At 68.8% G+C, this 57,671-nt stretch carries 48 protein-coding genes and 6 pseudogenes; 31 read left to right on the top strand and 23 right to left on the bottom strand.

What is annotated here, in order from left to right; translation table 11 throughout:
* Position 1: 1 nt before the first annotated feature.
* Positions 2–163: a hypothetical protein gene (locus ACZ7JA_RS27485; protein WP_450743935.1), complete on the bottom strand. Its 162-nt coding sequence runs from the start codon at positions 161–163 to the stop codon at positions 2–4.
* Positions 164–657: 494 nt separating this feature from the next.
* Here ACZ7JA_RS27485 and ACZ7JA_RS27480 point away from each other — a divergent pair.
* The 7 genes and pseudogenes from ACZ7JA_RS27480 to ACZ7JA_RS27450 all read left to right on the top strand — a co-directional run.
* Positions 658–876 (top strand): annotated as a pseudogene (locus tag ACZ7JA_RS27480) (SOS response-associated peptidase family protein); the annotation flags it as partial.
* Positions 877–1,105: 229 nt separating this feature from the next.
* Positions 1,106–1,402, top strand: coding sequence for a hypothetical protein (locus ACZ7JA_RS27475; RefSeq protein ID WP_389298407.1), 297 nt, complete (start codon positions 1,106–1,108; stop codon positions 1,400–1,402).
* 428 nt (positions 1,403–1,830) lie between these two features.
* Positions 1,831–2,628 carry a hypothetical protein gene (locus ACZ7JA_RS27470; RefSeq protein ID WP_470810966.1) on the top strand — a complete coding sequence of 266 codons (798 nt, stop codon included), beginning with the start codon at positions 1,831–1,833 and terminating at the stop codon, positions 2,626–2,628.
* 407 nt (positions 2,629–3,035) lie between these two features.
* The gene (locus tag ACZ7JA_RS27465) at positions 3,036–5,369 is read left to right on the top strand and encodes a molybdopterin cofactor-binding domain-containing protein (protein ID WP_470810964.1); all 2,334 of its coding nucleotides are present in this window, start codon (positions 3,036–3,038) and stop codon (positions 5,367–5,369) included.
* Positions 5,370–5,378: 9 nt separating this feature from the next.
* Positions 5,379–5,855 carry a (2Fe-2S)-binding protein gene (locus ACZ7JA_RS27460; protein WP_470810962.1) on the top strand — a complete coding sequence of 159 codons (477 nt, stop codon included), beginning with the start codon at positions 5,379–5,381 and terminating at the stop codon, positions 5,853–5,855.
* A gap of 39 nt (positions 5,856–5,894) precedes the next feature.
* Positions 5,895–6,143 (top strand): XdhC family protein, encoded by a 249-nt coding sequence (locus ACZ7JA_RS27455; protein ID WP_470810960.1) that lies wholly within the window; start codon positions 5,895–5,897, stop codon positions 6,141–6,143.
* Between the two features lie 615 nt (positions 6,144–6,758).
* A complete protein-coding gene (locus ACZ7JA_RS27450; protein ID WP_470810958.1) occupies positions 6,759–7,265 on the top strand; it encodes a hypothetical protein in 507 nt (168 codons plus the stop codon).
* 506 nt (positions 7,266–7,771) lie between these two features.
* Here ACZ7JA_RS27450 and ACZ7JA_RS27445 read toward each other — a convergent pair.
* Complete coding sequence (locus ACZ7JA_RS27445; protein WP_351669445.1) at positions 7,772–8,098, bottom strand: STAS domain-containing protein; 327 nt, start codon at positions 8,096–8,098, stop codon at positions 7,772–7,774.
* Between the two features lie 472 nt (positions 8,099–8,570).
* Positions 8,571–8,993: a TipAS antibiotic-recognition domain-containing protein gene (locus tag ACZ7JA_RS27440; RefSeq protein ID WP_470810956.1), complete on the bottom strand. Its 423-nt coding sequence runs from the start codon at positions 8,991–8,993 to the stop codon at positions 8,571–8,573.
* Positions 8,994–9,668: 675 nt separating this feature from the next.
* Between ACZ7JA_RS27440 and ACZ7JA_RS27435 the strand changes: the two genes are divergently transcribed.
* The 9 genes from ACZ7JA_RS27435 to pqqE all read left to right on the top strand — a co-directional run bounded on the left by ACZ7JA_RS27435 (position 9,669) and on the right by pqqE (position 19,311).
* Positions 9,669–11,063 carry a LytTR family transcriptional regulator DNA-binding domain-containing protein gene (locus ACZ7JA_RS27435; protein WP_470810954.1) on the top strand — a complete coding sequence of 465 codons (1,395 nt, stop codon included), beginning with the start codon at positions 9,669–9,671 and terminating at the stop codon, positions 11,061–11,063.
* 77 nt (positions 11,064–11,140) lie between these two features.
* A complete protein-coding gene (katG, locus tag ACZ7JA_RS27430; protein ID WP_351669521.1) occupies positions 11,141–13,348 on the top strand; it encodes a catalase/peroxidase HPI in 2,208 nt (735 codons plus the stop codon).
* A 432-nt stretch (positions 13,349–13,780) separates the two neighbouring features.
* Positions 13,781–14,242 (top strand): MSMEG_3727 family PQQ-associated protein, encoded by a 462-nt coding sequence (locus ACZ7JA_RS27425; RefSeq protein ID WP_351669439.1) that lies wholly within the window; start codon positions 13,781–13,783, stop codon positions 14,240–14,242.
* A 22-nt stretch (positions 14,243–14,264) separates the two neighbouring features.
* Entirely contained in the window at positions 14,265–15,974 is a 1,710-nt protein-coding gene (locus tag ACZ7JA_RS27420) for a PQQ-dependent dehydrogenase, methanol/ethanol family (RefSeq protein WP_351669437.1), read from the top strand.
* Positions 15,975–16,021: 47 nt separating this feature from the next.
* The gene (gene pqqA, locus ACZ7JA_RS27415; protein WP_351669435.1) at positions 16,022–16,153 is read left to right on the top strand and encodes a pyrroloquinoline quinone precursor peptide PqqA; all 132 of its coding nucleotides are present in this window, start codon (positions 16,022–16,024) and stop codon (positions 16,151–16,153) included.
* 109 nt (positions 16,154–16,262) lie between these two features.
* The gene (gene pqqB, locus ACZ7JA_RS27410) at positions 16,263–17,150 is read left to right on the top strand and encodes a pyrroloquinoline quinone biosynthesis protein PqqB (protein WP_470810950.1); all 888 of its coding nucleotides are present in this window, start codon (positions 16,263–16,265) and stop codon (positions 17,148–17,150) included.
* A 4-nt stretch (positions 17,151–17,154) separates the two neighbouring features.
* Positions 17,155–17,853 (top strand): pyrroloquinoline-quinone synthase PqqC, encoded by a 699-nt coding sequence (gene pqqC, locus ACZ7JA_RS27405; RefSeq protein WP_389298388.1) that lies wholly within the window; start codon positions 17,155–17,157, stop codon positions 17,851–17,853.
* Positions 17,854–17,855: 2 nt separating this feature from the next.
* A complete protein-coding gene (gene pqqD / locus ACZ7JA_RS27400) occupies positions 17,856–18,185 on the top strand; it encodes a pyrroloquinoline quinone biosynthesis peptide chaperone PqqD (protein WP_389298386.1) in 330 nt (109 codons plus the stop codon).
* On the top strand, positions 18,178–19,311 hold the full coding sequence (gene pqqE / locus ACZ7JA_RS27395; protein ID WP_470810947.1) for a pyrroloquinoline quinone biosynthesis protein PqqE: 1,134 nt from the start codon (positions 18,178–18,180) through the stop codon (positions 19,309–19,311). Before pqqD ends, pqqE begins: the two co-directional genes overlap by 8 nt.
* Before the next feature lie 66 nt (positions 19,312–19,377).
* Here pqqE and ACZ7JA_RS27390 read toward each other — a convergent pair whose 3' ends face one another.
* On the bottom strand, positions 19,378–19,917 hold the full coding sequence (locus tag ACZ7JA_RS27390; RefSeq protein WP_389454328.1) for a manganese efflux pump MntP: 540 nt from the start codon (positions 19,915–19,917) through the stop codon (positions 19,378–19,380).
* Positions 19,918–20,235: 318 nt separating this feature from the next.
* Positions 20,236–21,474: a PucR family transcriptional regulator gene (locus tag ACZ7JA_RS27385; RefSeq protein WP_470810945.1), complete on the bottom strand. Its 1,239-nt coding sequence runs from the start codon at positions 21,472–21,474 to the stop codon at positions 20,236–20,238.
* 235 nt (positions 21,475–21,709) lie between these two features.
* Between ACZ7JA_RS27385 and ACZ7JA_RS27380 the strand changes: the two genes are divergently transcribed.
* From ACZ7JA_RS27380 to ACZ7JA_RS27355, 6 genes are all read left to right on the top strand, one after another.
* A complete protein-coding gene (locus ACZ7JA_RS27380) occupies positions 21,710–23,530 on the top strand; it encodes a GMC oxidoreductase (protein ID WP_470810943.1) in 1,821 nt (606 codons plus the stop codon).
* Between the two features lie 435 nt (positions 23,531–23,965).
* The gene (locus ACZ7JA_RS27375) at positions 23,966–25,828 is read left to right on the top strand and encodes an alkyl/aryl-sulfatase (protein WP_470810941.1); all 1,863 of its coding nucleotides are present in this window, start codon (positions 23,966–23,968) and stop codon (positions 25,826–25,828) included.
* Positions 25,829–25,893: 65 nt separating this feature from the next.
* Complete coding sequence (locus ACZ7JA_RS27370) at positions 25,894–27,201, top strand: MFS transporter (RefSeq protein ID WP_470810939.1); 1,308 nt, start codon at positions 25,894–25,896, stop codon at positions 27,199–27,201.
* A gap of 39 nt (positions 27,202–27,240) precedes the next feature.
* Positions 27,241–28,947 (top strand): aldehyde dehydrogenase family protein, encoded by a 1,707-nt coding sequence (locus ACZ7JA_RS27365; protein WP_470810936.1) that lies wholly within the window; start codon positions 27,241–27,243, stop codon positions 28,945–28,947.
* 18 nt (positions 28,948–28,965) lie between these two features.
* Positions 28,966–30,447, top strand: a complete 1,482-nt coding sequence (locus tag ACZ7JA_RS27360) for a long-chain-fatty-acid--CoA ligase (protein ID WP_470810933.1) — start codon at positions 28,966–28,968, stop codon at positions 30,445–30,447.
* Positions 30,448–30,870: 423 nt separating this feature from the next.
* Positions 30,871–32,796, top strand: a complete 1,926-nt coding sequence (locus tag ACZ7JA_RS27355; RefSeq protein ID WP_470810931.1) for a glycoside hydrolase family 5 protein — start codon at positions 30,871–30,873, stop codon at positions 32,794–32,796.
* On the opposite strand, the pseudogene ACZ7JA_RS27350 reads toward ACZ7JA_RS27355, so the two are convergent.
* A pseudogene (locus tag ACZ7JA_RS27350) lies at positions 32,797–32,945 on the bottom strand (IS5/IS1182 family transposase); the annotation flags it as partial.
* A gap of 380 nt (positions 32,946–33,325) precedes the next feature.
* Here ACZ7JA_RS27350 and ACZ7JA_RS27345 point away from each other — a divergent pair.
* The gene (locus ACZ7JA_RS27345) at positions 33,326–33,655 is read left to right on the top strand and encodes a hypothetical protein (RefSeq protein ID WP_404028545.1); all 330 of its coding nucleotides are present in this window, start codon (positions 33,326–33,328) and stop codon (positions 33,653–33,655) included.
* A gap of 256 nt (positions 33,656–33,911) precedes the next feature.
* Here the strand turns inward: ACZ7JA_RS27345 and ACZ7JA_RS27340 are convergent, their stop codons facing one another.
* Both ACZ7JA_RS27340 and ACZ7JA_RS27335 read right to left on the bottom strand, forming a co-directional pair.
* Positions 33,912–34,499: a GNAT family N-acetyltransferase gene (locus ACZ7JA_RS27340; RefSeq protein WP_389454343.1), complete on the bottom strand. Its 588-nt coding sequence runs from the start codon at positions 34,497–34,499 to the stop codon at positions 33,912–33,914.
* 140 nt (positions 34,500–34,639) lie between these two features.
* Complete coding sequence (locus ACZ7JA_RS27335) at positions 34,640–35,137, bottom strand: suppressor of fused domain protein (RefSeq protein WP_389298373.1); 498 nt, start codon at positions 35,135–35,137, stop codon at positions 34,640–34,642.
* Positions 35,138–35,439: 302 nt separating this feature from the next.
* Between ACZ7JA_RS27335 and ACZ7JA_RS27330 the strand changes: the two genes are divergently transcribed.
* Both ACZ7JA_RS27330 and ACZ7JA_RS27325 read left to right on the top strand, forming a co-directional pair.
* Positions 35,440–36,270, top strand: coding sequence for a DUF6928 family protein (locus ACZ7JA_RS27330; protein ID WP_470810928.1), 831 nt, complete (start codon positions 35,440–35,442; stop codon positions 36,268–36,270).
* A 740-nt stretch (positions 36,271–37,010) separates the two neighbouring features.
* Complete coding sequence (locus tag ACZ7JA_RS27325) at positions 37,011–38,411, top strand: FG-GAP repeat domain-containing protein (protein ID WP_470810926.1); 1,401 nt, start codon at positions 37,011–37,013, stop codon at positions 38,409–38,411.
* Positions 38,412–38,514: 103 nt separating this feature from the next.
* On the opposite strand, the gene ACZ7JA_RS27320 is transcribed toward ACZ7JA_RS27325, so the two are convergent.
* Positions 38,515–38,880 carry a YybH family protein gene (locus ACZ7JA_RS27320; protein ID WP_389298368.1) on the bottom strand — a complete coding sequence of 122 codons (366 nt, stop codon included), beginning with the start codon at positions 38,878–38,880 and terminating at the stop codon, positions 38,515–38,517.
* Between the two features lie 97 nt (positions 38,881–38,977).
* On the opposite strand from ACZ7JA_RS27320, the gene ACZ7JA_RS27315 reads away from it, so the two are divergent.
* Both ACZ7JA_RS27315 and ACZ7JA_RS27310 read left to right on the top strand, forming a co-directional pair.
* Entirely contained in the window at positions 38,978–39,868 is an 891-nt protein-coding gene (locus ACZ7JA_RS27315; RefSeq protein ID WP_470810924.1) for a LysR family transcriptional regulator, read from the top strand.
* Positions 39,869–40,200: 332 nt separating this feature from the next.
* Entirely contained in the window at positions 40,201–40,956 is a 756-nt protein-coding gene (locus ACZ7JA_RS27310; RefSeq protein WP_470810921.1) for a DUF6585 family protein, read from the top strand.
* A 789-nt stretch (positions 40,957–41,745) separates the two neighbouring features.
* Here the strand turns inward: ACZ7JA_RS27310 and ACZ7JA_RS27305 are convergent.
* Positions 41,746–43,176 carry a serine/threonine-protein kinase gene (locus ACZ7JA_RS27305; protein ID WP_470810919.1) on the bottom strand — a complete coding sequence of 477 codons (1,431 nt, stop codon included), beginning with the start codon at positions 43,174–43,176 and terminating at the stop codon, positions 41,746–41,748.
* 504 nt (positions 43,177–43,680) lie between these two features.
* On the opposite strand from ACZ7JA_RS27305, the gene ACZ7JA_RS27300 reads away from it, so the two are divergent.
* Positions 43,681–44,409, top strand: coding sequence for a DUF2625 family protein (locus ACZ7JA_RS27300; RefSeq protein ID WP_470810917.1), 729 nt, complete (start codon positions 43,681–43,683; stop codon positions 44,407–44,409).
* A 6-nt stretch (positions 44,410–44,415) separates the two neighbouring features.
* Here the strand turns inward: ACZ7JA_RS27300 and ACZ7JA_RS27295 are convergent, their stop codons facing one another.
* The 5 genes and pseudogenes from ACZ7JA_RS27295 to ACZ7JA_RS27275 form a co-directional block, all read right to left on the bottom strand.
* Positions 44,416–44,637: a transposase gene (locus ACZ7JA_RS27295; RefSeq protein WP_470810915.1), complete on the bottom strand. Its 222-nt coding sequence runs from the start codon at positions 44,635–44,637 to the stop codon at positions 44,416–44,418.
* Between the two features lie 225 nt (positions 44,638–44,862).
* Positions 44,863–45,503: pseudogene (locus tag ACZ7JA_RS27290) on the bottom strand (IS5 family transposase); the annotation flags it as partial.
* A gap of 75 nt (positions 45,504–45,578) precedes the next feature.
* On the bottom strand, positions 45,579–45,857 hold the full coding sequence (locus ACZ7JA_RS27285) for a hypothetical protein (protein ID WP_389450660.1): 279 nt from the start codon (positions 45,855–45,857) through the stop codon (positions 45,579–45,581).
* 110 nt (positions 45,858–45,967) lie between these two features.
* Positions 45,968–46,741 carry a transposase gene (locus ACZ7JA_RS27280; protein WP_470811340.1) on the bottom strand — a complete coding sequence of 258 codons (774 nt, stop codon included), beginning with the start codon at positions 46,739–46,741 and terminating at the stop codon, positions 45,968–45,970.
* A gap of 27 nt (positions 46,742–46,768) precedes the next feature.
* Positions 46,769–47,122: a hypothetical protein gene (locus ACZ7JA_RS27275; RefSeq protein ID WP_351669398.1), complete on the bottom strand. Its 354-nt coding sequence runs from the start codon at positions 47,120–47,122 to the stop codon at positions 46,769–46,771.
* A gap of 861 nt (positions 47,123–47,983) precedes the next feature.
* Here ACZ7JA_RS27275 and ACZ7JA_RS27270 point away from each other — a divergent pair.
* Complete coding sequence (locus ACZ7JA_RS27270) at positions 47,984–48,196, top strand: hypothetical protein (RefSeq protein WP_470811365.1); 213 nt, start codon at positions 47,984–47,986, stop codon at positions 48,194–48,196.
* A gap of 762 nt (positions 48,197–48,958) precedes the next feature.
* On the opposite strand, the pseudogene ACZ7JA_RS27265 reads toward ACZ7JA_RS27270, so the two are convergent.
* Positions 48,959–49,288: pseudogene (locus ACZ7JA_RS27265) on the bottom strand (alpha/beta fold hydrolase); the annotation flags it as partial.
* 29 nt (positions 49,289–49,317) lie between these two features.
* Between ACZ7JA_RS27265 and ACZ7JA_RS27260 the strand changes: the two are divergent.
* Positions 49,318–49,368 (top strand): annotated as a pseudogene (locus ACZ7JA_RS27260) (hypothetical protein); the annotation flags it as partial.
* Positions 49,369–49,454: 86 nt separating this feature from the next.
* Here the strand turns inward: ACZ7JA_RS27260 and ACZ7JA_RS27255 are convergent.
* From ACZ7JA_RS27255 to ACZ7JA_RS27225, 7 genes and pseudogenes are all read right to left on the bottom strand, one after another.
* Positions 49,455–49,580, bottom strand: a pseudogene (locus tag ACZ7JA_RS27255) (TetR/AcrR family transcriptional regulator); the annotation flags it as partial.
* 137 nt (positions 49,581–49,717) lie between these two features.
* Complete coding sequence (locus ACZ7JA_RS27250) at positions 49,718–51,022, bottom strand: PucR family transcriptional regulator (protein ID WP_470810912.1); 1,305 nt, start codon at positions 51,020–51,022, stop codon at positions 49,718–49,720.
* 260 nt (positions 51,023–51,282) lie between these two features.
* A complete protein-coding gene (mhpA, locus tag ACZ7JA_RS27245; RefSeq protein WP_470810910.1) occupies positions 51,283–52,905 on the bottom strand; it encodes a bifunctional 3-(3-hydroxy-phenyl)propionate/3-hydroxycinnamic acid hydroxylase MhpA in 1,623 nt (540 codons plus the stop codon).
* A 22-nt stretch (positions 52,906–52,927) separates the two neighbouring features.
* A complete protein-coding gene (locus ACZ7JA_RS27240) occupies positions 52,928–53,851 on the bottom strand; it encodes a VOC family protein (protein ID WP_470810906.1) in 924 nt (307 codons plus the stop codon).
* A 62-nt stretch (positions 53,852–53,913) separates the two neighbouring features.
* The gene (locus ACZ7JA_RS27235; protein WP_470810904.1) at positions 53,914–54,789 is read right to left on the bottom strand and encodes a fumarylacetoacetate hydrolase family protein; all 876 of its coding nucleotides are present in this window, start codon (positions 54,787–54,789) and stop codon (positions 53,914–53,916) included.
* Between the two features lie 111 nt (positions 54,790–54,900).
* On the bottom strand, positions 54,901–55,290 hold the full coding sequence (locus tag ACZ7JA_RS27230; RefSeq protein ID WP_470810902.1) for a lipocalin-like domain-containing protein: 390 nt from the start codon (positions 55,288–55,290) through the stop codon (positions 54,901–54,903).
* Positions 55,291–55,647: 357 nt separating this feature from the next.
* Positions 55,648–55,878: a CbrC family protein gene (locus ACZ7JA_RS27225; RefSeq protein ID WP_470811338.1), complete on the bottom strand. Its 231-nt coding sequence runs from the start codon at positions 55,876–55,878 to the stop codon at positions 55,648–55,650.
* A 259-nt stretch (positions 55,879–56,137) separates the two neighbouring features.
* Here ACZ7JA_RS27225 and ACZ7JA_RS27220 point away from each other — a divergent pair.
* Positions 56,138–57,671 (top strand): cytochrome P450 (locus ACZ7JA_RS27220; RefSeq protein WP_470810900.1); only part of this gene is annotated, 1,534 nt, incomplete at its 3' end.

Below are 57,671 nucleotides of genomic sequence, written 5' to 3'. Positions count from 1 at the left end.
ATCAGCGATTGGAGAGGCGGTACCCATCGGCGCGGAATCCGTCCACTGCGGGAGGCGTGGCGTCGGTACGCGAGCTGGCCAGAGCCCAGCTGGTGACGGTGCCGATGCGGCGGTCGATCCGGCGGCGGGCGCGCTCGCGGTTGGGGTAAGGGCGGTGAGCCATGATCCGCGGCCTGGCAGAGAGCCCAGTTCCGACTCGACACGTCGTCAACCTGTTGACCACGCCCGCCTCAACACCGGTGTGACGTGCCTCAGGCCGCATGGTGCGTGGCCTGGCACGGCCGACGTGTGTGTGGCAATTGGACCGGCACAGTCGAGGACTGAGCATCAAGAGGCCGTGGCTCGCCGCCGCCATGGCAGCGTTGATCATCTACCACTTCTCGCCCTACTCATGAGCGATCACGGTTGAGCGCAATCGCGCCTCCTACGCAGCACAGGACGCGCGCCTCGCGCGTCGCGCCCCGGCCGCCGTCCTCGCCGGCGAGCCCCCGCCCGAGGCGTGGATGGAGGACATCACCGCCCCCGGCACGGACGAGGAGGACGAGCAGCGCACCTACCCCGGCTGCTGACTGACCGCTGCCGCGCGAGCCACGTCTTGTGGGGGCCGTGCCACTGGCTGCGGTGTGTCCGCCGCCCGCCGTCGCGTACGGTGCCAGCGCCACCGACGCAGCCGGCCACGTGCACCCTCGCATCCCGCTGGCGCTCGCCGAGGACCACTACGACGCCTGGCTCGACCCCACCCACCAAGACCCCGACCACCTGCGCGCTCTCCTCGGCCAGCCCGCCGGCGGACACCTCGACGCCCGCCCCGTGTCGACAGCCGTCAACAACGTCCGCAACAACGGCCCCCAACGCCTCGACCCGGTCAGCCTGTAATCGCAGTAAGGGGCCAGTCAAAGACGGTCAGTCTGGCGGGAGTTGGAGCACACCAGCGACCGAAGCGACCGACCGCTACAAGCGCTGGTTGTCCGGCCGAAGCGCGGTGCGAAATCTCGACAGCGTTCCCGGCTCGGCTATGTCCGGGAACGGTCGATCGTCGCAGGCGCCGGCAACCCGCGGCTGCCTGGCTGCGTCCGTGATTGCACAGTGAAAGGGGAGCGGAGCCGTGTCGGAAGGCTTGACGGACAAGGACAAGCCCGCAGTAGTGCCGTTCGCGGCGTACCTGTGGGCGGCGGTGATGACTGGCGGCGGCGCGTTCGCCCTGGTCCATGACAGCACGGGTTGGCATCGTTGGATCTACGTGCTGAGCCTGCTCGGCGGTCTGACCGGGGTTGGCGAGTGCGCGCAGCGAGCTCGCCGAGCCCGTGCCGCGCGCCTGCCCCAGCCATGGCTGCCTCCGGCGCTTCTGGTGGCGTACGCGACGGCCGTGGTGGTGGCCTTGGTCGTGCTGGCGGTGCGGTAGCGGTCCCGGTCCGTGTGGGAGGCGGCGTGTCGCGGACCGCCTCGCGCAGTACCGCCGGCATTGCCAGGCCTTCGCCCAGATGCGCCGCGTTGCGCTCGCCGCCTCGTCGGAGGCTCGCCGGCCTGCGGTCCGGGCCTGCGTGGCCGGCAGGTCCCCGCCCATATCCACACCAACGACCAACCTGGCCACGTCGCGGGAGTCCGCACTGGCTTATATGCGGGGTCTGATCGCTCCGCTGCAACGGCAGAACGGCTGGGCGCAGGCGGCCGGCCGTGACTGCCATCGGGTGTGAAGCGGTGCCGGGTACCGCTCCTGGATGATCTAGAGTTCCGGCGGCGCTAATCGATCCGCCGATCAGTTACTCGACTCAGGGGTGGGGATTGATCACTGTGAATTCTGCTGCTGCGCAGCGGAGAATGCCGGCGACCGTGCGGCGGGCAGCCGCCGCGGCGGTGGCCGGGGGTATGGCGCTGGTGGGCGTGGGGCTCACGGCGCCGGCGGCACACGCGGCCGAAGGCGACATCTCGTTCTCGAACGTCGTCCTCAACAACGGTAAGCCCATCGTCGTCGGCCTCAGCGCCGAGGTCGAGGCCCCGCTGACCTACACGGTCAAGAGCAACGTGTCACTCGACGACTGGTGGGTCGAGGCGTACCGCACCAACGGGTCCACCAAGTACCTGCTCGCGATCTCCACGACGCAGTGGGGCTGCCGGACGTCCTCCGCTGGGGGTTACACCTTCCGCGACTGCGACGAGACGATGACCATCGACCCGGACGGCATGCCGGGCGGGAACGGCAACCATCTCGTCAACAGTGACGCCGCGACGTGGAAGACCCTCGGAACGGGCATCAAGAAGAACGGCGGTTACGACACCGACCTGCTCTCCGCGACCGTCCGCCTCCAGCGTGCCTCGCGTATCCAGAACGCGAACGCGTCCCCCGAACCCGTCGCAAAGGGCAGGCCGATCACCGTCACCGGCACCGTGCAGCGCGCCAACTGGAGTCGGCACCGCTACGACAACTACGGTGACCGGCTGGTGAAACTGCAGTTCAAGCCCGCCGGTTCCAGCAGCTACTCCACGGTGAAGACGGTCACCGCCAGCAGTAGCGGCTACCTCAAGACCAGCGGGACAGCCTCGCAGGACGGCACCTGGCGCTGGAGGTACAGCGGCAACACCACCACCGGTGCCAGCAACTCCTCCGGCGACTACGTCGACGTGACCTGAGACCCGTGCCACGGTCACCAGCCCGACCGCCGTAGCCCTGCAGGCCGCACGTCTCGGCACCGTCGTTCTGTGAGGCCTTGGTAGGCGGGAAATTCGGCTGGCGGACTCTGACTGAGGTGGCTCGCCGATCAGAGTCCAGCGTGACCTGTTGTGTCCCTGCACAGTTCACTGGCCCAGTTCACTGGTGCTCGGCCACTAGACCACGACGTGCTGCGGACCTAGTCTCTGACCCGCCCGCATACGGAAACCCTCCTTCCGTTCACCGCTGAGGGCTGACACCTGCCTGCCCGCGCGCCTAGTCGCCCTTGCATCTCTCGTTGCCCAGGAACAGCCCGCCCCCTGTCCCGCCCGAGTGCGCCGGCGAACAGGGCAGCAGAGCGGACGACCGGATCAGAAAGGAAGGCCCGATGACCGACATCCCTGCCCAGGGGAGCCGCACCTCCGGTCGCGGTGAACGCGCGCCGATCGGACGCCGCACGTTCATGGGGTATGTGCTGGCCGGCGCCACCCTGGCTGTCGCCGCCGAACTCCCGCTGGGCGCGCCCGCTCACGCGGCGGTGCCCTCCGTGCCGCAGATCCCGGAGCTGTACGACCTGGAGGACATGCAGACCGACGCCGCGCGGCCGACGTCCGCACTGATCAAGATCGTGCTGCACGAGGACGGCACGGCGTCGTTCGAGCTGCCGCGCATGGAGGTCGGACAGGGCATCACCACCTCCACGGCGATGATCATCGCGGAGGAGCTCGACCTGCCCGTCGACAAGGTACGGGTGACGCTCGCACCGGCGCGTCCGGAGTTGCTGCTCAACCAGCTGACGGGCGGGTCGAACACCACGGTGTCGATGTTCACCCCGGTGCGGGTGGCCGCGGCGATTGCCCGCAAGGCGCTCCTCGAAGCCGCGGCGATCGAACTCGGCTCGGTCGTGGGCCTGTTGAAGTCCAAGGCCGGGGTGATCTCGGCGCCGGACGGATCGTCGGTGTCGTACGGGGAGCTGGCGGTCAGAGCCGCGAGCAGCACGGTCAAGATGGTCGAGGCCGAGCTCAAGCCGGTCTCGGAGTTCTCGGTGATCGGCAAGCCGCACGGTCGTGACGACGCGCGGCTCGCGGTCACCGGGCAGAAGAAGTACGCGATGGATCTGCAGGTGCCGGACGCGCTGCCGACCATGGTGTGCCGGCCTCCGACGCTGAACGGGTCGCCGAAGTCGGTGCGCAACAAGGCGGAGGTGCTCGCGCTGCCGGGGGTCACGGACGTGGCCGTGGTCGACACCGGGGTCGCGGTGCGCGCGAAAACGTTCGGGCAGTGCATCGACGCGGTGCGGGCGCTCCAAGTGGAGTGGGCGGCCGGTTCGGTGGAGGGTGAGTCCGACGAGACGATCCTGGCGCGGCTGCGGAAGGCCGAACTGCCGCTGGCGGTCCCGGACATCCCGCTGCTCGCCAAGACGGTGGAGGCGGACTTCACATTCATGTTCCGCAGCAGCGCGGCGCTGGAGCCGAACTGCGCGATCGCCGACGTCCGCACCGACCGGGCGACGGTGTGGGCGGGCCTGAAGTCACCGATCGTGGCGCAGGGCGACATCGCCAAGGCCATCGGACTGCCGCAGACCGCAGTGACGGTCAACGTCATAACGGGGGGCGGTTCGTTCGGGCACAAACTCTTCGGCGACGCCGCGATCGAGGCCGCGAAGATCTCCAAAGCCATGGGCAAGCCGGTCAAGCTGATGTGGCACCGCGCGGACGAGCCCCGGCAGGGCCGCGTGCACCCCATGGCCACGTCCCGGATCCGCGCCACGTATCTGGCCGGACAGGTGCTCACCTTCGAGCAGCGGCACACGAGTGTGGTGACCGACTTCAGTCACGGGCTCGGCGAGATGATCACGGCGACGGCGGATCGGCTGCCCACCGGGCTCGGCGGGCTGGCGTTCTCGGAGACGATCTTCACGCTCACCCAGGAGCTGCCGTACAACTTCGGTGTCGTCACGCAACTGCTCACCGAGACCGACTCCCGGTTCAACACCGGGAGCATGCGCAACATCTACTCCCCCGACGTGGCGTGCGCGAACGAGCTGGTCGTCGACCAGCTGGCGAAGAAGATGGACAAGGACCCGCTCGAGTTCCGGCTCGCGTTCCTGAAGAACGCGCGGGTCAAGGCGGCGTTGAAGAAGGTCGCCGAGGTGGGTGACTGGGGCCGGTCGATGCCCGCGGGAACGGCCCAGGGCATCGCGATCCACAGCGAGTACAAGGGCGCGACCGCCGTGCTCGTCGAGATCGACTGCCGCCCTCAAACGGTGAACCGGAAAGTGCCGAACGGTGCGACCGGGCCACGCGTCACAAAGGCGGTCATCGCCGTCGACGCCGGACTCGTGATCAACCCCAAGGGGCTCGAGGCCCAGATGATGGGCGGCGTCTCGGACGGCATCGCGCTCGCTCTGACCAGCAGCCTGCACCTGCGCAACGGGCACTTCCTCGAGGCCAGCTGGGACAACTACTTCTACACCCGGCAGTGGAACGTCCCCACTGACTTCCAGTGCGTCGTGATGCCCTCCGACTCGCAGCAGCCCGGCGGCGCCGGCGAGGCGGGCGTGGCCGCGTCCGTGGCGGCGGTCGCGTGTGCCTACGCGCGGGCGACCGGCACGGTCCCGACGCGTTTCCCGGTCAACCACAGCACGGTCGACTTCGAGGTCAAGCCGTTCGTCCCGCCGGTCCCCCAGTCGCCGTCCGACGGCCTGAGCCACACCTTCTGAGGAGCCCACGTGAGCACCCACACCTTCATCCTCAACGGCAAGCCCGTCACCGTCGACGTCGACGACAGCGTCCGGCTGCTGTGGGTCCTGCGGGACGTGCTCGGCGTGACCGGCCCGAAGTACGGCTGCGGCATCAACGTCTGCAAGGCCTGCACGTCCCACGTCAACGGCAAGGCGTTCAACCCCTGTTCCGTCGAGGTCAAGGACATCGGCCCGGACGACGAGATCACCACGATCGAGGGCCTCGCCGACACAGTCGACGGCGACCTGCACCCCATGCAGGAGGCCTGGCTCGAATACGACGTGGCACAGTGCGGCTACTGCCAGCCCGGACAGATCATGGCCGCCGTCGCCAAGGTCAGGCAGGCCAGGGCGGCCGGCCGCGAGATCACCGACGCGGACCTCGACGAGATCCGCAACATCTGCCGCTGCGGCACCTACAACCGCATCCGGGAAGCGATCAAGGCGGGCGCGGAACGTATGTGAAGGCGCGTCCGCACGTCTCAGGACCATCCGACCAGGGAAATGAGCACCGTGCTGGACCTGAGAGACCAGTTGCTCCGTTGGCACGAGGAGGGGCGGGCCTTCGCCGTCGCGACCATGGTGGCGGTCCACGGGAGCGCTCCCCGGTCACCGGGTTCAGCACTGGCCGTAGGTGTCGACAGGGCTGTCATCGGAAGTGCGTACGGCAGTTGCGTGGAGGGCGCCGTGTACGACTTGTGCCAGGAAGCCCTGGCATCCGGCGCCTGCACACTGGAGTCCTTTGGGTACTGACGCCTTCGCCATCGGCCTGACCTGCGGAGGGTCCTTGGACGTCTTTGTTCAGCCCTTCCTGCCGGCCGAGCACCCGGAAATGACGGGTCCCTGGCCTTGGCAGGTGCCACGGACCCGGTGACCGTGGCCCGGGTCGTCCGCGGACCTGCCGAGCAAGCTGGCCAGGTCGTGTGCGTACGGGCGGACGGAACCAGCCGTCAGCAACTTCGCCGATCCGGTCCTGGAGGCAATGGCGGCATGCGCCGCTCGCTGGTTTCGCGGTAGTCGCACAGGCCCTGATCGCGCCATCGGCACTCGGTGACGGTCACGCAGGCGTGGGCGTCGAGGTCGGGCCAGTTGTCGGCGCCCGTATGCAGGGCGTTGCCGCGGCCGCAGGACGGGCAGCGTCTGCGCTCGGCGTGGCTGCGTTTCCCGGCGCGCTGAGGTCCGCTGTTCCTGGTGCCCGGCTTCTCAGCCGGCGGTGCGGTGCCCGGGAAGTTTGATGGTGGGGTAAGGGCGTTGACCCGGTGTCGGTCGACTCGACGATCGTGCGAGCCCACCAGCACGTCATGGCGGACTTCCGAGGGCGTCTCGGATCGGTCACCATGGAGGTCCGTCGGCGATCCGAGGGTGGGGATGAGCGAGGGTGGGAACGTTCTGGACGGGCAACAGAGCGGGCGGGAGCAGGTCGGACCCGCCCCGTGGCTGGCGCTGGCCTGTCTGGTCGGGCTGTTGCTGGCCTACGTCGTACTGACGAATTTCACCGCAGAGCTTCGGGCAGCGCTGTGGGGCAAGCCCGGCACCGTGACCGAAGTCGACTGCCGGACGTACGACAACACCGTGGCCAATGCGGGAACGTCAACGTCCTGCTCAGGCATCTTCACCCCGGACGACGGCGACTCGTCGTTCGAAGTCCCCGTCGAGGGCGACATCGATTCGCAAGCGGTCCGCGCGTGGCTGGTGGACGGCACATCCGGCACCGCGTATGTCTCACCGACGGTGTGGTCGGGGGTGCTCCCGGTGGGACTGTCTCTCTTCCTGGCCGGTCTCCCCGCGGCGGTGACGGTGAAGCGCGTGCGCCATATCCACGCACAACGCCCCGGAGAGCCGTTTCACGGATCAGCCCCGGAGTCGAGTGCGTGATCGACGGACAAACACGACGGGTACAGCGAGCAAGTCACCTTGCTCGACATCAACAAGTGGGCCCGTTGCCATAGGAGCGGCCCGCGAGCGAGGGCCCGTCTCCCTCCGTGCGCTCCGTAGCGGCACAGGCCTGAGCCGAGTCGACCGCCATCTACGGCTCAGCCCCGCCAGGTGGCGCGCTCATCCGCCAACTGAAGCGCTCAGTGAGCTCGATCATGCCCTACAGCCTGCTGTGCTGAGCGGGCTCTCCAAACGGATCGCTGCGCCTTGGTCGCGAGTCCCGACCGAGAGCATGGGGCGGCCTGGTGCTGCACTGGTCCAGCGCGCACCTTCCCACACTGAGCCCGCACGAGCGCGAGGTGCAGTGAGAACGGCTCCTGGCCTGGATCGTTGGTCAAGGGGCATTCTCGTGTCCTTTACCGCGACTGTCTGATGCCCTCGTGGTTCCCGCTTGGTCGGGCACGGCTGCGGCATGGGATTACGTGATCAGTGTCAGGCCCCGTCGACTAGCGGGAGAGGGCCGCTTCAGCCTCGGCGGGAGTGTCATAGACCGACAAAACCTGATTGATTCCGGTCATCTCCAACATGCGCAGTAGATGCTGCGGCACACGAGCCAAGGCCAGTTCCGCACCGTGCTCGTTCGCCCGCAGCCGGGCCAGTAGCAGCACGTTGAGCCCAGATGAGTCGCAAAAGGTTACCTCGGACAGCTCCAGCACGATGACTCGGGCACTGCGAGTGATGAGTCGGTTGAGATCCTCGGTCAACGCCGAGCGGCTCTCATGGTCCATCTCGCCTCGTACCAGGCCCACGACACCATCGTCCGAAGCTGTCATCTCGACCGTGCAATCGCCCATCATGTCCTCTCAACCGCCTGTCCGACGAGCCGTGCGCGGAGACTGCAAACCGCCTTGGCGCGCCACTGAGGGCCGTGGGGCTCGATCCTCTCCGCCACGGCCGCCCACTAGGCAGCTCAGAGCGACATCACTGCAATCTGACCTGGCTCAACGGTCGAGTGACTGCAGAACTCCCGTCCAAACACGTCTACGGGAAGTCACAGAGCGGAGCGGACCCCCCATTCCGCGCCTGCTCTGCCAAATCTGGGATCCCGGGCGTCCTCGTCGCGACCATTGACGAGTGGCTGTGACCCGCGGTCTTACGCGGCGCGTCCTCGTTCCACGCCGTCGGTAGAACGCTCACACACAAGACGCAGGCGAAGTCGTCCTCACGCACGAGGCTGCCTCGGCACCAGCCCGACACCCCGGACGCTGAACCCCGCCCTTGCGGATCCTGGCCCGTGTCGCCCGACTACGCCGAAGCCTCGGCCCCTGCGCGGGGGGCGAACCCGCTCCCCTGCTCGGCGAACACCTTGATCGCGGCGCCCAGGAACTCCACCATCCCGGAGTGGTAGGAATCGTGGAACGCCCTCATGGCCTCGTCCTCGGCGTAGAAGAGCGACATGCCGACGTAAGCCTCCCTCGAGGGCGTGTAGAACCGGCTGACGATGTCGAAGTGCCTGCGGACGAGCTCTTGGATCTGCTGGTCCCCTGGCAGGGAGCCGCCGTCCAGGAATGCCGTGATCTCCCGGTACAGGACGTCCCAGTCCTGGTGGACCTGCTCCTTGTCCACATGTTCCCAGTTGTTGGTCAGGGCAAGGCTTTTCGCCTGCTCCTCGGCCAACGCCCGGCGGCACTTGTCCTCGTAACTGTTCCCCACGGCACCGGTTCCCATCGTTTCGTCACCTCTGCGGTGGATCCCCGAGAGGCCGTCGATACGTCGACGTCGACCGGCCGCAGATGATCAACTGCCGGTCCAGGCCGAACGGTGACACAGAGCTACCGGGTGGGCAAACCCTTTCTCGGGCCCTCCGGCGCTCAGTCCCGGTCAGCCGGTGGTGGAAAGGTGCAGCTCGAACGGCGAGCCGTCGGGGCGGGGCGTTCAGCCGCTCGACCGCGCGGCCCGGATTCTCCCGGCGACGTCGCGCTGCAGGACGATCTCGGCCGGCAGCGGGCCGGTTCCATGACTGTTCGCCCGTGAGATCTGCCCGACCCGTGAGCCGTGACCATTCACAGTTCAAGATCCGTTTCCGGTACACGGCCGTAGTCGCTTCGTCACGTCGGTGATCTTGGTTTTCGTTGACGTCGTGCAGGACGCTGTGCGCACTGCGCACGACCTCCAGTTCCCCCCGGGGTTGAGGGCGCATACGCGGCCCGGAGGGGACGTGCACAGCCCGACGACCGTACCTAGGGTGGGAGGTGCAGGTGTGTGACACGGCCTGGAACGAGTGACGAAGCAGGAGGGCGCGCGACGCGGCGCCCAGTGAGCTGGAGGCCCGGCAGCGGAGACCGGCGCGGAGCGCGCGCACGTCGTCGGGCGTTGGGGATGGACCAGAGGCGGTTCTGAACCATGAGGGATGTACATCGGCTTGAGCCCACGTCGGCGGACCCGGGCGGTGGCAGCGTGCTCGCGGCGTGGGAGCGGTTCGTGCAGGGCGAGGATCACATTCCGGGTGTCCGGCCTCTGGTGGCGATCTCCTGGCATCGCTGCCGAGAGCAGTACCGGGTCGATCCTTACCTCACGGAGGCTCCGGTGGCCGTCGCGGAGTTCGGCCATGCCCCCGAGCATGATGTCGTGTTCGCTGAGCTGGGATTTCGTGCCGCCTCCGTGGCGCATGAAGTGGGCAGCCTGGGTTGCGTCGTCACCGTCACCGATGCCGCCGGGCGAATACTGGCCGAGTGGGGTGATCAGGCCACGCTCGCCAAGGCCGGCGGGTGCAATCTGGCGCCCTGGTTCTGCTGGTCCGAGTGTGCGGTCGGGACGAACGGTATGGGGACGGCGCTCGAGGCGCACGGTCCGGTACCGATCCGCGGTGCGGAGCACTGGTGCCGGGCGTTCCACGATTGGTTCTGCGCGGGTATGGCGGTGCGCGACGTGGTGACCACGGAACCGATCGCGGTGCTGACCATCTGCTGTTGGCGCAGCGAGCTTCCTGCGTCCGCGGAAAGCTGGCTGGCGAAGGCGGTGACCATGACCCAGCACCCGCTGAAGAGGCGCGCCAGGGATAGCGGCGCGGAGCTGGTCGCTGCATACACCCAGGCCAGGGGACGCTCCGGTGCGGCGCTCGCCGCGCTGGACACCGGGGGCAAGGTGGTGATCGCCGACGACATGGCAAGCGTGCTCCTGGGCGTCCCGGCGTGTACCCCGGCGGTCGACCCGACACTGCGTTGGAACCCCGGTTTGCCGGAGTTGATCGCGGCCGCCCGGTACGCCGCCGGCCAGGCGGCTCACAACCCGGACTGGGTGGGCTCGACGCAGATATTCGCCCATCTCGCCGACGAGCCGACATCGATCAGTTTCCGACCCGTCTTCTCGTCCGGGCACCTGATCGGGAACCTGGTCGCGTTCGGTGCGTCCGACGGGGCGCAGTTGCCCCAGGCGGAGGGTTCCGCGCACCCGTCGGTGCAGCCGCGTCGGCTGGTGGCGGTACGCGGCAACCGGATGGTGCTGCTGCAGCTGCCGGAGGTCTCCTTCGCTGAATCGATGGGGAACGACGTGTGGCTCTGCACCGAGCAGGGGCGACTGCGAGCCGCCTCTGTGAGCCTGGACAAGCTCGACAATGAGCTGGCGGATTTCGGTTTCCTGCGGGTGCACCGCCGGTACGTGGTCAACCTCAGCCGTGTCCGGGAGATCGAGCGGGGGGTCAAGGGCGACCTGGTTCTGATCATGGACGGCCGGGTGCGGGAGATGGTGCCGGTTTCCCGACGGAACGCGCCGGCCGTGCGTCGCGCGCTGGACATCTGACCAGGCGAGGCCGGCACGGCCCCTGGGCCCGGAAGGAGGTTCCCGTGTCTGACAATCCGGACGCTGTGAGCGGCGAGATGAACGCTGGGAGCGCGGGCGGCCTCGGCCTGTCCGCCTCGGCCGAGCACCGTCGTCGTCCAACCGGGGGTGCGGGCAACCGCGACTGGTGGCCGGACCAGCTCAACCTGACGGTGCTCCGGAACCACTCCGCCGTCGCCGGCCCGATGGGCGAGGACTTCGACTACGCCGCGGAGTTCCTCACGCTCGACCTCGACGCCCTGGCGCGGGACGTCGACGAGGCTCTGACGACGTCGCGGGAGTGGTGGCCGGCCGACTTCGGCCACTACGGGCCGCTGGTGATCCGCATGGTGTGGCATTGCGCCGGGACGTACCGCATCGCCGACGGCCGCGGTGGCGCGAGCACCGGCATGCAGCGTTTCGCGCCGCTGAACAGCTGGCCGGACAATCGCAACCTCGACAAGGCGCGCCGGCTGCTGTGGCCGATCAAGAAGAAGTACGGCCGCAAGATTTCGTGGGCCGACCTGATGATCTTCGCGGGGAACCGTGCCCTCGAGACGATGGGCCTGAGGACCTTCGGCTTCGCCGGTGGCCGGGCGGAGGTCTGGGGGCCCGACGAGGGGATCTTCTGGGGTCCCGAGCGCGCCTGGCTCGGAGACGAACGCCATGGCGGCGTCCGGGAGCTGGAGGACCCTCTCGCCGCGGTCCAGATGGGCCTGATCTACGTCAACCCGGAGGGGCCGAACACCGTCCCGGACCCGTTCACCGCGGCCCGGGACATCCGTGAGACGTTCCGGCGCATGGGGATGAACGACGAGGAGACCGTCGCGCTGATCGCGGGCGGCCATACGTTCGGCAAGACCCACGGCGCGGCCGACCCGGAGTCCTACCTCGGCCCCGAACCCGAGGGCGCCCCCCTTGAGGAGCAGGGCCTGGGCTGGAAGAGCAGCTACGGCACCGGAAAGGGCAGGGACACCATCTCCAGCGGTCTGGAGGGTACGTGGACACCCACCCCGACGAGATGGGACAACAGCTTCTTCGAGACCCTGTTCGGCTACGAGTGGGACCTGGAGCTGAGTCCAGCCGGTCTGTGGCAGTGGACCCCGAGGGACGGCGGCGGGGCCGGCACCGTGCCGGACGCCCACGACCCGTCGACGGCACACGCCCCGACGATTTTGACGACCGATCTCGCGCTGCGGTCGGACCCGGTCTACGAGCCGATCTCCCGGCGGTTCCTGGAGAACCCGGACCAGCTCGCGGATGCGTTCGCCCGGGTGTGGTTCAAGCTGACGCACCTCGACATGGGTCCGGTCCAGCGCTACCTCGGACCGCTGGTCCCCCGGGAGACGCTGCGCTGGCAGGACCCGGTCCCCGCGGTCGACCACGAGCTCGTCGGGGCGGCGGACATCGCCGCGCTCAAGAGCCGCATACTCGCCTCCGGGCTGTCGGTCTCCCAGCTCGTCTCGACCGCGTGGGCGTCGGCCTCGACGTTCCGCGTCAGCGACAAGCGTGGCGGGGCGAACGGCGCGCGTATCCGCCTCGAGCCGCAGCGGGGCTGGGAGGTCAATGAACCGGACGAGCTGGCACAGGTGCTGCGCACTCTCGAGGGGATTGCCAAGTCCTTCAACACCTCCCAGAGAGGGGACAAGAAGGTCTCGCTGGCCGACCTCATCGTGCTCGGCGGAGCCGCCGCCGTGGAACTGGCAGCCAAGCTCGCCGGCTACGACGTCCAGGTCCCGTTCACTGCGGGACGCACGGACGCCACGCACGAGTGGACCGATGCAGAGTCCTTCGCCCCGCTCGAGCCGAAAGCGGACGGGTTCCGCAACTACCGGGGCAAGGGCAACCGACTACCGCCGGAGCACCAGCTGGTCGACCGCGCGGACCTGCTGAACCTGACCGTGCCCGAGATGACCGTCCTGGTGGGTGGCCTGCGGGTGCTGGGCGCCAACTATCAGGGATCGCCGCTGGGCGTCTTCACCTCTGTGCCCGGGGCGCTCACCAACGACTTCTTCGTAAATCTCCTCGACACGGGCACGCAATGGCAGCCGACATCCGCGGCCGGGGAAATCTTCGAGGGTCGCGACCGCGCCACCGGCAAGGTCAAGTGGACCGGTAGCCGGGTCGACCTCGTCTTCGGCTCGAATCCCGAGCTGCGCGCCGTCGCGGAGGTCTATGCGAGCGACGATGCACGGGAGAAGTTCGTGCGGGACTTCATCGCCGCGTGGGACAAGGTCATGAACCTCGATCGCTACGACCTCGTATGATCCTCCATCGAGGTCAAGCCGCCAGGAGGGGCGTGCAGACCGGTCAGCGCGTGTGGACGGGCAGGTTGCGCCAGCACCTCCACGTCCGGCGACGGTTGTGTCAGTCTGCGGCCGGACCTGACGCGTCTCGCTGCAGTGCAGCCGGCTCCTGCCAACGGCGGCTATCCGGGTGCGAACGGTAGCTGGTGGCGGACGAGCGGCGTGAGTCGCCCGAACTGGGGCTCACCTTGTCGGTGTGATCCATCCGGCGTACCGTGCCTTTTGAGTACAGATATCTCACCCTTCTCGGTCTGACTCACCCGGCGTAGCGGACTATCAATTCAGAAAGAATATCCCCGCCGAGTGACAGGACACCCGGCCAGCGAAGTGTGTGCTTAAGCGCGCCTTATGCGAATTGGGCGCAGAGATTGGGATGAGGGGAGTGAAGCCCCCATGACGACCACGCAGGAGCGAGCCGACCTGCTGGACAAGATCGGGCTGGCCGCACAGAACAAAGCAGCGCTGGGGCAAGTGCTGGGAACCGGAAGCATTGGGCAGGCCACCGAGAAATCGGATGGCCACATGGAGGCCACAATTCGCATCCACCCGGATGAGCTGACCTTTGATCCCTCCATTCTCGTTATGCCTCACGGAGGCGATATCGAGCTGGATCTCGTCAACGACGACCAGAATACGCACTGCGCGCTCCTGCCGAGCAACGGCGACCGGAAGTTCATCTGGCTGGTGAACCATTCACACGGACGCGCGCACCTCAACCTCGACGGGCCGGGCTACTACTGGTACGCCTCGCCCACCGGCAACGACGAGGGGCGGGGGCTGACCGGGGCCATCGTCGTCCTGGGGGACGCTCCGCCAGAGGCCCGCCTCGACCGTCCCGAACAGCCGCGGCCGTAGCAACAAGTAGGAGGTGGAGGAAATGACCGTCGACTACGCCGACTACGTCGACGCGGGTGAGGCTGTCGATCAGGGAGCCCTGAGCGGCAAGGTTGCGGGCGGCGAGGTCGCGCCGCCGGTAGTGGCCGGCGTCGACTACGAACGCATACTCAACGCCCGCGAGGAACCCCAGAACTGGCTCACCTACTACGGCGCCTATAACGGGCAGCGGTACAGCCCGCTGGATCAGATCAACACCGAGAACGTCAAGCGCATGGTCCCCGCCTGGGTCTTCCAGGCCGGCACGACCGGCCTGATCGCGGGCGCGTCAACCTATTCGTTCGAGGCAACCCCGATCGTCGTCGACGGGGTCATGTTCGTCTCCGGCTGGGACGGCTGGGTCTGGGCCCTCAACGCGAAGACGGGCGTGGAGATCTGGCGGTACAAGCACGCGGTCCCCTTCGACGTGTCCTTGTGCTGCGGGAACGTGAACCGCGGGGTCGCCGTCGCTCAGGGGAAGGTCTTCTTCGTCACGGCGAACGCCCGTATCCTCGCGCTCGACGCCACCACCGGCAAGCGGGTCTGGGACAAAACCTACGGAGACGTCCGAGCCGGAGAAAGCGCCACGGTCGCCCCGCTGATCGTGAAGAACATGGTCATCGTGGGCAGCTCCGGCGGCGAGTTCGGCGTGCGCGGCCACCTCGACGCGTTCGACCTCGAGACCGGCGAACACCAATGGCGCTGCTACACCGTGCCGAAGCCCGGAGAGCCCGGCTCGGAGACCTGGCCCGCCGACGGCGAGGCCTGGGCACGGGGCGGCGCGAACTGCTGGGTCACCGGCACCTTCGACCCGGAGACGAACCTCCTGTACGTCGGCACCGGTAACCCGGCGCCCGACTTCGACGGAGGTGTCCGCGAGGGCGACAACCTCTTCACGGACAGCGTCATCGCCGTCGACGTGGACAGCGGTCAGATCCGCTGGCACTACCAGTGCACTCCGCACGACCTGTGGGACTACGACAGCATCGCCGAGTGCATCCTGTTCGAGCACGACGGGCGCAAACTGCTCGGGCACTTCGACAAGAACGGCTACTTCTTCGTACTCGACCGGACCAACGGCGAGAGAGTACACATCACCCCGTTCGTGGACCGGATCACATGGGGAGCGATCACGAGGGACGGCCAGGTGACGGCCAAGGTGTACCCGGACAAGGAGGGAGAACCGGTCCACTTCTACCCGGGCCCGGCCGGCGCCAAGGAATGGACCCACGCGGCCTACAGCCCGAAGACCCAGCTCTTCTACGTCCCGGTCCAGGACACCGGCGCCACGGCCACGCGGCGACGCCGGGAGTTCAAGGAAAGCATTCCGTACTGGGGTGCGGGCGTTCAGGTGGACATTGAGGACATGGCAGGGTCCATCAGCGCCTTCGACGCAGGCGGTGAGGAGAAGTGGCGCTGGCGCAACGAACTCCCGATGTGCGCCTCGGTGCTGGCCACCGGCGGCGACCTGGTGTTCGCCGGTGAAGCCTCCGGGGAGTTCAACGCGCTCGACGCCCGCACCGGCGAGCTGTTGTGGCAGTTCCAGTGCGGAAGCGGCCACCACAGCAGCCCGAGCACCTACATGGTCGACGACAGGCAGTACATCGCCGTGCCGGTCGGTTGGGGCGGCTGGGCCGAGGGGTTCCTCCCCGGCATGCTCGGCGCGGGGCACGGCAGCGCCCTGATCGTCTTCGCCCTCCCTGAACCGTCGTAGCGCACGACCGGAGCCCGCCGCAGTCCGCGCGGAAAGGAGGTGAATCCATGGAATCCCAGCTCACTGCGTGGGAGACCCCCGAGACGGAATCTCAACTCGCCGCGTGGGAAACGCCCGAGTTCGACGAGATAGCCGTCGCGGCCGAGGTGACCATGTACCTCGATCGGTTGGAGGAGTAGCGGATCCGGGGCGGCGCCGGACCTGGTCCGGCGCCCCCGGACAGCCCGGGACGGCCCCGGACGGCCGCGCCGGCAACGGCCCCGGATATACGGCGAACGGAGTGCTGGCGTGTTGCTGCGCGTACTGGGCTCGGCGGCAGGGGGCGGCTCCCCGCAGTGGAACTGCGGCTGCCCGGTGTGCACCGAAGTCCGCTCACGGTCCGGCCTCGCCCGCACCCAGTCGTCGGTCGCGGTCAGCACCGACCGCCGCCGGTGGTTCCTCATCAACACCTCGCCCGACGTCCGCACCCAGATCGAGGCCTTCCCCGCCCTGCACCCGCGCGGCGACCGGACGACACCGCTGGAGGCGGCGCTGCTCACCGACGCCGAGCTGGACCACACACTCGGCCTGCTTCTGTTGCGCGAGGCCCGCACCCTGCGGCTGTACACCACACCGGCCACGCGCACGACACTGTGTGACGGCTCGGGAATTCTGCCAACCCTCGAGCGCTACTGCCCGGTCGAGTGGCGTGCAGCGACTCCCGGCGCCGACCTCGCCCTGGCGGACGGGCTGTCCTGCCGGGTCTTCGACGTACCCACCACCAAACCCGCCCGGTTCGCAGCCGCGGTCGACCACGGTCGCGTCGTCGGCTACCGGCTGACCGACCAGCGCAGCGGGGGAACGTTGGTGTACCTGCCCGGGGTGCAATCGCTGACGCCGGCGCTGCGTATGGAGATCGAGGACTGCACATGCCTGTTGATCGACGGGACCTGCTGGCGCGACGACGAACTCGTCCGACTCGGCCTGTCCGGCAAGACGTCCCGGGAGATGGGCCACCTGCCCATCGACGGCCCGGACGGCAGCCTTGCCCAACTCCCCTCGCTGCGTGCGGGGCGGACGATCTTCGTGCACATGAACAACACCAACCCCATCCTCCTGGAGGACACACCCGAACGGCGTACCGTGGAGGAAAGCGGCATGGAAGTGGCCGTAGACGGCCTCGAGGTCCAGGTGTAGAGCCGTGACGACAACAACCACGACAACCGGCGCCGACGACTTCGTCGAGAGCTTGCGGGCCCACTCGCGGCAATACCACGATCAGCACCCGTTCCACGTCCGGATGAACGCCGGCAGGCTCAGCCGCCGACAGATCCGTGGCTGGGTCGCCAACCGCTTCTACTACCAGGAGAACATCCCCCGCAAAGACGCCGCGATCCTCTCCAACTGCCCCGACCTGGACGTCCGCCGCCGCTGGATCCGACGCATCATCGACCACGACGGTACCGCCGACGGCGAGGGCGGCATCGAGGCATGGCTGCGCCTCGGCGAAGCCACGGGGCTGACCCGCGAGGAGGTCCGCGACCACCGGCACCTGGTACCCGCTGCGCGGTTCGCCGTCGACGCCTACGTGAACTTCACCCGGACCCGCCCCTGGGTGGAAGCAGTGGCGTCCTCGCTCACCGAGCTGTTCGCGCCCGACCTGATGGCGGCCCGGCTGCAGGCATTCGAACGCTGGTATCCGTGGATCGACCCCGCGGGCCTTGCCTACTTCCGCTCCCGTCTGGAACAGGCGCCCCGCGACTGCGAACACGCCCTCCAGGTGGTCACCGCGTACTGCCTCTCCGCCGAGTCCCAGGCGCGTGCCGTCGACGCGCTGTCGTTCAAGTGCGACGTCCTGTGGAGCCTGATGGACGCCATCGACCAGGCCTACCCGGAGTGACCATGGACCCGACCCACACCGCAACGACCCGGACCGGCACCAGAATCCGACCCGCCGTCGGAATATCGGCCCTTGACCGGCCCCGGCTGTCGCGCCATGTCCGGCTGGCCTTCTGCCGGACCAGGAGGCGCCGAATTCTGCTGCACCCCGAGACGGTGGTGATTCTGAACGGCAGCGGCGCGGCCGTCCTCGAGCTGTGCGACGGGCGGCACACCGTGGCCGAGATCGTCACCGAGCTGGGCGCGCGCTATCAGACCGTCCCCGAGGACGAGGTGCGACAGTTCTTGACCCGGCTCGTCTCCCGGCGCTGGCTGGAGCTCACCGATGGATAGCCCGTTCGGACTCCTGGCCGAGCTCACCTACCGGTGCCCACTGGCCTGCCCCTACTGCTCCAACCCGCTGAACATGGCCGGCTATCAGGACGAGCTGACCACCGAGGAGTGGCGGCGCGTGCTGACCGAGGCAAGCGACCTGGGCGTCCTCCAGTGCCACCTGTCGGGAGGGGAGCCACTGCTGCGGCGCGACCTGGCGGAGATCGTGACGCACGCCCACGACCTCGGCCTCTACACCAACCTCATCACCAGCGCCCTCGGGCTCTCGCGATCGAGGGCCGAGGAGCTACGGGCCGCCGGCCTGGACCACGTGCAGATCAGCATCCAGGCCGACGAACCGACGGTGTCCGACCGGATCGCCGGCACCCCCTCCTTCCAACGCAAGATCGAGGCAATGCGCATCGTCAAGGAACTGGGGTGGCCGCTCACCATCAACGTGGTGCTGCACCGGCACAACATCGACCGCATCGCCGACCTGTTCGAACTGGCCGAGGACGTGGGCGCCGACCGGCTGGAGCTGGCCAACACCCAGTACTACGGATGGGCCTGGCGAAACCGTGACGCGCTGCTGCCGAGCCGGGCCCAGCTCGAAGCGGCCGAAGTCGTCGTGCGGGCGGCACGCGAGCGGCTGCGGGACCGCATGGACATCATCTACGTCATCCCCGACTACTACAGCCGCTTCCCGAAGCCCTGCATGGGCGGCTGGGCCTCTCGGCAACTGACCGTAACGCCGAACGGCGACGTCCTGCCCTGCCCGGCTGCCCAGCCCCTGCCGCTGCCGCGGGCCAGCGTGCGCGACGACCCACTGGAGCGGATCTGGGCCGAGGCCCCCGTGATGACCGCGTTCCGGGGAACCGACTGGATGCCAGAGCCCTGCCGGAGCTGCTACCGGCGGGAGTTGGACTTCGGCGGGTGCCGCTGCCAGGCGTTCCTGCTCACTGGTGACGCCTCCCGCACCGACCCGGTCTGCTACCTCTCACCCGACCACGACCTCGTCATCCGGGCAGTCGAGGCCGCCAACACCCACCCGCGTGCCGGCGATCCTCCGCTGATCCCCCGCCCGCACCGGCCAGGTCTGCCACCTGTCACCCGTCCACATGGTCGCCAAGGCGATCGAAGGCGCTGACGCCGACTCGTAACTCGGCGACCTTCCTTCCTCCCCGCCCGCGGGCCCGCCTCCCGGCGGAGCGGATCAGTTGCCGAACCACAACGGCAGCGCCGCAGCGGCGATGATCAAGGTGACCCCGCTCAGCAGGTCCGAGCGGATCCGGATGAGGCGCGCCGCGGCTCGCCCGAGCTGCAGACCGAGCAGCGACAACACTGCCGTCATCAAGCCGAACGTTGCCGCCGAGAACCACGGCGAGAGACCAAGAACTCCCAGGCTCGCCCCGGCGAACAAATTGTCCAGGCTCAGCGTCAACGGAATACCGAACAACGCCCAAGGGTGGTCCAACTCCTCCGGCTCCGGGTTGCGAACGGACGAGATGACGAGGTAGAGACCGTACCCACCGAGCGCGGCCGCGCCCACCACATCGGCGACGCCCCCTACGAATTCCCCGATCCGGCGACCGATCAACAGCCCGACCAAGGGCATAACGGCGTCCCACAGTCCGAAGGTCAGCGCGACCTGCACCGCGCGCTTCAAGCCGAACGGGACCGTGCCGAGCGCGATCGATACTCGGAAATTGTCGAGACTGAGTACGAAGCCCAGGACCAGTATTTCCCAGATCATGGCGATGCAACTGCCCGATGAAGACCGGCGTTAGAGAAAGCGACTCTGCTTCGACTCACTTCCATCATGCCTACAGGGTATCTCGGCAGGACCGACCAAAAAACCCGGCAAGCCGAATTCTCGGCGGAGTTTCGACGCTACTCACCCGAGCGTGACCAGCGCATACAACGACTCACAGTTCGAGCCAGCACGGCTCAGTAGGTTAGTACGACGAGAGTGACGTCGAATGCGTACCGGACGCGTAGCGCCTCCCTGGAGACTCCGAAGGTCTGGATCTCGTCCGCGCCTCGCTCATACGCCACAGAAAAGAGGGGCCGCTCACCGCGGCAGTGCCCGGCTGCCGAGGCGGTGCAGGAGTTCCAGGGCGAGGGACACGGCCAGGCGGCGCTCGGTGATCCGGTATCCCAGCAGCTTCTCGGCGCGGGCGACCCGGTGCAGCACGGTGTTGCGGTGGGTGTGCAGTCGCTCGGCCGCCCGCGGGGCGTTTCCGCCTTCGTCGAGGTAGACCCGCAGGGTCGACCGCAGGGTGAGGTGCGCCGGGTCGGCGCCGCGCAACGGACCCAGGGTGGAGGTGATGAACTCCGCCATGCGCTCCTCGTCCTGGCTGACGAGGGCGACGGCTTCGATCTCGTGATAGGCGGTGAACTGCTCTCCGCCAGGTGCGCCGGCGAGGAGCCGCTGGGCGGCGAGCGCCGCGGCGTGGCTGCGCCTGAACCCGGTCACGCCGTCGCGGAGCGGTCCGAGGACCGCGCGGACCCTGGGAGCCGAGGCAACCATGGCGTCGCGTAGTTCCTGCCAGTCCGGCTCGTGGCGGACGGGAAGCCAGGCCCACAGCGTGCGCGTGCCGGCAGGCAGGGTGAGGGGCGGCCGTGAGCAGGCCGCCATCGAGAGGGTTCCGGCAGCCTGCTCGAGCATCCCGTGGACCTCGCCCGGCGGATCGGACCACAGCACCGCGGCGACGTGCCGTCCGGTCAGGTCGTAGTTGAGCTGCCGGCCGGCTCGTTCAAGGCTGATGGGGGCACCGTCGAGAAGGAGCCGGATCGTCTCCGTTCTCCGGGCCAGTGCCCCGGAGAGCAGGTCCTGGCGTTCCTGCTGCATTCGCTTGATGACGGCGTCCAGGACACGGTCGACGTACTCGTACATCAGGGCCGAGGACACTTGGAGCACCTCGACCAGGTCGCCCCGGGACGGGATGTTCACGGCCGCGAGGTCCATCCACCGCCGCCATGCCACGTTCTGGCCCCTGCGATACGACTGCACGAGGGCGTCGAGTTCGGCACCACGGCGCACCAGCGTCCGGGCCAGGTCCAGGGTCTCCAGAGGTACGTCCCGGGAGACCGGCTCACCGGGGCGCCGTTGCATGGCGGTCAGCCAGCGCAGCACGTTCGCCCGGCTGCTGGCCCGGCTCTCGGCGGCCAGTGTGGGGTCCTCGGCCAGTACCGGGGCCACCTCGAAAATGGCTGCGTCGATGTCCGCGAGGAGGGCGTCGACCTCGTCGAGGAGCCGTCCGGCGACCAGCTTGAGCAAGGACGCGATGTCCGGGGCGGCAGACTCCATGTCGTCACGCTACCCACGCCGGTGCAGCAGCACAACGGAGACCACTGGTGCTGGGCGACCGCACATCCTTCCGGCCTGCCGGACCCGCTTAACGTAGGCCCACACCTGCAGCGGGAGGCGCAGAGCGGTCGGCAGCGACGATCGCTCGCGGACCAACCCCGTGGGGCCGGCTCCCGGAGTGGCCCTGCTCTTCCCCAGGCGGTGGCCGCCCTCGTCCCGCCCTCGGAGGCTGACCATGACAACTCCCGCCGCGCCCCGTGATCACGGCCGGCCGCCGGAGGAGAAGGAGCTCGACTACGACGTCGTCGTGGTCGGTTCCGGCTTCGGCGGCTCGGTGGCCGCGCTGCGCCTGACCGAGAAGGGCTACCGTGTCGCAGTCCTGGAGGCCGGCCGCCGCTTCACCGCCGCCGACCTGCCGAAGAACTCGTGGGACCTGCGCAACTACCTGTGGGCCCCCGCTCTGCGCCTCTACGGCATCCAGCGCATCCACCTGCTGCGCAACGTGCTCGTCCTGGCCGGCGCGGGCGTCGGCGGCGGCTCCCTCAACTACGCCAACACCCTGTACGTGCCGCCGAAGGCGTTCTTCAACGATCCCCAGTGGGGCCACATCACCGACTGGCAGAAGGAGCTGGCGCCCTTCTACGACCAGGCGCAGCGCATGCTCGGGGTGCGTCTCAACCCCACGCTCACCCCTTCCGACGTCCACCTGAAGACGGTCGCCGAGAACATGGGCGTGGGCTCCAGCTTCCACATGGCGCCGGTCGGCGTGTTCTTCGGTGACGGCAAGGACTCGGACTGCGGTCGCCGAGTGCAGCCGGGTGAGGAGGTCGACGATCCGTACTTCGGCGGCGCGGGGCCTGCTCGCCGGGCCTGCACCGAGTGCGGCGAGTGCATGACCGGATGCCGCCACGGCGCCAAGAACATGCTCACCAAGAACTACCTGCATCTCGCCGAGCGCGGCGGTGCCGAGATCCACCCGCTCACCACGGTCACCCGGATCAGGGAGGAGGGCGACGGTTACATCATCGACACCCGTCGCACCGACTCCCGCAGGCGCGGGCAGCGCAGCCTCACCGCCGGCCGTGTCGTGGTCGCCGCAGGCACGTACGGCACCCAGACCCTGCTGCACACCCTCAAGGCACGCCGGGACCTTCCGCACATCTCCGACCGGCTGGGCCACCTCAGCCGGACCAACTCCGAGGCCATAGTCACCGCGCAGACCACCGACCGCCGCTACGGACGCCATGCCGACTTCACCAAAGGCGTGGCGATCACCTCCTCGATTCACCCGGACGAGAACACCCACATCGAGCCGGTCCGCTACGGCAAAGGCTCGAACTCCATGGGTCTGCTGGCCGTACTCCAGGCCCCAGGTGGCGGCCGCGCCCCTCGATGGCTGAGTTTCCTCGCCACCGCCGCCCGGCACCCGCTCCTCTTCGCCCGCTCGCTGAACAGGCGCCGCTGGTCGGAGCGGGCCATCATCGGCCTGGTCATGCAGTCCCTGGACAACTCCCTCACCGTCTCCCTCAAGCGCGTGCGCCGGGGCAAGGGCGTGCTGACCTCCCGCCAGGGACACGGAGCCCCCAACCCGACATGGATCCCCGCGGCGGAGCAGGCCGCCGGACTGCTCGCCGACGAGATCAACGGCTTCCCGGGCCACACCGTCGGTGAACTCCTCGACATCCCCTTGACCGCGCACTTCATCGGCGGCTGCCCCATCGGCGACAGCCCTGAGACCGGCGTGGTCGACCCTTACCACCGCCTCTACGGGCACCCGGGGATCAGCGTCGTCGACGGCTCCACCGTCTCCGCCAACCTGGGCGTCAACCCCTCCCTCACCATCACCGCCCAGACCGAGCGTGCCATGTCCATGTGGCCCAACAAGGGCGAAGGCGACTCCCGGCCCGCCCAGGGCGAGTCCTACCGCTACACCCCTCCGGTCAAGCCGACTCGTCCCGTCGTTCCGCACACTGCCTTCGCAGCCCTGCGCCTCCCGCTCCTCCCCTGTCCCACGATCCGCACGAAGGCCGCCGACAACCTCCAGCGCGACCATTGACCCGCAAAGGAGCGGCGCTTGTGGTCGGCCTGGACGGAACGGCCGCGGCCGGGAGATCCCCGAGACAGTGGCCCGAGCCCTGTCTCGTGCAGGAGCCGTCCGGCGGCGGCGGTCCGGTTGCAGGCTCACCCGCCACCGCGTCGTGATCACGCCGGCCGGGAGGCCGCGCGCGGCCGCGGCCAGGTGGTCCGCGGGACCACCGAAGCGCTGAGCATGTGGTTCGCCGGGTGCGAAAGCGTCGCCCATGAACTTCTATCCGGTCCGTGACGCGTGAGCGACTCGGCTCCACCGCCCGTCGCCCCGTGCGCATTGCTCGGCTCCCGAACCGCGGCACGGTCGCGGACGACGCCCTGGTGTCTCACGGCGCGCACTGACCATCACCCCGCGCTGAGCACCTGTGCCCTCTTGACCAGCCACCAACCGAAAGCAGGCATCGTGAACGCGAGCGAACTCGACTGGGACGACCCGACCGACCTGAACAACGCCACCCGGGGCCTGGTCGGACGTCTCGACCCGTGCATCATCCGCGACGCGACCGGCCGTGTCGTCTGGGACAACGAGCGGTGGTCCTTCCTGGAGCAGGACTGCCCGGACACCGCCAACCCCAGTCTGTGGCGGCAGGCCCGACTCAACGCCGTGGACGGCCTCTTCGAGGTCGTGCCGGGCGTGTACCAGATCCGCGGCTTCGACATCTCCAACATGACCCTGGTCGAGGGCGACTCCGGAGTGGTCGTCATCGACCCGCTGATCAGCGAGGAGTGCGCCGCTGCCGGGCTCGCCCTCTACCGCAGCCACCGTGGTGAACGGCCGGTCAGCGCCGTCGTCTACACCCACAGCCACCTGGACCACTTCGGCGGCGTGGACGGCGTGGTGGACCGTGCGGACGTCACCGCCGGCCGCGTACCGGTGATCGCCCCGGAGGGCTTCATGGAGCACGCGGTCGGTGAGAACGTCATCGCCGGGCCGGCCATGCTCGTTCGTGCCGGCTACATGTACGGCAGGCCGCTGTCGGCCGATCCCACCGGGATGATCGGCTTCGGCCTGGGGCAGGCCACCTCCGACGGGCGCGTCGGACTGATCGCCCCCACCGCGCTGATCACCCGCACCGGGGAGGAGCTGGTCGTCGACGGGGTCCGGATGCTCTTCCAGCTGACGCCGGGCACCGAGGCACCCAGCGAGATGAACTTCCTGCTGCCCGACCACCGGGTGCTGCTGGTGGCCGAGAACGCCAACCACACACTCCACAACGTGCTGACCCTGCGCGGCGCCGAGGTCCGCGACGCCCAGGCTTGGGCCGGATACCTGACGGAGACCGTCCAGCTCTTCGCCGACCGCGCCGACGTGCTGATCGGCTCCCACCACTGGCCCACCTGGGGCCGCGCGGAGCTCACCGCGCTCCTCTCCGACCAGCGGGACGCCTACGCCTACCTCCACGACCAGACCGTGCGCCTGATGAACCGCGGCCTGACCGCGACGGAGATCGCCGAGGAACTGCAGGAGTTCCCGGCAGACCTGGGCAGCGCCTGGCACGCCCGGGGCTACTACGGCACGCTCAGCCACAACAGCAAGGCCGTGTACCAGCGCTACATGGGCTGGTATGACGGCAACCCGGCCCATCTGTGGCAGCTCCCTCCCGCGGAAGCGGGCCGGCGCTACATCGACTTCATGGGTGGCGCCGAGGCCGTGGTGAGCAAGGCCCGTGAGTCCTTCGACACGGGCGACCTCCGCTGGGTCGCGGAGGTGCTCAATCACGTGCTGTTCGCCGAACCCGACCACACCGAGGCCCGGGAGCTGCAGGCCACGACCTTCGAACGACTCGCCCACGGCGCCGAGAGCGGCATCTGGCGCAACTTCTATCTCTGCGGAGCCCGGGAACTTCGGCAGCCCCCCGAGGCCCGGCGCGCCACGGTCGACGGCTCTCCCGACCTGACGATGATTCCGGCCCTCTCCACGCAGCAGATCTTCCAGGCCTGGGCGGTCCGCCTCGACGGCCCGGCGGCCGCGGCCCACCGGCTGCTGCTGCGCTGGGAGTTCACCGACACGGCGGAGACGTGGACCCTGCTGCTGGCCAACGGGGTCCTCACCCCGATGCGCGGCGACGCCCCCGGCGGCGGGCAGCCGGACGTCGTCATCCGGTTGACCAGGGCGGAGTTCGACCGGGTGCTCTGCGGCACGGCGACTTTCGCGGCGGCCGTGACCGCCGGCGGGATCAGCGTCGAGGGCGACCGGCAGGTTCTGCCCACCCTGCTGGGCCTGCTGGAGGAGCCCGCCGGCACCTTCCCGATCGCCCTGCCCTAGGTGCGCTCCGCTCGCCTGAACCCCGTCCGATTCCCGTCCGCCGCAGCCACCTTCATGGAGCCATCGTGACCGACAACGACGTAGTCCCCGTCAGATCCGACGACTTCTCCCCACGGGCACCCGACTCCCGGCGTCGGGCGTGGATCGTCACCGGGTTGCTCGTGGTCTTCATGATGGTCAATTTCGCCGACAAGTCCGTCATGGGTCTTGCGGCCGACTCGATCCGCCGCGACCTCGGCCTGTCGGCGACGTCCTTCGGACTGGCCAACAGCGCGTTCTTCCTGTTGTTCTCCGTCTGCGGCGCCGCGGTCGGGCTACTGGCGGACCGGGTACGGCCGCGGTGGCTGCTGCTGGGAATGGCGCTGCTGTGGTCGATCGCCCAGGCACCCATGGCGCTGGGCGGCGGACTCGCCATGCTGGTCGCCTCCCGGATCGTGTTGGGCGCAGCCGAGGGGCCGGCCTTCCCCATCGCCCAGCACAGCGCCCTGTCCTGGTTCCCCGACCGCAAGCGCAACCTGCCCGGCTCTCTGATCACCCTCGGTACCACCCTGGGCGTCGTGCTCGCGGCCCCAGGGCTGACCTGGGTGATCCACCATCACGGCTGGCGCTCCGCCTTCGCCGCGGTCGCGGCCGTGGGCGTGCTCTGGGCCGCGGTCTGGGCCAACCTCGGCAGGGACGGCAGCCATGCAGCCGATACCCCGGCGAACGCCGGTATCGAGGCCGGCGCCCCGAACCACGCCGACGCCCCCTACCTGCGCATCCTCCGCACCGGTAGCTGGATCGGCAGCACGGTCGCCTTCTTCAGCGCCTACTGGTTGACCGCACTGGCGCTCGTCTGGGTGCCCTCCTACCTGCGGGACGGGCTGGGTCACTCGGACACCGCAGCGGCCAATCTGGTCGCTGCGCTCTGGGCCGTCAACGGCCTCGCCATGCTGGGCCAGGCGGGACTCACCGGATGGCTGCTGCGTCGCGGCGTGAGCAGCCGCTGGGCCCGCGCCCGCGTCGGCGGCGTCACGCTGATCGCCTGCGCCCTGTGCTGTCTCGGCCTGTCGCAACTGGCGGGCGGAGCAGTCGCCGTCGTATTGCTGATCGTCGGGTTCGGCCTGCCCGGGCTCATGGTGAGCGTGGCGGTGACGTCGGTGGCCGAACTCGTCCCCGGCCGGCGCCGCGGGGGCGCCCTGGGCCTGATGACCGCCGTGGTCACGACGGCCGGCCTGGTCGCCCCTGCCCTGACCGGCTACCTCGTCGACACTCAGGGCACAGCCGGTTACCGGCACGCCGTGCTGCTCGTGGGCGTGCTCCTGCTAATCGGCGGTACCGCTGCCGCCGCCCTGATCGACCCGGCCCGCGACGCACGCCGCCTGGCTTCATGACGCACACCGTTCCCCCCTGCTCGCCACCCAAGGAGTGACGTGGACAACTCCACCCTCGGCACGTCCGCCCTCGACCGTGCCCTGCACCTGCTGCGTGAGAACGCTCAGTCCTGGGCCGTGGCCCCGCTCGCCGAGCGGATCGGCTTGCTGGAGCGGCTTCTGCCGCGGATCAGCGGGGTCGCGGCCGACCTGGTCGCCGCCGCTGCCGCCGCCAAGGGGTACGGCCCGGACTCGTCCTGGGCCGCGGAGGACTGGGCCGGGGGGCCCTGGGCCCTGGCGCAGAACGTCAGTGCCCGCCTCCTGGTATTGCGGCGGATCGCCGCCGGCCAGGCCCCGCTGCCCGCGCGCGCAGTGCGCGAGCAGGACGGCCGGACCTGGGTGGACGTCTTCCCCGCCAGGGCCTGGGACCGGCTGCTGCTCGGCAGCTACTCGGCCCGGGTCCGGATGCGGCCGGGCACCGACGCCGAGCAGGTGCGCGACCGGGCGGCCGCACCGTACCGGGGACGCGCACCGCACGCCGGAGTGGCGCTGGTGCTCGGAGCCGGCAATGTCGCCGCGCTGACCGCGGGCGACATCCTGCACAAGCTGTACACCGAGGGCCAGGTCGTCGTCGCCAAGATGAACCCGGTAAACGCTTATCTCCGCCCATACTTCGAGAAGATCTTCGCCGAGTTCATCGACCGGGGCTGGCTGCGGTTCGTCGACGGCGGTCCCGCCGAGGGCGCGTACCTCACCACGCACGACGGCGTGGACTCCATCCATGTCACCGGCAGTGACCGCACCCACGACGCCATCGTCTGGGGCACCGACGAGCAGGCCGAGCAGCGCCGGCGTGCGGACGCCCCGCTGATCGACAAGCCGTTCACCAGCGAGCTCGGCGGCGTCAGCCCCTGCATCGTGGTTCCGGGCGAGTGGAGTGCGGCGGACTTCCGCTTCCAGGCCGAGCACATCGTCACCAGCAAGATGAACAACTCAGGCCACAACTGCATCGCCAGTCAGATCCTGGTGCTGCCCCGCTCCTGGGACGGCACCGAGCGGCTGCTGGAGCAGATCCGCGAGGTACTGGGCGCGCTGCCGGCCCGCACGGATTACTACCCCGGCGCCGGCCAGCGCCTCGCCGCCGTCCGCCAGGCCCACCCAGAGGCAGAGAGCCACGCCGACGGCTGCCGGCTCCTCGTACCCGACATCTCCGACCACGATGACGTGCTGCTCACCCGTGAGGTCTTCGCCAGTGCCCTGGGCGTGGTGCGCCTCCCCGGCGACACCCCGGACGAATTCCTGCGCCACGCCGTGGACTTCGCCAATGACGCCCTCCCGGGGACACTCGGCGCGACCCTGATCGTTCACCCGCAGGCCGAGAAGACCCACCCCGAGGCGGTCGGGTCGGCCATCGCCGAGCTGCGCTACGGCACCGTCGGCGTCAACACCTGGTCCGCACTCGGCTTCCTGCTGGGTTACACCCCGTGGGGCGCCTATCCGGGCCACACCCGGCAGGCCATCGGCAGCGGCATCGGCTTCGTCAACAACGCCTACATGCTCGAGGACATCGAGAAGACAGTGCTGCGCGCCCCCTTCGCACCGGCCCCGCGCGGATTTTTCACCGGCTCCCCGTCGCTCTCGCCGCGCCCGCCGTACTTCGTCACCAACCGCACCGCCCGCATCACCCTCGAACGGGTCACACGCTTCACCACCGCACCCGGCATCGCCAAGCTGCCCGCCATCTTCGCCTCCGCGCTCCGCGGCTGACCAGGAACCGGCCCTCGCATGAACCTCAACGACCTCCTCATCCGTGCCGCCGGCGAGCACGGCCACCGCCGCGCCGTCGAGCTCGGCGACCACGGGCTCACCTACGCCGAACTGGACGCCCTCGCCGGCCGCACCGCCGCGTTCCTCGCTGGCCGCGGCGTGGTTCCCGGCGACCGGGTCGGCCTGATGCTGCCCAACCTGCTGGAGTTCCCCGTCCTCTACTACGGTGCGCTGCGCGCCGGCGCCGTCGTGGTGCCGATGAACCCATTGCTCAAGCCGCGCGAGATCGCACATTGTGCGGGCGATTCCGGCATGACACTCCTCCTCGCCTGGGGCGGGGTGGCCGAGCAGGCCCTGGACGGGGCCGCGGGCACCGGCACCCCGGTGGTGCCGATCGTGCCCGGCGGGCTCGGGAAACTGCTCGCCGAGTACCCGGACTCGGCGCCGGTCGTGCCTCGCGAGGACCGCGACCTGGCCGTCATCCTCTACACCTCAGGCACCACCGGGGCGCCCAAGGGGGCCATGCTCACCCACGCGGGGCTGGCCCGCAACGCCGAGATCGGCGGGCGCACCCTGCTCCGGCTCACCCCCGACGACGTGGTGATGGGCTGCCTGCCCCTCTTCCACGCCTTCGGGCAGTCCTGCGCCATGAACGCCGCCGTGACGGCGGGTGCCCGACTCACCCTGCTCGCCCGCTTCGACCCCGGTCAGGCCCTGCGCACCGTCGAGGAGCGGCGGGTCACCGTCTTCGAGGGCGTGCCGAGCATGTACGGCGCCATGCTCGCTGAACTCGAGCGCGGTGCGGAGAAGGCCGACACCGGCTCGCTGCGCATGTGCGTCTCCGGCGCCGCCTCCCTCCCTGTCGAGCTGCTGCACGCCTTCGAGGTTGCATTCCACTGCCCCGTCCTGGAGGGGTTCGGCATGTCCGAGACCTCCCCGATCGCCTCCTTCAACCACCCCGACCGGCCCCGCAAGCCCGGCTCCGTCGGAACCCCCGTCGAGGGCGTCGAGATGCGCATCCTCGACCCGGTCGACGGCGTCGGCGAACTGTGCGTACGCGGTCACAACGTGATGGCGGGCTACTGGAACCGCCCCGAGGCGACCGCGGAGGCCATCGTGGACGGCTGGCTGCGCACCGGTGACCTGGCCCGGGTTGACGAGGACGGCTACTACTACATCGTCGACCGCAAGAAGGACCTCATCATCCGCGGCGGATACAACGTCTACCCGCGTGAGATCGAGGAGGTCCTTCACGAGCACCCCGCCGTGGCCGAGGCCGCCGTGATCGGCATCCCTCATCCCACCCTCGGTGAGGAGGTCGCCGCCGTGGTCGCCCTGCACCCCGACGCCGAGGCGGGCGCGGACGAACTCCGCGACTTCGTCCGCGAGCGAGTTGCCGCCTACAAGTACCCTCGCGAGGTCTGGCAGGTCGACGCCCTGCCGAAGGGACCCACCGGCAAGATCCTCAAGCGGGAGATCGCTGCCCCTGGGAGCCGCTGACCCAGCACTCCTCGCCCCGGACACCACGGCGGTGCGATTCGTTGGGTTCGCGCGGGTCAGCCGGCCTCGTCCAGGAGCTTCGGGAACGCCTCCTGGACGCGCAGTGCCTTGCGGGTGTCCTTGACGGTGGCGTCCGGGAAAGCGCGGTAGTACGCGCTGGCCGTGGCGTGGTGGGCGACGACGTAGTCCTTGCCGGCCGTGCCGGCCGGGGAGTTGGTCTCGCGTCGGGCTTGTCACGGGCTGGGTTGGGCGAGCCAGTTCCGGGCGCGGATTCCGGGCATGAAGAGGTATTCGCCTCCCGTACGCGGACCGGCTGGCGCGCGCCGCGGGGCGGCGTGCGTCGGCCGTCTGGACGTTCCCGGCGGGACAGGGCACCGTACAGCCTCGGAGAACGGTTCCCCACACCAACCGAGGGCTGGCCACATGTCGATGGCACCAACTGTCCTGCGTCTGGCCGGAGCGGTCGCCGGCCTCGTGCTCCTGACCGCGCAGACAACGACTGCGTCCGCCGCGCCGCCGCCACGCTCATTAGCCCCGACCACCGCCTCGGCGGCGGCCGAGACCTGGTATCCGCCGCTGTCCACCCGGGGCCGCTACATAGTCGACGCCCGGGGTGACCGTTTCCGGCTGAAGGCGGCCAACTGGGACGGCGCGCAAGGTTCGTGGACGGGCAGCGGCGACATCGGCGATCCCGCAAGCCACCACGCGGGCCAGGACTCCCACGGGATACCGCTCGGTCTCGACCGCGTGCCGCTGGACAGCCTGCTCACCGACTTCCACGACCTGGGCATCAACACCGTCCGGCTGCCGTTCTCCAACGAGATGATCCACAGCACGGCCTCGGTGCCCGACAACGCCGTGACCGCCAACCCCCAGCTGCGCGACAGGACGCCGCTCCAGGTCTACGACGCCGTCGTGGAGGCGCTCAGCCGGAGCGGGTTCGCGGTCATTCTCAACAACCACACCAACACCTCCCGCTGGTGCTGCGGAGTCGACGGCAACGAGCGGTGGAACACCGGCCAGTCCACGCGACAGTGGGCCGACGACTGGGTCTTCATGGCCCGCCGCTACGCCCGGGTTCCGGGGGTGGTGGGCGCCGACTTGTACAACGAGGTCAGACGCAACGTCCTGGACGACCCCAACTGGGGCCTGGGCGACGACCACGACTGGTACGCGGCCGCCCAGCTCGCCGCGGACCGGATCCTCACCGAGGGCGACCCCCGTCTGCTCATCGTCGTCGAGGGCATCAACTGGACCGGCCTGCCCGTGGACGGCCTCCCGCACGGACGGCCGCACCTCACTCCCGTACGCACGCTCTCGCACACCCTCGTGGACGCCCACAAGCTGGTGTACTCGGCCCACTTCTACGGCTACACCGGTCCGCACCACAGCGGCGCCACCGGCATCGGCGAGACGCACGACGCGCGCTACCAGGACATGACCCGCGAGCAGTTGGGCGCGGCGCTGGACGACGAGGCGTTCTTCGTCGAGGAGAGCGGCCGGCACTACACCGCGCCCGTCTGGGTGAGTGAGTTCGGCGTCGGGAGCGGCGAGACGAACCCGGTGGCCCGCACCTGGTTCGGAAACATGACCGACTACCTCGCCGGCCATGACGCCGACTTCGCGTACTGGCCGCTGGTCGGCTTCGAGGGCCACGACGACTGGGCGCTACTGCGCTACGACGGCGCCGGGCACCGCTCCGGTGTGCTGGACGGCGCCGACTGGCGCGGCACGGCCTGGCGGCATCTCATGTCTGCGCCCAGCACGACCGGACCTGTGGCGTCCGTGCCCGTCTGGCGGATGCTCGCCACCGACCACGGCGACGCAGTGGAGTCGCTGCGCGCACGGGCCACGGGCGACTGGGACCCCGGGGCCCGCAAGGCCGCCTGTCCGGACGGGCTGCGGCTGATCGGCCTGGGCCACACCAGCGGCCGCGGCCTGTGCACCGACGCCGGCACGGCGACTCCGGCCACGGACGCGAGACAGACCGTCGTCACCGACGAGCGGTACGTGCCTGCCGGGGGCGACTGGGCGTCGGGGTACTCCAAGCTGCAGTGCCCGCCGGGCGCGCTCCTGACCGGCTACAGCGTGCGCGGGGAGCGGGTGTCGGCGGCGCTGTGCGCGCCGGGCCGTACCGCGCTCACGGGAGCCGTCCGCACCGTGTGGTTCGACCGGTCCGACAACCGTCCGGGTGGGGCGCCGGGCGGTGACTTCGCCGAGGGCGACTACAAGGGGCAGTGCGCAGCGAACGAGTACGTCGCTGGCATCGCGTTCACCACCCGGTTCGGCAGCCGCCCCGGGCCCGGCGCCCTGCTGTGCGGTGCGGGTGGTGGTGAGCCGGGCGCGTGACAGCGACCACGGGCGTCCCTGCCGCAGCGCTTCGCTCCCTCGCGGCGCGGCATCGTGATGAGCTTGCATAAGGCGCGCGGATTCAGTCCGCTGAACGGGGCTATCCAAGACGGCTCCGGCGCGGTGATCACTGCTGTTCGACCCTCGATGCGGCCTCGCCATCGAAGACTTCGCCGCACTCACGGAATGGGCGACCGGCCTGGATTGACTTCATCCCAGTCCGGCAATCGCCCCCGACGCTTTCCTCATGGACATTGCGGGACGGCCCTTAAGGGCCGTCCCGCAATGGCGGGGGCTGCGGCCGACCGGCGATGAGTATGGAGCTGTCGGCCTACGCGCTTTCCAACTGTGGTGGTGGCCTCGGGGCCTCGGACGGGGCCGTTCACCTGCGTTCATCGGCGGCTGGACGGTGGGGGGAGACCATCGTGCGCTCCCCTCTGAACGGCCGTGAACGGCGTTATACGAGCCGGAAATTGAGAGGGATGGCGGGGCCGGGCTCGCTAGCATCTTCCCTGTTGAAGGGGGTGTCATGGCACTAGTCCGCAAGGGATCACGACGGATCGTTGTCGACGGTACGGCCTACCGCTGGCGGCTGCGAGGCAGGCCGACCTACTTTCAGGGGCTGGGCTGGTCGCCGTGCACGTTCGCGGTCGAGCATGCGGACACCCCGGGCATGACGCTCGTGGTCACCATCGACCAGCCGCATGCGAGCAACTGGATCGGCCGCGAGGCTGAGCCGGTGCTGCCGTCCCGTGTTGCCGCGGCTGTTCGCCTTGCCCTGCGTGAAGGCTGGACACCGAAGGCATCGGGCTCCGCGTTCCACCTCGACCAGTCCGCCGGCTTCACGCCCTCGTCCTGAGCAGTGTGGAGAGTGAGCACTGCCTGGGGAGTTCCATCCGAAGTGCGGCCCGGGCCTGCTCGGCGGGCTCTGGTAAGCCTTCTCAACTCCGACGAAGAGGTGACCAGCTGGGCATCGGTGACCTGGGGCGCGATCCCCCACGATCGGTCGCCCTGGTGCCAGTCCGAACGGTCCTTCAACAGGTCGCCGGTCGTCACATGAGCGCTGTGGCGAGGATGTCCGGTCGCTCGTCACACTATGATCTTGGGCGCCCGAGTCACATGTCCGCAGGCAGTCCCCGGAAATCATCTACGCCGTCACAGGGCTTCGCCCACTCCTCACGGAGCATCCCGAAGAGCACGCTGTCGTAGCGCTTCCCGTCCAGCAACACGGACGACCGGCGGCGACCCTCCTCACGGAAGCCCAGCTTGGTGAAGGCTCGCACAGCACGCTCATTGCCGCTCCAGGTATCCAGCTCCAGCCGGCTGAGGCAATACGCGCCGAACAGGTGGTCCACGAGCAGCCGCAGCGCGTCACTGCCGTGGCCGCGACCCCAGAACTCCCGCTCGCCGATGGTCACTCCCAGCGTGGCCACGCCGGCGTACGGGTCCAGGTCCCGGTAATCGGTCATGCCGATCACGCTTCCGCTCGCCAGGTCCTCGACCGTCAACACGGCCGACTCCCTCGGGTCCAGGCGCAACATGGTCTCGAAGCCGAGACCGATCGCCTCCGCCGTGACCGGGCCGAAAGAAGGGTGGCTGGCCGTAGCCCAGCGCGCCACCTCCGGGTCGTTGCGCCACCGAAGATGCTGCTCCGCATCGTCGGAGTGCAGCGCACGCAGCCTCACCAGTTTTCCTTCGAACATCGCGCCACTGTAATTGATCGCACTATCCCTCAGCCGAGGATGTCCGGCCCGGCCGGCTGGTCCACGTCCGGAAGATCTGACGTCGGGGTCTCCGGACCTTCTCCACACATCACGAGCGACGACCGCCCGAAACCCGGAGCTCATGCGGCCGATGTCCGGAAGGGATCGGTGGGGATGATCTCTGCCTCGTCGAGGAGCTGCTCCAACGCCTCGTGCCCGTGACGCCTGCGGAACTCGATCTCGGCGGTGGTCACCGGCAAGGTCCACAGAATGCGGGCGTGTCCCCCAGGCAGCGGGCAGTGTTCAAGGTCGGGGCCATGGAGATAGGGCAGGCTGATCAGCAGGTGATCGCAGGTCGAACCCGGCACCCACGGTTCACCGATCGGCATGCTGTGCTCCAGGTCGAGTTGATGCCCTCCGCAGTGGTAGTAGGCAATCATCGCCATAAGCTCGATGAACCGCTGGTCGCGGACGTGAGCGGTCATAACGAACTCAAGTCCGCGACCGTGCCTCTCCATCGAGGCCCAGCACCCGGCGGTCACAAAGGCCCAGCTGTCGCTGCGGGGGCCGGGCTCCACAACGAGAACTCGCAGATCGGGCACTACCTCTCGCCGATCTGACCCGAGGTCGTAGTCCACGACCTCCACGGTGTGCCCCATGAAGAATGCCCGGACGTGTGATTCAACGGCTTCCGCGGCCAGCAGCCTTACATCACTCACCGCGCGATCATCCCAGACTGCGATTGACTGCCCCTGACGCCTACCCAGCGCCATGGGGTGCGGCCCCAGCCGCCGCTACCCGACACCTCAATATGCAGCCTCCACCAGCGTCACAGCCGTGACGGGACAGCCGTTAGGCCGTCTTTCGAAACGCACTGATCTGTCTGGTGGGCCGTCCGGGGAAGTCGCGGCCGGCCATCCAGATGGTGAGGTCGCGAGCGATGTCGTTGATGCTGGTCGCCGTGGTGACCCTGTGCTCGTTGCGGACGGTGTCGCGCCCATCGCTGCCTCTCCCCTGCCCCGTTCACCCTGCGGGCAGCATGGCATGGGGAACCGACAGCCTGCCCGGTCATAGCCCATCGCCGATCGCAGTGATCAGGACGATGGCCTCGAAGCGGATGGGGAGCTTGTCGAACCTGGTGGTGTCATCGCGATCGATAAGGCGACCTACCGGCTCGACATGGCCGCCGCCAAGGGCTACGTGCCCGAGCTGGCCCGGCCTCGAGATCATCGGCGACCAGAGGGTGATGATCGACTTTCCTTCCCAGCTCCCGGAACACCTCGTGGCGGCGAGCATCGGCCGGCGGCTCGTGTTGCACGCCATGCACAGCGTCGTGGACTGGCTCGCGTTCGCCATGTGGGAGGACGGCCGACTCGTACGCTCTCTGAGCCTGTCCCCGGACAGCGGCATCATCGAGAACATCGGCGAACCGCTCTCCTTCGAGCTGCCCTACTGGGCTGGAGACCGCCCGGCCGACGTCATTCCCTGGCCGGACGAGGATGAGGACCCGTACCCCCTGCCGTTCCACCCCTTGGAGCTGGGCGAAGACGCACTGCGCGCGCTCTGCGGCTTCGTGCTGGAGGGCCGCCCCGAGCCGGACGACATCGACGCGGACAGCATCCGACTGCACGGCTTCCGGGTTCAGGACCCGCACGGCATTGACCCCGCGGTGCGGGAAGCGGCGTTGCAAAGGGCCATGGAAGCCATGGGCCCACCGCGCTTCTTCTCTCTCGGCCCTGACGGCTCACTCATCGAGCGCGGCAGCCTCTGACTCAAGACATCTTCGTCCTGAAGCAACTCGGGACGGTCGCTCTCCTTGCACTGTTGCTCCTTTGACCTGCGCTGATGGTGCACTGGCGTATGGGGGCGTTCACGGTTGTGCGCCGTGGTTGTCACGCAGCTAGCCCCTCAGCCCAGCCACGCACACGGAGCAGGGCTCCTAGAGGCCCCGTAGGGTCCAACAGAAGCCGTTCAAGAACCAGCGCGACTTCTTCCTGGCCTGCGATCGCCGCAAGCTGCCTGCCTGCAGCATGCGAGGCCACGCCTCCGACTCGGCGTCACGCAGCGCTGCCCCCATTCCGTCTGCCCTCTGTTCCTGGCTCACGCAGCCATGTTGCCTTCCCGTGGGCTGTGTGCCCCCTTCGTTTCCAAGGCCACCACTGGTTACTGCCGGGCCAGCACCCCCCGACCTCAGCACCCCCAGCCCCCTCCCGTCTCCGTCGATCCACACACCGTGGAACAGGGCCTGGCTCATGGCGTCCAGTGGCGTGCCACTGGACGAACGACCTCAACGACCAGGGGCCGACAGCAAGTCCTCCGCCCTCACCCCAGCTCAACGACTTGAAGTGAAACGGGGAGGTCAACCCCATGGAAACTTCCGGCACCCACCAGGGCAACCAACCGGTGACGTGGCGAGTCGTACTGGACAACATGGAGGGACCTTGATCCTCTCCGTCGTCAAGTCCCTCTTTAATTAACGGAGTTCGTGTGTCCCAGCCCGCAGCACCCAAGATGCGACGTACCCTCGTCATCGCCCTCGCCCTCTTGTCCGCCACCGCCGTCGCTCCCGCGCCGGCCGCTCATGCCGCGCCCGCGACCATCCGGGTGCGGGAGGACTTCAACGGGGACGGGTACGCGGATCTGGCCGTCGCCGCCTCGTCCGGTACGGTGAGCGGCAAGTCCGGGGCCGGATACGTCGCCGTGCTGTACGGGTCCGCGAGCGGACTCGGCACCCGTGGGAAGCAGGTGTACTCGCAGGCGTCCGCGGGTGTTCCCGGTTCGCCCGAGGTGAACGACCACTTCGGGTCCCGGCTCGACGCAGCCGACCTGGACGGGGACGGGTTCACCGACCTGGTGGTCACGGCCAATTCCGAGAACTGGACGCAGGACGGCGTCGATCTGGAGGGCAGCAGGACCGTGCTGTGGGGTGCCCCCGGCGGCTTCGTCTCCGGGACGGTCCTGCGGGCTGCCGGCAGTGACGCGTACCGCGAGAGCGTGTCCGCCATTGGTGACTTCAACGGCGACGGGCACCAGGACCTGGTCCGGCCCGACCGCGTGGAGTACGGCCCCTTCGGACGGGACGGCAGCGCCGCCTCGATCCAGGGGATCAAAGTCGCCGGAAGCTACGACCCCCTCTACGCCGCGGCAGCCGGCGACGTGGACGGCGACGGGATCACCGACCTTGTCGCCGGCGTCAGCGCGATCGCACCGGACGACGAGGAGTACACGCCGTCCCACCTGAACTACCTGCGCGGCAGCCGCGACGGCCTGCTGCCGCCCGTCACCCTGAAGGACGGGAAGGGACGACCCCTCGCGCCCGGCACCCAGGTGGGCCTCGGAGACCTCAACGGCGACCGCCGAGCCGACCTCGTCGTCGGCGGGACCTCGCTCCACATCAACTACGGCACCGCGACCGGCCCGGGCACCACGACCCGGGTGATCGACCAGGACACCCCCGGTGTTCCCGGCACCCAGGAGGAAGACGACAGCTTCGGCTCCGCGCTCTCCATCGGGGACGTCGACGGCGACGGGTACGGGGACATCCTGGCAGGCAATGGGCAGGAGGCCGTCGGCACGCAGGCCTGGGCGGGCAGCTTCGCCGTGGTCCCGGGCGGCCCGCAGGGGCCGACCGGTGCCGGCACCAAGGTCTTCAGCCAGAACACCGCGAACGTCCCCGGCACCGCCGAATCGGTCGACCTGTTCGGCCGTGGCGTCCACCTCGTCGACGGTGACAGCGACGGCCGGGCGGAGCCCGTCGTGGCAGCGCCCGGGGAGAACCACGGCGTCGGTGCCGTGTGGGTGTTCCGTACCACCTCATCGGGGGCCACAGCCGCGGGTTCCTTCTCCTTCGGCCCGGCAACGCTCGGCATGGTCGCAAACGTCGGCGACTCGCTGGGCCAGTTCCCCAGCTGAACGGAGTCAGCCACATGGACAGACCACGGAGGAACTGGCGCACGGGACTCGTCGTCGCCCTGCCCGCAACCCTGGCCGGTGTCGCCTACACGGGGGGAGGCACTCAACGGGTGGGCGGCGTGAACTCGGGCTGATCGAGCAGACGCAGCCAGCTTCCGTCCGGCTGACGCCGGACGACCTGTGCCCGGGCGCCGGCCCCGTCCTTCGGCGGGGTCGAGGTGAGGGCGATGTCGCCGCTGATCAGCGTCGGCAGCGGTTGTTCCCGCTCGAAGTGGGGACGGTCGGCCAGCACCTTCTCCCACAGCATACGGATCGCCTCCCGGCCCACCGTCCGGTCGCCGGGCGGAAAGGCCATCACTGCATCCTCTTCGTAGAGTGCGGCGACCCCGGCCGCGTCACCGGCATTGGATCGTTCGACGAACAATCGGGTGATGTCTTCGGGGCGCATGGCCTTCTCATACTCCGGCATGGATTCCTCCTGACGTCGGGCTTCGGCCTTACCAGCGTCGCCTCCTCCTGATCAGAAGTCCAACAGATGGATCTTCTGCCAGCTACAATCTGCAGTCATGGATCTGAGGCAGCTGGAATACTTCGTCGCGGTCGCCGAGGAACAGAACTTCACCCGGGCGGCCGAACGGGTCCACATCAGCCAGTCCGGCGTCAGCGCCCAGATCCGCCAGCTGGAACGGGAACTCGGTGCCGAGCTGTTCGACCGGTCGGCCCGCACCGTCACCCTCACGGTCGCGGGAAAGGCCGCGCTCGAACACGCCCGCTCCGCGCTCGCCGCCGCTGGGGCGGTCGGCCAGGCGGTGGGCGAGGTGACCAACCTGATCCGCGGTCGGCTCACCGTCGGAATGGTCGTCGGCTGCACCCTCACCCCGCTGTTCGACGCCCTCGCCGCGTTTCACCAAGCGCATCCCGGCGTGGAGATCTCACTGGTGGAGGACAGCTCCGACCGGCTCATCGAGAAGGTGCGCGCCAGCACGATCGACCTGGCACTCATCGGGACCGCAACCGCCACCCCCGACGGGCTGGACGCGCTGACCCTCATCAGCGAGCGGCTCGTCGCGGCAGTCCCGGCCGGTCACCCCCTGGCGCAACAGCGACGGGTCGCCTTGCGTGACCTGGTTGCACACCCGATCGTGTGCATGCCGCGCGGCACCGGCATACGCACGGTATTCGACCGGGCCTGCGCCGCACAGAGCCTCCAACCCATGATCGCACTTCAAGCCAGCGCCGCCGATGCCATTGCTGATCTCGCCGCCCGCGGGCTCGCCGTGGCCATCCTCAGCGACTCCATGGCCGCGCGCTACCGTGACCGGCTCACCGCCCGCATCATCGATGACGTCGATAAACCCGCAGTGCTCGCCCTGATCTGGAAGAGCGCGCACAGCCCCGGGATACGTGAGCTGCTCGCGTTCAGCCGGCACGGGTTCATCAAGCCCGACCCTACGTAACAGGACGTAACGGGACGCCTTGAAAGATCCACTCAGACCGTACTTGGTCGCCGGGTGAAGCTGAACCGCGGCTTCACCGTGAGCCCACGGGTCCACCCCGTCACATCGGGCCGTCAGACCCTGGGACTCCCGCTGAAGCGCCTTCAGTTTTCGCGACCTCACGGGGGGTCAGGCGGTTGAGCAAAATCCATGTCAGATCGTGTTGCGAAAGCTGGCTTTTCGTCGGCGTGCCGGTTCCGGTGGCCGCCAAGCCCCCCCGACGCGTACCGCTGTCGGGTCCGACCGCACAATGGTCATTGCATTTCTGAACCACCAAGTATGGAGCACAACTCATGGCGAAATCCCCTGCTCAGCAAGACTCCGGGCAGACATCAGCTCCCCAGGCGGCACCTCTGGGGACCGAAGGGCTCGGACAACTGCGTGAGACGTTCCTGCCCAAGCGTGTCGGCCCTGTGCGGGTCGCTGCCCTTCTGCTCATGGGGACCGTTTCCCTGATCCTTCCTCCCCTGGGCGCTTACTTCCTCTGGATGGCTGCCCAGACGCCCAATCTCTCGCGCAAGCAGGCTGCTCGCCGACTGCACCTCTTCGAACACGGCCTGGCCGAGGTGGGGAAAAGCGGCGAAGTATCCATTTTCCGCTGGGACACGATGACGGTGCTTCAGGAGATCACCGAGCGGTACGCAAACGGCATATATGTCGGCACCACCTACGTCTACACGCTCTGTCGCGCGGACGGTACGACACTCAAGGTGACCGGCTTCTACGACCAGCCCGAGCGCTGGGGCCCGGCGTTGCAGCAGGAGATCACCCGCGCACAGCTCCCCGGACTGCTCGCCGGGCTGGAGCAGGGCGGGACCCTGACCTACGGGGAGCTCTCGGTCAGCCTCGGCGGTGTGGCCACCTCAAAGAACAGCCTGACGTGGCCGCAGATCGAGAAGGCCGAGCTCTCACAGGGAGTGCTGGTGCTGCGCAAGGCCGGCAAGAAACTGCCCTGGGCAAAGATGCCGGTCAAAAAGATCCCGAATCTCTTCCTCTTCCTCGCCCTTGTGGAGCAGCTCCGACACGGCGGGCCGCGCCACGACGCCTGACCACCGGAGCGCGGTCAAGGGCAACGCATGGAGGGGCAGTCGCAGATGTGCGGGGAACCACGGCAAGCCCCTCACAAACAGGCAGGTTGCCGTCTCACCAGGTCAACCGCCATCCGCATCCACGATCTCCCGAACTAGTGCTACAGGGTGACACCCACTGCTGCCGTGTGGCTGTGAAACCGGCCGACGACAGCGCCAGGAGTGAGGATGATCGGCTCATGCATATGCGACGAGAGGCCCGCTGGATCCTGTGGGGCCTGTGGCTTGCCTGTCTGGGGTTCTCCATATGGATCTTCGTGGAGGTGATCAGATTGTTCTTGCAGGCCGAATCATGGTGACCCCTACACAAGCCCCTAGCTAGGACCGGGCATGCGGATGTGAAGCCGTGGACTGCGGGCCGCACTTCCGGAGCGCTGCGCGAGCACACCGAGCGGATCCAGCCGGGCCCTTCGTAGATCGAGGAGCGAGCCACTGGCAGGGAATGGTGTGAAACCCGACATCGACTCCCCCGGGGGTTCGCCGCCCTTCCGAGCCGGTGCCTGGCGCTCGGCACGGACCTGGGATGAGCTGGTCGGTCAGTACCTTTTCGACACCTTCCCCCAGCAATCCCGCCAACCCGGAAGTCGAGGGGGGTGGCAACGCTGAAGGACTCACTGCACCGTGTTCGGGGGGGGCATCCCCGTGGACCCGCCAGGTGGCTTGCGCCGTGACCTTGGGCAGAGTGAGGGACTACAGGCCCTCCACCACCCCTCCTCACTCGGCACAGCAAAACGGCCCTCCCACCCGTCGCTACTGACGCCTTTTGCCTCGGCTTCTGCCCTTGTCCAGCTTTTCCTTCTGTGCTTTCGGCCCACGCTTGGCTACGTTCTCACCGCTGGATCCGGAAGCCTCGTCCCTGTCCCTGGTCCCCTTTTCGGCGTGGTGGTGGGCCCTGTTGCCAGCCGGCCGCGGCAGCCGACCCGAGGGGGGCGCCGCTGAAGTCCGCATCACGTGCTCGGCCGCTACGGAGACTGTAGGCCTCGACTTCCCCGTTCGGGCAGGCGTGGCAGCCCCGCGCGCTACGGACGCGGCTACGGCGACTGCGGGCACCGGCTTTCCTGTCCGAGCAGGGTCGGTGGCCCTGTTCGCATGCCTGTGGTCTCTGCTGCCGGCGGACGCCGAGGCCTTCTGAAGGGTGGAGGGGATCGCTGACGACTCATGCTCGGTAGGACCCCCGGAGCCCCAGGTCAGCGCAGTCATCCCGAGCATTGTCGCGGTGACCAGCGCTCCGGCCGCGGCGAGCGTCCTCCTGTGACGTGGGGAAGCCGATCGGCTCCCTGCGCGAAGGGTGCCGCAGTCGGGCTGTAGGTCGTCTGACAGGCCGCCTGCTGTCGTCGCAGCGCAGGCAGCTTCTGCCCGGCGCTGCAATCTCGACAGGGCTGCCGCGCAAGTCTGCGCATCAGGCCGGTCCGCTGCCTCGATCGCGGTCATGGCGCCCAGGAGCTCGCGTAGTTCCGCCGGCAGCCGCCTGGGTATCCGCGGCGGCCGATGCAGCCGGGCGACCGCGGACTCCAGCGGGGCGCCCTCGTATTCCAGGCGTCCCGTCAGGCACTCCAGGAGTACGAGACCGAGAGCGTAGACGTCGGCTTTCTGTTCGACGCGACGGCCGGTGACCTGCTCGGGGGCCATGTATGCGGCGGTTCCCACGAGGGCGCCGTCCTGCGTGGACGCGGTGGCGTCGAGCGCCCGGGAGATGCCGAAGTCGGTGAGGTAGGGCCGGTTCTGCGCGTCCAAGAGGATGTTGGACGGTTTGACGTCCCGGTGCAGGACTCCAGCCCGGTGTACGTGTCCGAGGGCCTCGGCCAGCCGGATCCCGAGCTCGACCAGAGCGGGAACGGTCATGGTCGTTTCGGTGATGTGCCTTCGCAGGGTGCTGCCTTCGACGAGTTGCATCACGAGGAAGGCCTGCCCGTCGTGGCGGCCGACGTCGAAGACGGTGACCAGTCCCGGATGGTGCAGGCGGGCCAGTACGAGGGCTTCGTCCTCGAACCGGTCCTTCAGGCCCGTGCCGGTGCCCGACCGGAAGACCTTGACCGCCACCGGACGGCTGAGCCGTAGGTCCGTACCGCGGTAGACGTCCGCGGCACCGCCGGCCCCCAGATGTTCCCCCAGCTCGTACCGACCTCCGAGCCGGGATGCCTGCGAGGGCTCAGGGATCGGGGTATCCACAGGGGCTGTCATTGTTCTCCCAGGGGCGCGCAGCATGAGTTGCCGTATCGCAAATGTTGTTGTCAGCGCAGGTACCCTGGAACTGCGCCTCCTACCTGGCGAAAATAGTTGACTCGCCGGGCCGCACCGCTGCTCCCGCCGTGGCGACGACGCTGACGGCTCCCGATACTGTCCGGCGTGGAAGTCACCTCTGGCGGCCGCCGCACACGCCGCCGCGCACGCGAGAGCAGCCACCCGCCAGGACGAGGCCGAACACCGACGTAAGCCAGGGTCCACGGATCGGACTGCGCCAGAACTCCGGCCGGAACCGACCCGGCGGCGCAGGCAGTCGCCCGACCCGCCGAGCCAACGCACGGCTCCGCGCACCGCCCGCCGCCACGGCAGCGGCCACGGCACCCCCTCCAGAAATTCGGGGACCACGCCCTTCCGTGAGTCTGAGAGATCATCTCGTTTGGTGGATCGAAGTGAAGGTGCCCCGGCGAACTGCGTCTTCAGTGCCGGTGCGACGATGTGGGGATGCGCGAGGCCGATGAGCTGCTCAACGTCGAGAATCCAGCCTGGCCGCTCCTTCTCCAGGAGCTGTCCGGCACTGACGTACCAGTCGAGGTGCTGCCCGGCGATGCCGAGACAGGCCGTGCCTCGCTGTTGCAGCTCCAGGTCTCGGCCCGGTCGAATCTGGGCGGGATTGTCGTGAATAGCGGCGGTCTGCTGGTGGACAGCGGCTGGTTGCGGATCTTCGGAAGCCCGGGTGACGCCCACGCCGAGAGGCTGCCGGGCCTGGCGGAGATCAACGCGATGCCCTCGACCTTCGATCCGGCCTGGCGGCCAGGGGCGGGACTCGTGGTTGCGCACGATGTGCTGGGTGGGGTGTTCGCCCTCAACGGGGGAAACCCCCGTGAGGCCGGTCGGCCCGGCGAGCCGGGCGAAATCCTCTACTTCGCCCCCGATTCCCTTGGCTGGGAGGCGCTGGGCGCCGGGCACTCGGCCTGGCTGTCCTGGATTCTCTCCGGAGGACTCCAGGAGTTCTATGGAAGCCTGCGGTGGGACGGCTGGCGCAGCGAGGTGTCCGTGCTGAACGGCCGGCAGGGATTGTCGTTCTTCCCGCCGTTGTGGTCGGCCGAGGCCCGCCAGGACCTGCTGGCGACCAGTCGCCGTGCGGTGCCCATGGCGGAACTCCTGGGGCTGAGCCGCGACTCGTGCCTGCAGTTCGATGGCGCCGACCCGGGGTTCCTCGGAGTCGCATGAACCGGCTCACGCAGCCGGACGCCGGTAGCAGATGAGCGCGGCAGCGATGCCGGCGAAGGCGAGGAAGTGTTCGGCCATGCGCTCGTAGCGGCGGTGCAGACGGCGGCACCCGGCAAGCGAGGCCACCGTGCGTTCCACGGTCCATCGGTGACGGCCCCTGCGCGCTGGGAGGACGGGACGCCCTTGCGGGCGAGCCGTCGTTGGCGCGGCCCGCGCCCCCGTCCGCACCTACGGTTGCAGAGTGGTAGCAGATGCTTGGCAGGACCTGACCCACTCGCTTGAGTCCGTCCGGGCGACCTTTCTCACCAGTTACGAGCAGCACCACGGCTGGTCACTGGACTCCCCTGCGCACGCTGAGTGCCAAACGGAGCCGCCGGCTTGGAGCCTGGGGTCAGACGCCCTCCCGCGATGCCAACCGCATCGCCGTCGCTCTGACCATGTTGGTCATAGACCGATGCCCTTGCGCGCGATGCGGTGCTGGATGCCTCGCTGTGTCAGCCATTGCCGCAGGTGACGGTAGTCGTATCCCTTGTCGCCGTGGAGCTTGGCGGGCCTTCGCCGACGGGGGCCGCGGCGGGAGCGGATCGGGGGTATGCCCTTCACGAGCGGAACCAGGGCCTGGCTGTCGTGGACGTTGGCGCCGGAAATACCGACGGACAGAGGCAGACCAGTCCGCTCGGTGATCAGATGGATCTTCGAGCCGTACTTGCCTCGGTCGACAGGATTCGGACCTGTCAGGTCCCCCTTTTCAGGGCCCGCATGTTGACCGAGTCGATCGCGCACCGCGACCAGTCCAGGTCGCCGCGGGAGCCGAGTTCGTCAAGGATCAGGCGGTGGAGCTTGGCCCACACCCGGGCCTTCGTGCATTCGGTGAAGCGGCGGTTGGCAGTTGCGCCGGACGGACCGAATGAGGCCGTCGGCAGTTGCTGCCACGTGCAGCCCGAGGTCGCCACGAACACGATCGCGGCCAGCACCTCACGGTCGCCGTGACGACGCCGGCCGCCACCTTGCGGCCGCGACGGCGCCTCCGGCACCACTCGCTGGAACAGCTCCCACAGCTCATCCGGCACCAGCCGCTCAACGATCCCCACCACGGCAGCAGCGTACCCAGCCAAATGAGATGACTTGTTAATGGCCGAACCAAGGCCTCTCCTGCGGCGCTGGCACTGTCAGGCGTCGTGGTCGGCGGCCCCTTCGAGCAGGTCCATGGCGTGGTTGTGAAAGCGCCGTTCGGCGTCGCGGCACGAGGCGTTGAAGAAGGCTCGTTGAGCTTCGGCAAGATCGCAGTGCAGCAGGCCCATGGTCACGAAAACAGCTTCCACTCCGTGACACCCGTTGTCCTTGAGGAACTGCTGGAGTGCGTCCGTGTCGCCGGTTGCCTCCCAGACGGGCCGGGCGATTTCCTGCATGGCAGCGATGCGCGCTGATCGTTCTGCGTCGAAGCCCACTGGGGTCCGCCTCTCTGGTTTGGCCTGCAGGCTATCGCCGGCTAAAGGCTGTCCCGTAAATGATCTTTGAGTCGCCGGGAGTGGGGTCGGTCGCGGTGCGGTCCGCTCGCCTATCCGGCGAGGGCGAGGTTGTGCATGCGGGCGATGCCGAGCATGGCATGGTGGACCCCGTCGCCTTTGAGGCGGCCGTCTCGGAGGATCTTCCAGGTCTTCATCCGGGCGAAGACGTGCTCGACACGGGCGCGGACCTGTTTGTGGGACTTGTTGTGCGCCTTCTTCCACTCGGGCAGGTCTTCGCCCTCGCACCGACGATGGGGCATGACGAGTCCCGTGCCCGGATAGCCGCCGTCGGCGATCGTGAGTGTGCTGCCGACGGCGGCTTTGGCGCCGGATTCCTCCCACGCCTTGCAGTCGTTGCGGTTCCCGGGCAGCGGTTGGCCGACCAAGACGACGAGTCGGGTGTCGGCGTCTATGACGACCTGGTGGTTGGTGGAGTACCGGTAGTTCTTCGACTGCTCGGCGATGGTGTGATCGCGAGTAGGCACCAGGGTGCTGTCCACGATGAGCACGGCGTCCTTGGCGAACCGCTTGCGGGGCTGGAGCGCGAGCAGCGGCCCCAGGTGGTCGATGATGCGGTCTGCTGCCGACTTGGACACCCCGAAGAACGGGGCGAGCTGGCGCATCGTCAGGTTTGTGTGCCAGTACGCCGCGACCAGAAGTGCCCGGTCCTCCAGGGGCAGGCCCCATGGCCGACCTTTGCGGACCGCGTCCGCACCTTCGCGCCGCAGCATGGTCACCAGCTTCCCGAAGGCACGCGGGCTCAGCCCGGTGAACGGGGCTATCCAGGACGGCTCCGACACCGTGATCACACCAGCGCACCGCAGCGTGCCCCGCCAGCAGGCCTCCCCGCCTCAGCGGAACTCGTGGACCACCTGGATCTCGCCGATGATGTGGGCGTTGAAGTCGTCCAGCTCCTCGGCCGGAACCCAGAGCTCGAGGATCGTCTGCCCACCTGCCTGCTGGATGGGATACCGGCTCAAGAACTCCGACTCGACCTCAAAACGAGTGACGAAGCCGGCGCCATTGTGCTTCACATTCCAGTCCCGCGCGATCCTGACCGCGTAGTCCTCGTTGAGGACCGGGTAGAAGATCGGCTGCTCGGGCAGCCGGGGCGGCCAGGCACGCCAGTTCAGCTCCCGAACCAGATCCAGCTCCTTGGGGCCGGTGGGGCGCCACAGGGTCGTCGTTGCTTGCTGGCTGGTCATCTGCGTCGCTCTCTGCACGTAGGCCGCTGGTGCGGCGGGTCGGGAGAGCGGACGATACCGGCACCGCGAACTCATCAGCCACGCAGTTTCCGCACCGTGACCAGCAGTTACGGGACAACCCTTGGACCGCGTCCATCCCTTGCGTCCGCCGCCAGCGGCCCCACGCTGCTGCGGAGTTGGTGTTATGTCTGAGCGTGGAACGCCCTCGGGAGCAGGTGCACGGGCCAGGCACCTTGGATGACCTGCTGGAAGATGCGCGCGAGGCCGGCTACGAGATCAGCAGGCGGACGGTTCACGACTGGACCTCACTTGGGCTGCCCGACAATCCCCAGCGGCGCGGGGCCGGCCGCGGATCCCGGCCGGGGCAGCACTCGGCGAACCAACGCAAGTTGTTCCTCCTCCTGCTGAGCAAGCGCGTCGAGATGCCGAAGATCCCGTCGCTGGCACTGCTACCGTTCGGGACCTGGCTGTGGTGGGGCGAAGAGTGGGTGCCGACCCGGCAGGCGCTCAAGGCTTTCCGTGCCTGGTTCGGTGATGGGCTGCGCCGCAAACAGGTGTGCTTGGAGGCGGCGCGGGCCACGCTGGAGCAGATCGACCACCCCGCCGCCGCCGACACCGCCCGCAACCGGTTCGTGCGTCTCTTCGCGGAAGTGGGCTACCGGGGCAGCACCACCCCTGAGCTCCGGAGCGAGCTGGAGGACGCGGCGCGCGCGGTGTTCGAGCCACCGAGCTCACCCGCCGACTCAGCGGCCTGGTCGACGACATGTGACCCTCCCCCACGCCACCGAGCGGTCAGTGGCCGCCGTCACCACCACCCCCGAGCACGCAAAACAGCCCTAATCCAGCCCCAACACGCTGCGCGTGCTGGAGCCTGTGCGGAAGGGCCAGGGCTCCCGAACCTTTGGGCCGTGGCTGGCCGAGTTCGCTCTCGCCGAGGCCATCGAGCGGGGCGTCCTCGCCGGGTTCGAGATCGACGTCCTGGAGATCGAGGACCCAGACTGCTTCGTCGGCCTGTCCGACCAGGCGCGGCGTGGCCGGCGGCTGACGCTGGCATGCGGAATGGTGTACTGCTGAGCCGGGCCTCGCCGTGGCTGATCCTCCACGGTCCATGAAAACCCGGTGAGGACAGCCGTCCTCACCGCGTAGGGCAGGCGCCTGGGACTGATCAGAGGATTTGAATGAACGGGTTACATCCCGTGGCAAGCACGCCGTCGAGGAGGCCGCCTTCACACGAAGCGGGCTCCTCCTGGGAGGGAGACGGCAGCGGCTTGGCGGCTCCCGATTGGTCGGCGGCGACCGGCAATACGAGAGCGGATAGCGCCACAGCGGCGGTGAGAAGTCCCGTACGGCAGGAGGAGAGCACAGACAAGATCCTTTGCATGATCTCTCCCCTCCCCCCTGCGTTCGACCACGACACCGGCCATCAGAGTGACCATCGCCGCCCGGGACCTGCATGGTGCACGATGCCCACCACGGCGGCGCAGCGGACCAGGCACACGAGCGGTGAGGACCGCAGCGCGGGCGATCCGTCCAACCGTTCTCAATCCTCGGTCTCGCTGGCCGTAGATCTTGCGTACCCGCCATGATGCGGTTGGCCTCGGTGATGGCGTCGCGAACGTGTCCTCTGCCGCTTGACCGAGGCGGGCACTGCGTCCGCTGAGGCCCGTCCCGCTCACGCGACGACCTAGTCATCGGGCGGAAGAGACACGCTTTTCGGCCAGTACTCGCAGGTAGCGGTACGTGGGGCGGATGCGTAAGGAGAGGGGTCGCGGTCGTGTACCGCGAAGACACATCAAGCTCACGTCCCGCTGACAGCCCCCGCTGGACAGCACGGGATCAGGGACACGCCCGAAGGAACTCCACGAGTGCCGCATTCACCTCGTCCGGACGCTCCTGCTGGGTCCAGTGTCCGCAGCCCGCCAGTTCGACCGGCTCGCGCCACAGATTGGGCATCAACTCGGGCAGTCGGCCGATGAGTTCGGGGGTGCCGGGGAAGGCGGGGACGAGGTCGCGGTCGCGGTCGCCGTAGACGTACAGGGCGGGCCTGGTGACGACGGCGCCGTGCCAGGGAGCGGTCAGTTCCCAGTTGCGGTCGAGGTTGCGGTACCAGTTCAGTGCCTCGGCGAAGCTTTCCGTCAGTGCGTCGAGGTCGTCCTCGGTGAACCTGGTCGGCCGCAGGGCGGGGTGACGAGTCGATCTACATCGCCCTCGGGTCTTCCGCAGGCACCGCCCTGCTCGAGGTCCCCGTGCAGGACATCTCGTCCTTCCTTCAGGACACCCAGGCTCTGGTGCCACAGGGTACCGAGTCCGGACTGATCGACTGGGATGCCGAGAAGGAGCCGAAACCGACATCCGCGCGCTCGGCGATGGCCTGGATGCTGGCGCTGATGTCCCCGGTCTCCGCGAGGATCTGTCGGGCCGCACGGATCAATGCCTGACGGGTCTCGGCGCGGGCCTGCGCCGTCCGTGCGGCAAGCGGCGTGGTTCGCCAACCGGTCCGGTCATACCCGGGGGCGAAGGGTTGCGGCGGAAGCAGCCGCTCCGGCCCTCGACTCCGCCTGACGGACCGTCCGTCACGGCACCTTGTACTAGAGCTCAGCTCCTGGCTGATGGGCTGAGGGGCGAGGCGGCCGCGATTTCGAGCGCCACGCGTACCTCCAGCGAGCTGATTGCCTTGGTGGTGACGGGTAGCAGTTCCTCCGCGCGTTTGACGCGGTACGTTACGGTGTTGCGGGCTACGTGCAGGCGTTCGGCCGCGGCGCGGGGACTGCGTTCCTCGGCGAGGTAGACGCGCAGAGTTTCGCGCAGCTCACGCAGGCGGTCCCCTTCGGAGGCCAGCGGCCCGAGGACCTCCTGCACGAACCAGCGTGCGTGTTCGGGGTCAGCCGTGACGAGGGCCGCCAGGCGGATGTCCTGGTACTCGCAGAGCCAGGAGCCCGACGCGTGCGAGGCCATCCGTTGTGCCTGCAGCGCCCCCAGATGGCTGCGGCGCATGCCATGGGGTCCTGATGCGGGCGGGCCGAGAGCCGCACGCACCCCTGGTGGCTCGGGCAGGGAGCTGCGCAGGTGCCGGACGTGGTCTTCGTCGGTCTTGCCGCTGACGGCGAACCATGCCCACACATGGTTGTCGTGAGCCGGGATGACGAGCGTCCTGGCCGCTCCCAGAGCGCGGGCCATGGTCGAGGCCGCGTGGTGCAGCCGTTGGGCGACGGGCGCGGCGGTGGCGGTGTCGTCGCCCCACAGCACCGCGGCCACGTGCGTGCCTGACAGGTCGTAACGCAGACGCAGGGCGGCGGCTTTTTGGTCGACCGGGCGGGCGGCCAGCAGTTCGTCGATGACGGCGCGGCGGGCGGCTTCGTCACTGCCGCGCCAGCGGTCCCGTTCGGCGATGTACTCCTCGGCCATCACGCTCGAATGGGCGTCGGCGTAGGTGAACATCAGGTCGTCGATCCGGCGCAGCTCGGCCAGGCGCTGGTCGGCCGGGACGTGCTCCTCGACCGCTGCTGCCAGGCCGCGTGCCAGTTGCGCGTGCCCGAGCCGCACCCCCCGTAGGACGAGCTCCAGCGGGATGCCGCGGCGCGCGAACTCCCGGCATCCTTCCAGCGCATCTTCGGTGAGGGTGGGGAGGGGCCTGCCGATGTCGGACGCCATCAGGTGCAGGAACGTCAGCACCACGGACTGGGTCACACGCCGCAAGGTGGTCGCGGCAGCGGGACCGCCGCCGTGCTCGGGCACCTTCCTGAGGACCTCCTCCGCGATGGCGTCGGCGCTCTGGAGCGCCCACTCGAGCGGGCCCGCGCCGAGTTCCGTGCGTGCCGCGGCCAGTTCCTCCGGTGATAGGACGGGCTCGGTCAGGCGGCCGGGGTCGGGCCGCAACCACTGGAGCCACTGTCCCCTCACGCTTCTCGTCCCTTCATCGCGGGGAAGGTGGGCGAGCGGGCCGCTCGCAGCTGGAAACCAGGTCAGGGAACCATATCTTCCCTGCTGAGTCGAGCAGCGCGTACCCCGCCGCTGAGGACGACTAGCGCCGCCGTGCAGGCCGGCGGCAGGGGTTGCTCACCCGTGCGGCGGCGCGACGCGGTGCGTGAAGCGCCGCCCCGTGCCGCGCGTCGCTGTGCCCGGCGCGTCCGGCGAGGGGCACCGGCTGTGGCGCCGGTGGCTCAAGCGGCCGCCGTGAGCCTGCCGCGCAGCGAAGTGACCAGACGCGGGAGGTCGGCCGCACTCTTGGCGCCGCCGAAGACGTAGAAGTCGGGGCGCACCAGCATGGCCTCGATGCCCGTACGGGCCAGGTCGGACAGGTAGGTGCGGTCGAGATCGACCACGTCGTCGGGGCCGTTCACCGCCGGGTCGTCGGTGATCCTCAGCAGGCGGATCCCGATCTGCTCACACCAGGCCAGGGTGTCCTCGTCGAGCCCGTCACGCGGATCACCGGTGGTGAGCAGGGTGAGCCCGATGCCGACGGTTTCGTCGAACATGCCGGTGCGACCCCTGAACCGCACCCGTCCCTGTCGGCTGAGCTGCCCGGTCGGCTCCGCGGTGGCGCCGGTGCAGTCGCGGTCCAGCAGTCCGCCGGTGAAGGTCCCCAGGAACTGGTCTCCTTGTGGTACGCGGCCTGCCTGCTGGTCGGCGATCATGCGGGCGTCGCGCTCTGCGGCCGCGACCGGGTCCGGCTCGCAGATGACCCTCCCCAGCATCACGGACTTCTCGATCGCATTCTGCAGATGCTGGCATCGCTCGGTGGTGTAGGTGTCCAGCAGACTGTCGTCGGCTTTCCCGGACAGCACCAGGTCGAGCTTCCAGCTCAGGTTGATGGCGTCACGGAGGCCCGAGCACAGGCCCTGCCCGGCGAACGGCGGCATCTGGTGGGCCGCGTCCCCGGCCAGCAGCAGCCGGCCGTCACGCCAGGAGTCTGCCCAGCGTGCCTGGAAGGTATAGACGGTTTGCCGCTCCAGGGTGGCGTTGTCCGGGTGCAGATCCCACGGCTTGAGCAGCTTCCAGGCGGTCTCGGCCTGGAGGAGCTCGGCGATGGACTCGCCGGGCAGGCGCATGAATTCCCACCGGCGGCGGCCGGGGCCGCCGACCACTGCTGTGGTGGGCCGGGCCGGATCGCAGAGCTGCAGGTTACGTGGCGTCCATGCGCGGTCCCGGTCATGGGGCATGACGTCGAGGACCAGCCAGTCGTACTTGAAGCCGAGGTCAGTGACCGAGGTGCGCATGCATGAGCGGATGAAGCTGTTGGCGCCGTCGCAGCCGACGATGTACGCGGCCTGGAGGGTACGCTGCGCGCGCACCCCGTCACGGAGCAGGGGCTCGTCTCCCGCGCTCTCCGCCACGGTGACTTCCACCGCCGTGGGGCCCGCCTGGACGGTAACGGCTTCCCAGCCGCGCAGGATGTCGATCCCCGGCAGCGAGTGAACGCGCTCGTTCAGGGCCGCTTCCACGGTGGGCTGGTTGAACGCGCTCAGGTTGGGCCAGCCGGAGTAGTTGTCGTCCGAGAAGTCGTAACGGAGGAGTAGCTGACCCTCTCCGTTGCGCCACTCGTAGTCCACAGCGGGTTCACTGACAGCGGCCATGTCCAACCCCAGCGACGCCAGGATGCGGCCGGTCTCGTGGTCGAAGACGACCGCGCGTGGCAGCGGGTAGGGCTGCGGCCAGCGTTCGACGATGCCGACCCGGCGGCCTCGGGTGGCCAGCTGGATGGCCGTGGCCAGCCCGACCGGACCGGCGCCGACGACCAGCACGTCGTAGGCCTCCGCGGCGAGACCCTCGGTCGAGGTGCTCATGATTGCGTTCCTTTTCGTCTGTTCAGCCAGCGTCGTGCGCGCCGGTCATCATCGCGGCGAGGTCCTCGGGGCGGAGGAAGGACGGCGGTACGGGCGGACCCCAGTTGTACAGGGCGAGGCGGGCGTCCTCCCACGTCCCGGGGGTCCACACTTGGTCGTCGACGATGCAGTCCATGTCGGAGTAGTACTCGGAGAAGTTGCCGGCCGGGTCCCGGAGGTACCAGAAGAAGTTCGACCCCAGCTGGTGGCGGCCCAGACCCCAGACGTGGCGCTCGGGGTGATCCTCCAGCATCCGGGTGGCGCCGCGTCCCACCTCGTCCACGTCGTCCACCTGCCAGGAGGTGTGGTGCAGGAAGGAGATGGGGGCCTTCTGGACCAGGACGTTGTGATGGTCGGTGGAGCACCGCAGGAACGCCGCGCCCGGTACCAGGTCGCTGACCTTGAAGCCGAGCCCTTCGGTGAGGAAGCGCTGGGAGGCTTCCTGATCGGTGGAGCCCAGGACGACGTGTCCGAGGCGGCGGACGCGCACCGGCCCCTCACGCAGCACGCCGGGGGCACGCTCGCCGACCCGCTCGATCCGCCCGGGAGCGTTGTACGGCATCTGCGCGGCGGCGGGCTGCACGATGCGCGGCTGCACCTCGACAGTCACCGTCACCTCGGTGCCCGGGTCGACTGCGCGCAGGCGGTGGGTGTCCCGAACGAACGGCACCTCGAGCCGGTCGAGGGCCGAGCCGATCCGCCCGAGGTCGTCCTGATCGTCGGCGCTCAGGGTGAGTTCCTCCAGGCGGCGCCGCGCCGCGTGAACGATCTTGAGCTGTTCGCCACCGTCGGCAGTGGCAAACCGGCCGTCGCCTAGGTCGGTCAGTCCGAAATCGGCGTAATAGGCCGAGGTGTCGGACACATTGGGCACCCCGATCGTGATGTGCGCCACGCGGTGCAGGGCCATGGCAGTCTCCTCAAAGAGCTTCAGTGTGCGGATGGTGTACGCAGACAGGTGTGGGCCGCGCGTCAGACGGCCCGGGTGCCTTCGGGGTAGGTGGGGCCGGCGACCAGGGGGTTGCGCAGCTCACCGATGCCGTCGATCCAGCTGCGCAATTCCTCGCCGGGAGCCAGGAACCGGCGCGGGTTCCGGGCGCCGCCCACGCCGGCCGGGGTGCCGGTGAAGATCAGGTCGCCGGGCAGCAGCGTGCAGATCGACGACATCCAGGCGATCTGCTGGGACACCGAGAAGATCATCTGGGAGGTACGGGAGTCCTGCATGGTCTCGCCGTCGATCGCGCAGCCGAGTGCGAGGTCGTCGGGGTTGTCGAACTCGTCCGGGGTGACCAGCACCGGCCCGGTCGGGCTGAAGCCGGGGAACGACTTGCCGAGGGAGAACTGGGGTGCCGGTCCCGACAACTGGATGCCGCGGTCGGACAGGTCCTGTCCGAGCGTGAGGCCGGCCACGTACTGCCACGCGTCCGAAGCGGCGACCTGGTGCGCCTCACGACCGATCACCGCTACCAGTTCGACCTCCCAGTCGACCAGGGCACTCGGCAGCTCTACCGTGGCGTAGGGCCCGGTCAGGGACGTGACGTACTTGGTGAATACGGCGGGACGCTCCGGTACGGCGACCCCCGACTCCGCCACGTGGTCGGCGTAGTTCAGCCCGACCGCGAAGACCTGCCGCGGGCGCGGCACCGGCGCGCCCAGCTGCTGCTCCACGACGGCGATCCGCTCGTGGCCGGTCGCGGCCGCCGACTGGGCCCAGTCGCGGAACTCGGCCCAGCGGTCGAAGACCGCCTGCGGGTCCGAGGAGAACAGGCCGTCGCTGGCCTTCTCCACATCCAAGGCGCCGTCGGGGAAGACGAGCACGAGACGGCTGTTGAGCGTGGCTGTCCGCATGGCACAGCACCTCCATGTTCAGAAAGGGGAACGGGACGATCGAGTGATCAGTCGGACGGTCGTTGTCACTGCTCCGGCTGTTCGGCGGGAGACCGGATCCGTCCTGCGTCGTCAGGCGTCGGCCCGTCGCCAGACAATGCGCACCTGGGAGTCGTCGGCCGCGGCAGCTGTCAGCTCCAGCCGTCCCGGGCCGAACTGGACCTCGCGTACCAGGTCTGTCCCCGTCCACGGTGCGTAGTGACTGGTCTGAACGTGGTGCACGACCGACCCGTCCGCTACGCGCTCCCAGCGTCCGGCGTACGCCACGGTCCCGGTGGCTGTCTCCTCGAACGGGGATACGAACGGGGCGTCATCGGGATGGGCTGTCAGCAGTGCGCTCATCCAGCCGTCGGCGGCGTAGTGCAGCATCCCCCTGGGACGCTCCCCGAGCGGACGGACGGCCGTCCCCTGTCGTGTCAGCGAGAAGTCCTCAAGGACCCAAGCTCCGAGCAAACTGTCCATGTGTGCCTCGCACCGTGCTTCAGTTCCGTCGGCCCGGCCGCGCAGACGTCGTCACAGCACCACGGTGACGGCCCGGCGGCCGGGCCGAGTGGCCGGCTCCTGCCACCACACCGAGCAGTCAACCCGCGACCGCGGCACGGGATCTTGGTCCTTGGAACTAAAAATTCCGCTTGTTCTGGGCTCGCCGCACCCATGTGAGCAAGCGCCGGTCCGCAACCCGCGCCACCCGTGTCGCGCAACGCCCTCTCTTTATGCCGCAGGCACGATCAGAGGTTCGTGCCGGTGCTGCTGCCCTCACCCTTCGATGCGTCCCGCCGCTCGTGCAGCGCGCCGCTCTCGCGACCACCTCGGCCGCCATCACCGTGGCAGCCGTCCTCGGCGCCCGGGGCACCGCCTCCGCCGGGCGTGGGCGAGGTGGGCGCCGCAGGCTGTGCAACGGAAGAGCATGGCGGCCGCCCGCTCGCATAGGTGGGTCAAGAAGTGCTCAAGCTGGTCTTCGTCGTGCCCGCCGTCGAGCCGCATGTCGGCCCGCAGCTGCTCGAAGGCTTCCGAATGCGCCATCAACTCGGTGTACCCGACTTCGCCCACGACGGTGGCGCGGGTTGCGGACCGGCGCTTGCTCACATGGGTGCGGCGAGCCCAAAACAAGCGGAATTTTTAGTTCCAAGGACCAAGATCCCGTGCCGCGGTCGCGGGTTGACTGCTCGGTGTGGTGGCAGGAACCGGCTACTCGCTTTCCATACTGCGTATGGTTCCAATCCATACGGCGCATGTTTCCGTAGGGCGCCACGACACCGACCTGCGCAGCGCGCGCCCTTGCCCACCCCTCCATGCAGAGGAGCAAGCCATGACCACGCACTCCGCGAACGACCTTCGCCCCATCCAGTCCCCGCACGGGATCCCGATCCTGGGCCAGCCGCAGATACCCGACACCAACCCGGTGGCGTACTTCGCCGAGCAGGCTAAGCAGTTCCCCGAGGGCATCTACAGCGTGGACCTCGCCGGCCAGGAGAACGTCTTCGTCTACGACCCGGACCTGATCACCGAGGTCTCCGACGAGACCCGATTCGGCAAGTCGATCTTCGCGCCGCTGACTCACGTCCGGGACTACACCGGCACCGGCCTGTTCACGGCCGCCGACGACGAAGAGGTCTGGGGTATGGCGCACCGGATCCTTATGCCGGCGTTCAGCCAGCGGGCCATGAAGGGCTACTTCGGCCAGATGTTGGAGATCGCCCAGAACCTGGTCGGCAAGTGGGAGCACCGGGAGGGCCAGCCGGTCAAGATCACCGACGACTACACCCGGCTCACCCTGGACACCATCGCCCTGTCCGGGTTCGGCTACCGGTTCGACTCCTTCGAGAAGGAGCAGCTGCACCCCTTCCTCCAAGCGATCCTCGAGGCGCTGACCGAGTCGATGCGGCGCACGCAGGAGCTGCCGTCGATGATCGCGCTGCGGGTGGACGACGACAAGCGATACCACGAGAACATCCAGCTGATGCGGGACCTGGTCGAAAATGTGATCAAGGAGCGCCGTCAGGGGAAGCCCAGCGGTGAGGACGACCTGCTGGGCCTGATGCTAGAGGCCACCGACCCGGAGACCGGCAAGCCGCTGGACGACGACAACGTCCGCGACCAGGTCGTGACCTTCCTGATCGCCGGCCACGAGACCACCAGCGGTCTGCTGGCGTTCGCCACGTACTCGCTGATGCGCAACCCGCACGTCCTGGCCCAGGCGTATGCCGAGGTGGACCGGATGCTGCCGGGCGACACGGTCCCGGACTACGACACCATCATGAAGCTGGACGTAATCCCGCGGATCCTGGAGGAGACCCTGCGCCTGTGGGCTCCCATCCCGCAGATCATGAAAGCCCCGATCGAGGACACCGTTATCGGCGGCCAGTACGAACTCAAGGCGGGCACGAAGGTCAACCTGCTGATGGGGCCGCTCCACACCCATCCCAAGGCGTGGGACCGCCCCGAGGAGTTCGACATCGACCGCTGGCTGCCGGAGAACCGCGTCCAGCACCACCAGCACGCCTACAAGCCGTTCGGCAACGGCCGGCGTGCCTGCATCGGCCGCCAGTTCGCGCTCACCGAGGCCAAGCTGGCCCTCGCGCTGGTGCTGCAGAAGTTCAAGTTCTCCGACACCACCGACTACAAGATGGACGTCCGCGAGGCGCTGACCCGCAAGCCCGGCGACTTCGAACTGGTGGTGCGCCAGCGTCAGGCGCACGAGCGGGCCGTCTTCAGCGTCGCGGCCCTGGACAGCGACGAGGCCCACGAGCCGGCAGCGGTCAGCGGTGTCGGGGTGAACCTGACCGTCGCCTACGGCTCCAGCCTGGGCTCGTGCGAGGACCTGGCGCGGACCATCGCCGACC

The sequence above is a fragment of the Streptomyces sp. NPDC038135 genome (genome assembly GCF_055601245.1).
This window is presented reverse-complemented; position numbering and strand designations above follow the sequence as displayed.

Coding starts and splice junctions, on each gene's coding strand:
- ACZ7JA_RS27485 (WP_450743935.1), bottom strand. CDS start 163: ATGGCTCACCGCCCTTACCCCAACCGCGAGCGCGCCCGCCGCCGGATC.
- ACZ7JA_RS27465 (WP_470810964.1), top strand. CDS start 3,036: ATGACCGACATCCCTGCCCAGGGGAGCCGCACCTCCGGTCGCGGTGAA.
- ACZ7JA_RS27455 (WP_470810960.1), top strand. CDS start 5,895: ATGAGCACCGTGCTGGACCTGAGAGACCAGTTGCTCCGTTGGCACGAG.
- ACZ7JA_RS27450 (WP_470810958.1), top strand. CDS start 6,759: ATGAGCGAGGGTGGGAACGTTCTGGACGGGCAACAGAGCGGGCGGGAG.
- ACZ7JA_RS27445 (WP_351669445.1), bottom strand. CDS start 8,098: ATGACAGCTTCGGACGATGGTGTCGTGGGCCTGGTACGAGGCGAGATG.
- ACZ7JA_RS27440 (WP_470810956.1), bottom strand. CDS start 8,993: ATGGGAACCGGTGCCGTGGGGAACAGTTACGAGGACAAGTGCCGCCGG.
- ACZ7JA_RS27435 (WP_470810954.1), top strand. CDS start 9,669: ATGAGGGATGTACATCGGCTTGAGCCCACGTCGGCGGACCCGGGCGGT.
- katG (WP_351669521.1), top strand. CDS start 11,141: ATGAACGCTGGGAGCGCGGGCGGCCTCGGCCTGTCCGCCTCGGCCGAG.
- ACZ7JA_RS27425 (WP_351669439.1), top strand. CDS start 13,781: ATGACGACCACGCAGGAGCGAGCCGACCTGCTGGACAAGATCGGGCTG.
- ACZ7JA_RS27420 (WP_351669437.1), top strand. CDS start 14,265: ATGACCGTCGACTACGCCGACTACGTCGACGCGGGTGAGGCTGTCGAT.
- pqqA (WP_351669435.1), top strand. CDS start 16,022: ATGGAATCCCAGCTCACTGCGTGGGAGACCCCCGAGACGGAATCTCAA.
- pqqD (WP_389298386.1), top strand. CDS start 17,856: ATGGACCCGACCCACACCGCAACGACCCGGACCGGCACCAGAATCCGA.
- pqqE (WP_470810947.1), top strand. CDS start 18,178: ATGGATAGCCCGTTCGGACTCCTGGCCGAGCTCACCTACCGGTGCCCA.
- ACZ7JA_RS27390 (WP_389454328.1), bottom strand. CDS start 19,917: ATGATCTGGGAAATACTGGTCCTGGGCTTCGTACTCAGTCTCGACAAT.
- ACZ7JA_RS27385 (WP_470810945.1), bottom strand. CDS start 21,474: ATGGAGTCTGCCGCCCCGGACATCGCGTCCTTGCTCAAGCTGGTCGCC.
- ACZ7JA_RS27380 (WP_470810943.1), top strand. CDS start 21,710: ATGACAACTCCCGCCGCGCCCCGTGATCACGGCCGGCCGCCGGAGGAG.
- ACZ7JA_RS27360 (WP_470810933.1), top strand. CDS start 28,966: ATGAACCTCAACGACCTCCTCATCCGTGCCGCCGGCGAGCACGGCCAC.
- ACZ7JA_RS27355 (WP_470810931.1), top strand. CDS start 30,871: ATGTCGATGGCACCAACTGTCCTGCGTCTGGCCGGAGCGGTCGCCGGC.
- ACZ7JA_RS27345 (WP_404028545.1), top strand. CDS start 33,326: ATGGCACTAGTCCGCAAGGGATCACGACGGATCGTTGTCGACGGTACG.
- ACZ7JA_RS27340 (WP_389454343.1), bottom strand. CDS start 34,499: ATGTTCGAAGGAAAACTGGTGAGGCTGCGTGCGCTGCACTCCGACGAT.
- ACZ7JA_RS27330 (WP_470810928.1), top strand. CDS start 35,440: ATGTCGTTGATGCTGGTCGCCGTGGTGACCCTGTGCTCGTTGCGGACG.
- ACZ7JA_RS27325 (WP_470810926.1), top strand. CDS start 37,011: ATGCGACGTACCCTCGTCATCGCCCTCGCCCTCTTGTCCGCCACCGCC.
- ACZ7JA_RS27320 (WP_389298368.1), bottom strand. CDS start 38,880: ATGCCGGAGTATGAGAAGGCCATGCGCCCCGAAGACATCACCCGATTG.
- ACZ7JA_RS27315 (WP_470810924.1), top strand. CDS start 38,978: ATGGATCTGAGGCAGCTGGAATACTTCGTCGCGGTCGCCGAGGAACAG.
- ACZ7JA_RS27310 (WP_470810921.1), top strand. CDS start 40,201: ATGGCGAAATCCCCTGCTCAGCAAGACTCCGGGCAGACATCAGCTCCC.
- ACZ7JA_RS27305 (WP_470810919.1), bottom strand. CDS start 43,176: ATGACAGCCCCTGTGGATACCCCGATCCCTGAGCCCTCGCAGGCATCC.
- ACZ7JA_RS27300 (WP_470810917.1), top strand. CDS start 43,681: ATGCGCGAGGCCGATGAGCTGCTCAACGTCGAGAATCCAGCCTGGCCG.
- ACZ7JA_RS27275 (WP_351669398.1), bottom strand. CDS start 47,122: ATGACCAGCCAGCAAGCAACGACGACCCTGTGGCGCCCCACCGGCCCC.
- mhpA (WP_470810910.1), bottom strand. CDS start 52,905: ATGAGCACCTCGACCGAGGGTCTCGCCGCGGAGGCCTACGACGTGCTG.
- ACZ7JA_RS27240 (WP_470810906.1), bottom strand. CDS start 53,851: ATGGCCCTGCACCGCGTGGCGCACATCACGATCGGGGTGCCCAATGTG.
- ACZ7JA_RS27235 (WP_470810904.1), bottom strand. CDS start 54,789: ATGCGGACAGCCACGCTCAACAGCCGTCTCGTGCTCGTCTTCCCCGAC.
- ACZ7JA_RS27230 (WP_470810902.1), bottom strand. CDS start 55,290: ATGGACAGTTTGCTCGGAGCTTGGGTCCTTGAGGACTTCTCGCTGACA.